This is a genomic window from Aminobacter sp. DSM 101952 (assembly GCF_001424795.1).
Lineage (GTDB): Bacteria > Pseudomonadota > Alphaproteobacteria > Rhizobiales > Rhizobiaceae > Aminobacter > Aminobacter aganoensis.
Window position 1 is genome coordinate 272,242 of the sequence record NZ_LMCL01000012.1, and the last position, 57,671, is coordinate 329,912.

General features: G+C 63.6%; 51 protein-coding genes, 1 tRNA gene and 1 pseudogene (2 of these 53 only partly in view). 19 read left to right on the top strand and 34 right to left on the bottom strand.

The window, feature by feature from the left end:
* The 6 genes and pseudogenes from ASC75_RS26950 to ASC75_RS11460 all read right to left on the bottom strand — a co-directional run.
* Positions 1–782 (bottom strand): annotated as a pseudogene (locus ASC75_RS26950) (ABC transporter ATP-binding protein); its annotated part reaches 70 nt to the left of the window's first position; the annotation flags it as partial.
* Positions 782–2,377, bottom strand: coding sequence for a high-affinity branched-chain amino acid ABC transporter permease LivM (gene livM / locus ASC75_RS11440; protein WP_055974724.1), 1,596 nt, complete (start codon positions 2,375–2,377; stop codon positions 782–784). The pseudogene ASC75_RS26950 and the gene livM, both read right to left, overlap by 1 nt.
* A gap of 4 nt (positions 2,378–2,381) precedes the next feature.
* Positions 2,382–3,284, bottom strand: coding sequence for a branched-chain amino acid ABC transporter permease (locus ASC75_RS11445; protein WP_055974727.1), 903 nt, complete (start codon positions 3,282–3,284; stop codon positions 2,382–2,384).
* Positions 3,285–3,630: 346 nt separating this feature from the next.
* On the bottom strand, positions 3,631–4,632 hold the full coding sequence (locus ASC75_RS11450; protein WP_055974729.1) for a 4-hydroxyproline epimerase: 1,002 nt from the start codon (positions 4,630–4,632) through the stop codon (positions 3,631–3,633).
* A gap of 18 nt (positions 4,633–4,650) precedes the next feature.
* Positions 4,651–5,904 carry an FAD-dependent oxidoreductase gene (locus tag ASC75_RS11455; protein WP_055974733.1) on the bottom strand — a complete coding sequence of 418 codons (1,254 nt, stop codon included), beginning with the start codon at positions 5,902–5,904 and terminating at the stop codon, positions 4,651–4,653.
* 30 nt (positions 5,905–5,934) lie between these two features.
* Positions 5,935–6,828 (bottom strand): dihydrodipicolinate synthase family protein, encoded by an 894-nt coding sequence (locus ASC75_RS11460; RefSeq protein WP_055974735.1) that lies wholly within the window; start codon positions 6,826–6,828, stop codon positions 5,935–5,937.
* A gap of 115 nt (positions 6,829–6,943) precedes the next feature.
* On the opposite strand from ASC75_RS11460, the gene ASC75_RS11465 reads away from it, so the two are divergent.
* On the top strand, positions 6,944–7,591 hold the full coding sequence (locus ASC75_RS11465; RefSeq protein WP_055974737.1) for a GntR family transcriptional regulator: 648 nt from the start codon (positions 6,944–6,946) through the stop codon (positions 7,589–7,591).
* A gap of 83 nt (positions 7,592–7,674) precedes the next feature.
* Here the strand turns inward: ASC75_RS11465 and ASC75_RS11470 are convergent, their stop codons facing one another.
* Positions 7,675–9,171 (bottom strand): CoA-acylating methylmalonate-semialdehyde dehydrogenase, encoded by a 1,497-nt coding sequence (locus ASC75_RS11470; RefSeq protein WP_055974739.1) that lies wholly within the window; start codon positions 9,169–9,171, stop codon positions 7,675–7,677.
* Positions 9,172–9,351: 180 nt separating this feature from the next.
* Between ASC75_RS11470 and ASC75_RS11475 the strand changes: the two genes are divergently transcribed.
* The 3 genes from ASC75_RS11475 to ASC75_RS11485 all read left to right on the top strand — a co-directional run bounded on the left by ASC75_RS11475 (position 9,352) and on the right by ASC75_RS11485 (position 11,375).
* On the top strand, positions 9,352–10,233 hold the full coding sequence (locus tag ASC75_RS11475; RefSeq protein ID WP_055974742.1) for a LysR family transcriptional regulator: 882 nt from the start codon (positions 9,352–9,354) through the stop codon (positions 10,231–10,233).
* Positions 10,234–10,338: 105 nt separating this feature from the next.
* On the top strand, positions 10,339–10,968 hold the full coding sequence (locus ASC75_RS11480) for a hypothetical protein (protein ID WP_055974744.1): 630 nt from the start codon (positions 10,339–10,341) through the stop codon (positions 10,966–10,968).
* A 5-nt stretch (positions 10,969–10,973) separates the two neighbouring features.
* On the top strand, positions 10,974–11,375 hold the full coding sequence (locus ASC75_RS11485; RefSeq protein ID WP_055974747.1) for a VOC family protein: 402 nt from the start codon (positions 10,974–10,976) through the stop codon (positions 11,373–11,375).
* A 4-nt stretch (positions 11,376–11,379) separates the two neighbouring features.
* Here the strand turns inward: ASC75_RS11485 and ASC75_RS11490 are convergent, their stop codons facing one another.
* The 10 genes from ASC75_RS11490 to ASC75_RS11535 form a co-directional block, all read right to left on the bottom strand.
* The gene (locus ASC75_RS11490) at positions 11,380–12,636 is read right to left on the bottom strand and encodes a D-amino acid dehydrogenase (RefSeq protein WP_055974750.1); all 1,257 of its coding nucleotides are present in this window, start codon (positions 12,634–12,636) and stop codon (positions 11,380–11,382) included.
* A gap of 126 nt (positions 12,637–12,762) precedes the next feature.
* Positions 12,763–13,305 carry a GreA/GreB family elongation factor gene (locus ASC75_RS11495; RefSeq protein ID WP_055974753.1) on the bottom strand — a complete coding sequence of 181 codons (543 nt, stop codon included), beginning with the start codon at positions 13,303–13,305 and terminating at the stop codon, positions 12,763–12,765.
* 67 nt (positions 13,306–13,372) lie between these two features.
* Positions 13,373–13,801: a nucleoside diphosphate kinase regulator gene (gene rnk, locus ASC75_RS11500; protein WP_055974756.1), complete on the bottom strand. Its 429-nt coding sequence runs from the start codon at positions 13,799–13,801 to the stop codon at positions 13,373–13,375.
* A gap of 287 nt (positions 13,802–14,088) precedes the next feature.
* Positions 14,089–14,607, bottom strand: a complete 519-nt coding sequence (locus tag ASC75_RS11505) for an RNA pyrophosphohydrolase (protein ID WP_055974758.1) — start codon at positions 14,605–14,607, stop codon at positions 14,089–14,091.
* A gap of 6 nt (positions 14,608–14,613) precedes the next feature.
* Positions 14,614–15,768, bottom strand: a complete 1,155-nt coding sequence (locus ASC75_RS11510; RefSeq protein ID WP_156381206.1) for a divergent polysaccharide deacetylase family protein — start codon at positions 15,766–15,768, stop codon at positions 14,614–14,616.
* 98 nt (positions 15,769–15,866) lie between these two features.
* On the bottom strand, positions 15,867–17,195 hold the full coding sequence (locus tag ASC75_RS11515) for a S41 family peptidase (RefSeq protein WP_055974762.1): 1,329 nt from the start codon (positions 17,193–17,195) through the stop codon (positions 15,867–15,869).
* 1 nt (position 17,196) lies between these two features.
* Positions 17,197–18,516: a murein hydrolase activator EnvC gene (locus tag ASC75_RS11520; RefSeq protein WP_055974765.1), complete on the bottom strand. Its 1,320-nt coding sequence runs from the start codon at positions 18,514–18,516 to the stop codon at positions 17,197–17,199.
* Between the two features lie 122 nt (positions 18,517–18,638).
* Positions 18,639–19,121 (bottom strand): 23S rRNA (pseudouridine(1915)-N(3))-methyltransferase RlmH, encoded by a 483-nt coding sequence (gene rlmH, locus ASC75_RS11525; RefSeq protein WP_055974768.1) that lies wholly within the window; start codon positions 19,119–19,121, stop codon positions 18,639–18,641.
* 17 nt (positions 19,122–19,138) lie between these two features.
* The gene (rsfS, locus tag ASC75_RS11530) at positions 19,139–19,516 is read right to left on the bottom strand and encodes a ribosome silencing factor (protein WP_055974772.1); all 378 of its coding nucleotides are present in this window, start codon (positions 19,514–19,516) and stop codon (positions 19,139–19,141) included.
* A gap of 170 nt (positions 19,517–19,686) precedes the next feature.
* Positions 19,687–20,937: an MFS transporter gene (locus ASC75_RS11535; protein WP_055974775.1), complete on the bottom strand. Its 1,251-nt coding sequence runs from the start codon at positions 20,935–20,937 to the stop codon at positions 19,687–19,689.
* Between the two features lie 210 nt (positions 20,938–21,147).
* Between ASC75_RS11535 and ASC75_RS11540 the strand changes: the two genes are divergently transcribed.
* The gene (locus ASC75_RS11540; protein ID WP_055975463.1) at positions 21,148–21,978 is read left to right on the top strand and encodes an AraC family transcriptional regulator; all 831 of its coding nucleotides are present in this window, start codon (positions 21,148–21,150) and stop codon (positions 21,976–21,978) included.
* Positions 21,979–22,027: 49 nt separating this feature from the next.
* Here the strand turns inward: ASC75_RS11540 and ASC75_RS11545 are convergent, their stop codons facing one another.
* The 4 genes from ASC75_RS11545 to obgE all read right to left on the bottom strand — a co-directional run bounded on the left by ASC75_RS11545 (position 22,028) and on the right by obgE (position 26,185).
* Positions 22,028–22,618 carry a nicotinate-nucleotide adenylyltransferase gene (locus ASC75_RS11545; protein ID WP_055974778.1) on the bottom strand — a complete coding sequence of 197 codons (591 nt, stop codon included), beginning with the start codon at positions 22,616–22,618 and terminating at the stop codon, positions 22,028–22,030.
* A gap of 87 nt (positions 22,619–22,705) precedes the next feature.
* The gene (locus ASC75_RS11550) at positions 22,706–23,986 is read right to left on the bottom strand and encodes a glutamate-5-semialdehyde dehydrogenase (protein ID WP_055974782.1); all 1,281 of its coding nucleotides are present in this window, start codon (positions 23,984–23,986) and stop codon (positions 22,706–22,708) included.
* A 4-nt stretch (positions 23,987–23,990) separates the two neighbouring features.
* Complete coding sequence (gene proB / locus ASC75_RS11555) at positions 23,991–25,133, bottom strand: glutamate 5-kinase (protein ID WP_156381228.1); 1,143 nt, start codon at positions 25,131–25,133, stop codon at positions 23,991–23,993.
* 14 nt (positions 25,134–25,147) lie between these two features.
* Positions 25,148–26,185, bottom strand: a complete 1,038-nt coding sequence (gene obgE, locus ASC75_RS11560; protein WP_055974785.1) for a GTPase ObgE — start codon at positions 26,183–26,185, stop codon at positions 25,148–25,150.
* A gap of 114 nt (positions 26,186–26,299) precedes the next feature.
* Between obgE and ASC75_RS11565 the strand changes: the two genes are divergently transcribed.
* A complete protein-coding gene (locus ASC75_RS11565) occupies positions 26,300–27,160 on the top strand; it encodes an endonuclease/exonuclease/phosphatase family protein (RefSeq protein ID WP_055974790.1) in 861 nt (286 codons plus the stop codon).
* A 5-nt stretch (positions 27,161–27,165) separates the two neighbouring features.
* Here ASC75_RS11565 and ASC75_RS11570 read toward each other — a convergent pair whose 3' ends face one another.
* The 3 genes from ASC75_RS11570 to rplU form a co-directional block, all read right to left on the bottom strand.
* Positions 27,166–27,753, bottom strand: coding sequence for a GNAT family protein (locus ASC75_RS11570; RefSeq protein WP_055974793.1), 588 nt, complete (start codon positions 27,751–27,753; stop codon positions 27,166–27,168).
* A gap of 122 nt (positions 27,754–27,875) precedes the next feature.
* On the bottom strand, positions 27,876–28,145 hold the full coding sequence (rpmA, locus tag ASC75_RS11575; RefSeq protein ID WP_055974797.1) for a 50S ribosomal protein L27: 270 nt from the start codon (positions 28,143–28,145) through the stop codon (positions 27,876–27,878).
* Between the two features lie 25 nt (positions 28,146–28,170).
* Entirely contained in the window at positions 28,171–28,602 is a 432-nt protein-coding gene (gene rplU / locus ASC75_RS11580) for a 50S ribosomal protein L21 (protein WP_055974800.1), read from the bottom strand.
* A gap of 487 nt (positions 28,603–29,089) precedes the next feature.
* Between rplU and ASC75_RS11585 the strand changes: the two genes are divergently transcribed.
* Positions 29,090–29,179 (top strand) — tRNA-Ser (locus ASC75_RS11585).
* A 113-nt stretch (positions 29,180–29,292) separates the two neighbouring features.
* Here ASC75_RS11585 and ASC75_RS11590 read toward each other — a convergent pair.
* The 9 genes from ASC75_RS11590 to ASC75_RS11635 form a co-directional block, all read right to left on the bottom strand.
* Positions 29,293–29,496: a hypothetical protein gene (locus ASC75_RS11590; RefSeq protein ID WP_055974803.1), complete on the bottom strand. Its 204-nt coding sequence runs from the start codon at positions 29,494–29,496 to the stop codon at positions 29,293–29,295.
* A gap of 517 nt (positions 29,497–30,013) precedes the next feature.
* The gene (locus ASC75_RS11595; protein WP_055974806.1) at positions 30,014–30,634 is read right to left on the bottom strand and encodes a recombinase family protein; all 621 of its coding nucleotides are present in this window, start codon (positions 30,632–30,634) and stop codon (positions 30,014–30,016) included.
* Positions 30,635–30,933: 299 nt separating this feature from the next.
* The gene (locus tag ASC75_RS11600; protein WP_156381207.1) at positions 30,934–32,025 is read right to left on the bottom strand and encodes a hypothetical protein; all 1,092 of its coding nucleotides are present in this window, start codon (positions 32,023–32,025) and stop codon (positions 30,934–30,936) included.
* 333 nt (positions 32,026–32,358) lie between these two features.
* A complete protein-coding gene (locus tag ASC75_RS11605; protein WP_055974812.1) occupies positions 32,359–33,483 on the bottom strand; it encodes a hypothetical protein in 1,125 nt (374 codons plus the stop codon).
* Between the two features lie 817 nt (positions 33,484–34,300).
* Positions 34,301–37,810 (bottom strand): hypothetical protein, encoded by a 3,510-nt coding sequence (locus ASC75_RS11615; RefSeq protein WP_156381208.1) that lies wholly within the window; start codon positions 37,808–37,810, stop codon positions 34,301–34,303.
* 146 nt (positions 37,811–37,956) lie between these two features.
* The gene (locus ASC75_RS11620; protein ID WP_055974820.1) at positions 37,957–39,747 is read right to left on the bottom strand and encodes a hypothetical protein; all 1,791 of its coding nucleotides are present in this window, start codon (positions 39,745–39,747) and stop codon (positions 37,957–37,959) included.
* Between the two features lie 328 nt (positions 39,748–40,075).
* Complete coding sequence (locus ASC75_RS11625; RefSeq protein ID WP_156381209.1) at positions 40,076–40,468, bottom strand: hypothetical protein; 393 nt, start codon at positions 40,466–40,468, stop codon at positions 40,076–40,078.
* Positions 40,469–40,865: 397 nt separating this feature from the next.
* A complete protein-coding gene (locus ASC75_RS11630; protein ID WP_055974826.1) occupies positions 40,866–41,069 on the bottom strand; it encodes a hypothetical protein in 204 nt (67 codons plus the stop codon).
* Entirely contained in the window at positions 41,066–42,625 is a 1,560-nt protein-coding gene (locus tag ASC75_RS11635; RefSeq protein ID WP_055974830.1) for a tyrosine-type recombinase/integrase, read from the bottom strand. The genes ASC75_RS11630 and ASC75_RS11635 overlap by 4 nt, the downstream gene beginning before the upstream one ends.
* 391 nt (positions 42,626–43,016) lie before the next feature.
* Between ASC75_RS11635 and ASC75_RS11640 the strand changes: the two genes are divergently transcribed.
* On the top strand, positions 43,017–43,784 hold the full coding sequence (locus ASC75_RS11640; protein WP_055974832.1) for an aspartate/glutamate racemase family protein: 768 nt from the start codon (positions 43,017–43,019) through the stop codon (positions 43,782–43,784).
* Here ASC75_RS11640 and ASC75_RS11645 read toward each other — a convergent pair.
* Positions 43,781–44,497: a GntR family transcriptional regulator gene (locus ASC75_RS11645; protein WP_055974836.1), complete on the bottom strand. Its 717-nt coding sequence runs from the start codon at positions 44,495–44,497 to the stop codon at positions 43,781–43,783. The two genes, ASC75_RS11640 and ASC75_RS11645, sit on opposite strands and share 4 nt — an antisense overlap.
* Positions 44,498–44,635: 138 nt before the next feature.
* On the opposite strand from ASC75_RS11645, the gene ASC75_RS11650 reads away from it, so the two are divergent.
* The 11 genes from ASC75_RS11650 to ASC75_RS11700 form a co-directional block, all read left to right on the top strand.
* Positions 44,636–45,649, top strand: coding sequence for an ABC transporter ATP-binding protein (locus ASC75_RS11650; RefSeq protein WP_184117377.1), 1,014 nt, complete (start codon positions 44,636–44,638; stop codon positions 45,647–45,649).
* Positions 45,650–46,072: 423 nt separating this feature from the next.
* Positions 46,073–47,638: an ABC transporter substrate-binding protein gene (locus tag ASC75_RS11655; protein WP_055974837.1), complete on the top strand. Its 1,566-nt coding sequence runs from the start codon at positions 46,073–46,075 to the stop codon at positions 47,636–47,638.
* A gap of 57 nt (positions 47,639–47,695) precedes the next feature.
* Positions 47,696–48,661: an ABC transporter permease gene (locus tag ASC75_RS11660; RefSeq protein ID WP_055974841.1), complete on the top strand. Its 966-nt coding sequence runs from the start codon at positions 47,696–47,698 to the stop codon at positions 48,659–48,661.
* The gene (locus ASC75_RS11665) at positions 48,658–49,581 is read left to right on the top strand and encodes an ABC transporter permease (RefSeq protein WP_055974845.1); all 924 of its coding nucleotides are present in this window, start codon (positions 48,658–48,660) and stop codon (positions 49,579–49,581) included. The genes ASC75_RS11660 and ASC75_RS11665 overlap by 4 nt, the downstream gene beginning before the upstream one ends.
* A 10-nt stretch (positions 49,582–49,591) precedes the next feature.
* The gene (locus ASC75_RS11670) at positions 49,592–50,791 is read left to right on the top strand and encodes an amidohydrolase family protein (RefSeq protein ID WP_055974846.1); all 1,200 of its coding nucleotides are present in this window, start codon (positions 49,592–49,594) and stop codon (positions 50,789–50,791) included.
* Complete coding sequence (locus ASC75_RS11675) at positions 50,788–51,744, top strand: oligopeptide/dipeptide ABC transporter ATP-binding protein (protein WP_055974849.1); 957 nt, start codon at positions 50,788–50,790, stop codon at positions 51,742–51,744. The genes ASC75_RS11670 and ASC75_RS11675 overlap by 4 nt, the downstream gene beginning before the upstream one ends.
* 618 nt (positions 51,745–52,362) lie before the next feature.
* On the top strand, positions 52,363–53,799 hold the full coding sequence (locus ASC75_RS11680) for an extracellular solute-binding protein (RefSeq protein ID WP_082496523.1): 1,437 nt from the start codon (positions 52,363–52,365) through the stop codon (positions 53,797–53,799).
* A 77-nt stretch (positions 53,800–53,876) separates the two neighbouring features.
* Complete coding sequence (locus ASC75_RS11685) at positions 53,877–54,794, top strand: sugar ABC transporter permease (RefSeq protein WP_162244916.1); 918 nt, start codon at positions 53,877–53,879, stop codon at positions 54,792–54,794.
* 3 nt (positions 54,795–54,797) lie between these two features.
* Positions 54,798–55,691, top strand: coding sequence for a carbohydrate ABC transporter permease (locus tag ASC75_RS11690; protein ID WP_055974858.1), 894 nt, complete (start codon positions 54,798–54,800; stop codon positions 55,689–55,691).
* Positions 55,692–55,749: 58 nt separating this feature from the next.
* Positions 55,750–56,826: a sugar phosphate isomerase/epimerase family protein gene (locus ASC75_RS11695; RefSeq protein ID WP_055974861.1), complete on the top strand. Its 1,077-nt coding sequence runs from the start codon at positions 55,750–55,752 to the stop codon at positions 56,824–56,826.
* Positions 56,823–57,671, top strand: partial view of a TIM barrel protein gene (locus ASC75_RS11700; protein ID WP_055974864.1) — the 5' portion only. It continues 84 nt past the right edge of the window; 849 of the gene's 933 nt are visible here — the first part of the coding sequence; it begins with the start codon at positions 56,823–56,825; the stop codon falls past the right edge of the window. Before ASC75_RS11695 ends, ASC75_RS11700 begins: the two co-directional genes overlap by 4 nt.

Genomic DNA, 57,671 nt, shown 5'->3' on the forward strand with positions numbered 1-57,671 from the left:
TTCGGATCGGTCCTGACCGAGATCGGGTCGCCGTCGGAGATCTTGCGGCCATATTCGAGCACGACGACATGGTCGGAAATCTGCATGACGACCGACATGTCGTGCTCGATGAGCAGGATCGACGTGCCGGTATTTTCCTTGATGTCGATGAGCAGCGTGTTGAGCGCCAGCGACTCCTTCGGATTGAGGCCGGCCGCAGGCTCGTCGAGGCAGAGCAGCTCCGGCCCGGTGCACATGGCGCGCGCGATCTCCAGCCGCCGTTGCGCGCCATAGGGCAGGTCGCCCGCCGGATCGTCGGCGCGGTCGATCAGCTCGGCTTTTTCGAGCCAATGCTTGGCGAGTTCGACCGATTCCGCCGACGCCTTGCGATAGCCGCCAAGCCCCAGCAGGCCCATGACGGTGAAGCCCGAAGCCTTCATCAGCTTATTGTGCTGTGCCACCAGCAGGTTTTCGAGCAGCGTCATGCCCGAGAACAGCCGGATGTTCTGGAACGTGCGCGCCACCTTCGCCTTGGCCGTGATCTGGAAGTCGGGCATGCGCTCGAGCAGGAACTCGCCGCCTTCCCGACCGTTGAACCGGATCATGCCTTCGGTCGGCTTGTAGAAACCGGTGATGCAGTTGAAGACCGTCGTCTTGCCGGCGCCGTTCGGGCCGATCAGCGCGGTGATCTCGCCGCGCCGGACCTCGAACGAAAGGTCGCCGATGGCAACCAGGCCGCCGAACTTCATCGACAGATGCTCGACCTGCAGGATCGCATTGTTCATGGATGTGCTCGCGTTCATCAGCCGTGTCCTTCCTTGGTGAAGGCACCGGAGACGGCTTTTCGCTCATGCAGGAAGGCAGTGGGCTCTCGACTGCCGACAAAACCTCGCGGCTTCCACAGCATCACGATGACCATCGCCATGCCGAACAGCAGCATGCGGTAGAGCTCGGGCGTGAAGTCCTGCCCGAAGACCGCTTTCAGGAACTCCATCTCGCGCAGGATCTCGGTGCCGCCGATCATCACGGCGGCCGCAACCGCGATGCCGACCAGCGAGCCCATGCCGCCGAGCACGACGATGGCAAGGATGATCGCCGATTCCAGGAAGACGAAGGATTCGGGCGACACGAAGCCCTGGCGCGCGGCGAAGAACGAGCCGGCGAAGCCGCCGAACATCGCGCCGGTGGCAAAGGCGGTGAGCTTGGTCGTGGTCGTGTTGATGCCGAGCGAGCGGCAGGCGATCTCGTCCTCGCGCAGCGCTTCCCAGGCACGGCCGACCGGCATGCGCCGAAGCCGGATGGTGACGAAGGCGGTCAGCAGCGCCAGGCCGAGGATGAGGTAGTAGAGGAAGATCTTGTAGTAGGCACCGGACTGGGCGATGCCGAGCACCTTGGCGATGTAGTTCGGGTCGGAAACGTTGAACGACATCAGGCCGAAGAAGCTGACCTTCGGGATGCCCGAGATGCCGGCAGCGCCGTTGGTCACTTCGCGCCAGTTGATCAGTACCAGGCGGATGATTTCGCCGAACGCCAGCGTCACGATCGCCAGATAGTCTCCTCGAAGGCGCAGCACCGGGAACCCGAGCATGACGCCCCAGAAGGCAGCCATGATGCCGGCTACCGGCAGCAGGATCCAGAACGACCAGCCGAGCTGCGTCGCCAGCAAGGCGTAGGCATAGGCGCCGACGGCGTAGAAGGCGACATAGCCGAGGTCGAGCAGCCCGGCGAGGCCGACGACGATGTTCAGGCCCCAGGCCAGCATCACGTAGATCAGGATCTGGATGCCGAAATTGTCGACCCATTTGAGCGAGCCCTGGAAGCCGCCCGCCATCGAACCGGAGATGAGGGTCAGGGCCACCACCACGACGATCGGATAGGCCACCAGGACGCCGATGCCCAGCGCCGAGAAATGGGCCTGGATGAAGGCGCGGAAATAGAACATCACCGAGGCCAGCGCATAGATGATCGCCAGCGCGCGGAAGAAGCGCAGGTAGCCGGCAAGCACCGGCCCAAAGATAGAGTCGAGCGAACCGGCGAGCACGAACAGCAGCACGACGGCGACGAGCGCAGCGATGAAATAGGGCAGGCGGAAGAACCGCGTCGCCACGCTGTCCGGCAACAGGCCGCTCGCGACGTCGACGATCTTCTGCTTGGCCATGAACGGCTGGCCGTAGGCGACGTAGAGGAAGCGACCGGCCATCACCAGTGCGACGACGCTGGCGAGCAGGCCCCAGCGCGGAACGAGGATCAGTTCGTTGCGGATGTTCTGGTCGGTCCTAAGCCCGATGAACAGGAAGAACAGGCCGAAGGAGATCGCGCCCGCATAAAGCGCCTCCTTGATGCCGCGCTGGAACGGGGTAGCGGATTCTTCGCGTGTGGCTTGAGCAATGTTGGCCATGGGCTCAGACCTTCTCGACTTCGGGCCGGCCAAGAATGCCGGAGGGCAGGAAGATCAGCACGATGGCAAGGATCGAGAACGCCGCGACGTCCTTGTAGTCGATCGAGAAATAGGCCGACCACATGCTTTCGATGAAGCCGATCATCAGCCCGCCCAACATGGCGCCGGGCAGCGAGCCGATGCCGCCGAGAACGGCCGCGGTGAACGCTTTGACGCCTGGCACGAAACCGTCGGAGAAGGCGACGACGCCGTAATACATCAGGAACAGCGTGCCGGCGACGGCGGCGAGAGCGGCGCCCATGATGAAGGTGATGGAGATCGTGCGGTCGACGTCGATGCCGAGCAGGGCAGCCATCTTGCGGTCCTGCTCACACGCCCTTTGGGCGCGGCCGAGCGATGTCTTGTTGACCAGGTACCAGAACAGCGCCAGCAGCGACACGGTGACGATGACGATGATGATCTGCTTGAGCGAGATCGAGATGCCGCCGACATTGTAGACCGTCGAGACCATCGGCGGGATCGGCTTGTTGCGCGGACCTTGCGTCACCTGGACGAAGTTCGACAGCGCGATCGACATGCCGATTGCAGTGATCAGCGGCGCCAGCCGGAACGAACCGCGCAGCGGCCGGTAGGCGACCTTTTCGATGGTCCAGTTGTAGAGGCTGGTCATCAGCATCGCCACCACCATCATAATCAGCAAGGCGACGACGACCGGCACCGAATAGAACATGGCGGTGAGGATCAGGAACACGATCAGGGCGACGAATGCCCCGAGCATGAAAATGTCGCCATGGGCGAAATTGATCATCCCGATGATGCCGTAGACCATCGTGTAGCCGATAGCGATGAGGCCATAGATGGACCCCAGCGTCAGCCCGTTGACCATCTGCTGGACGAAGTACTGCATGTGAATGCGGCTCCCCTGGAATGTCGCGCTATGCACGCATTCCTTTTGATATTTCCCCTAGTCCTAAAGTTTCGAGCCTGGATTGCAACGTGATTCTTATGCCCGTTGCCGCCTGCCGGACGGCACTTGAAGCCGTCTCTGTTTTTATGCTGTCCAGGCCCTGGACCATTGCGCAACCTACCATTGGCTCAACGCAATGTCTTTGCCGATTCCGGTGATTTTGCGCGCCATATTCGAAGAACGTAGCGCCTGAATGCACCTCGGCAATATTTCCTTGCGCCTCGCCGCCGATATCCTTCCTAAGATTGTCTAGACATATTGGCCGTTTCTGCCTCCCGCCATACGACTAAATGACTACAAATCCATGGGCGAACGGATCGCGGTCGTCGATGAAGATGGTGTTCAATCCGGTCATCCGCGCCCAGCCACCGATCGAGGGAATGATGGCCGGCTTGCCGGCCACTTCGACCTCGCGTTCGACGCGTCCCTTGAACAGCGAACCGATGATCGATTCGTGCACGAAATCGTCGCCGGCCTTGAGCTTGCCCTTGCCGTGAAGCTGCGCCATGCGCGCCGAAGTTCCGGTGCCGCAGGGCGACCGGTCGATGGCCTTGTCGCCGTAGAACACGGCATTGCGGGCATGCGCTTCAGGATGCTTGGCGACGCCGGTCCACAACATGTGGGACAGCCGGTTGATGCCGGGATTCTCGGGATGGACGAACGAGTACTTCTCGTTGAGACGCTGGCGCACGACCGGGCTCCAGGCGATGAAATCGCCGGCGCCGCAGTCGGCCATGTCGCGGTAGTTTTCCTGCGGCTCGACGATGGCGTAGAAATTGCCGCCATAGGCGACGTCTACCTTGATCTCGCCGAGACCGGGGCACTCGACCGACAGCCCTTCGGCGTAGAGGAAGGACGGCACGTTGGTGATGCGCACCTCCTCGACATAGTCGCCGACCTGCTTGTACTCGGCGATGACCAGCCCGGCCGGGGTGTCGAGGCGAAGGACGCCCGGGGTCCTCGGCTTCACCAGCCCATGCTCGATCGCCATGGTGACGGTGCCGATGGTGCCGTGCCCGCACATCGGCAGGCAGCCCGACGTCTCGATGAACAGGATGGCGACATCGCAGTCCTCGCGCGTCGGCGGATAGAGGATCGATCCGGACATGACGTCGTGCCCACGCGGCTCGAACATCAGCCCGGTGCGGATCCAGTCATACTCGGCGAGGAAATGCGCCCGCCTTTCCATCATGGTCGAGCCTTCGAGGCGCGGCCCGCCGCCCGCCACCAGCCGCACCGGATTGCCGCAGGTGTGGCCGTCGATACAGAAGAAGGAATGGCGCGCCATGATAGGAGATACCTTGCGTCAGAAACGTTGGGCCGAAAAGGGGGTGAGATCGAGCGGCGGCCTTTGGCCCAGAACAAGGTCCCGCACCAGCCGGCCTGTGGCAGCGGCCTGGGTCAGGCCGAGATGACCATGGCCGAAGGCGTAGTGCACGTTGGGGTGACTGCGGGAGCCGCCGATGACCGGCAGTGAATCAGGTAGCGACGGGCGAAAGCCCATCCATTCGCGCCCGCCTGACGGATCCAGTCCCGGCAGGAACTTTCTGGCCTTGGCCAGCATTGCCTTCGAGCGGGCATAGTTGGGCGGCCGCGAAATGCCGCCGAGCTCGACCGCCCCGCCGACACGCAGGCCAGTGGCGAGTGGGGTGATGACGAAGCCGTGGCCGGTGAAGATGAGTTGCCGCTTCACGTCGAAGGCGGAAGACGGAAGCGTGGTGTTGTAGCCGCGCTCGGTTTCGAGCGGAATGACGTCGCCAAGCTGGCGGGCGAGAAGATGCGACCAGGCCCCGGCAGCGATCAGCACCTTTTGCGCAAACAGCGTACGGCCCTGCTTGAGCTGGATCAGGACGCGGTCTCCGGTCGGACGAACCAGCCCGACATCGCCCTTGACGAAGGCAGCCCCCCTTGCTTCGGCATGGCGCCAGATCGCCTTGCCGAGGTCCTTGGGGTCGGACACGGTCTTCCAGCCGGGAACGAACGTGCCGCGCGTAAACCGGTCGGCGAGACCGGGCTGGTAGTCGGCGAGCTCGCTCTTGTCGAGATGGCGGCAGGCAATGCCGAAACGGTCGCGCGCCGCCCAACTTGGCAGCGCGTCCTTGAATTCCGCATTGCTCTCGTAAAGCTCGAGCGAGCCGTCCTCGCGCAGCATCGAGCTGGCGCCGGTACGGGCCATAAGCGACGCCCATTCCTGCTCGGCGAGTTTCATCAGCCCCGCTTGCGCTGCAAGGCTCGCCTCGTAATTGGCGGGCGCCCCGGCACGCCAGAAGCGGTAGAGCCACGGCAGGAGTTTTGGCAGGTAGGCAGGCGGAATGCTGAGCGGTCCCAGCGGATCGGCAAGCCATTTCGGCACGTTGCGCATCATGCCCTTGTGGGCGAGCGGCAGCACGTCGGAGAAGGCGAAAGCCCCGGCATTGCCAGAGCTTGTTTCCTCACAGATGCCGGTGCGGTCAAGCACCATCACCTTGCACCCGGCGTCGACGAGATAGGCAGCAGCCGCGATGCCGACGATGCCGGCACCGATGATGGCGATGTCGATCTCCTCGACCGCTGCATTCATGCCTTGCCCCTCCCCCGGGCTTGCCCCTGATCAGAACGACGGCAGTTTGGGCCTGATCGCCAGCGCATCCTTGATGATCTTTTCGGCCGCGTTGCGGCGCTCGCCGGAAAGCGGCTTGCGCGGCATGCGCACGCGGTCGTTGGAGCCGATCGCCAGCACCTCCGCCAGCTTGATGTTCTGGACCAGATAGGTCGAGACGTCGAGGTCGAGCAGTGGGCGGAACCAACGGTAGATCGCAAGCGCCTCTTCGCGGCGACCCTGCTTCATCAGCTGGTAGATGGCGACCGTCTCGCGCGGGAAGGCAACAACCAGTCCCGCGACCCAGCCGATGGCGCCGACCGACAGTGCCTCGAAGGCGAGGTTGTCGACGCCGGTGAACAGATCGTAGCGGTTGCCCAGGCGATTGATGATCTCGGTCGAGCGGCGGATGTCGTCCGACGATTCCTTGACCGCGACGAAGCGCTTGTCCGACGCCAGCTCCTCCATCTGGTCGACGGTGACGTCGACGCGATAGGCGAGGCGATTGGAATAGATCATCACCGGCAGGTCGCCGGCTTCGGCCACGGCGCGAAGGGCGGCCACCGTCTCTTCCGGATTGGTGTGGTAGATCGGGCTCGGCACAACCATCAGGCCGGAGGCGCCTTCCTTGGCGGCGCGCCTGGCGATCGCGGCTGCTTCGCGGGTGCCGGCCTCGTTGACGGTCAGCAGCACCGGCTTGTTGCCGGCGACCTTCTGGGCCGTCTTCAGCACCTCGATCTTCTCGTCATGCGACAGCATCGGGCCTTCGCCGAGCGAGCCGGCGACGATCAGGCCGTCGCACCCTGCCTCCATCTGCAACGCAAAGCAGCGCTCCATCTCGGCATGGTCGAGGCGGTCGTCCGCCGTGAACTTGGTGGTGACTGCTGGGATGACTCCGGCCCACATGGTGCTTTCTCCATCTGATATATCACTGATATATGACGAGGAAACCAGTGCTGTCAATCCAGATTCGGCTCTGATATATCAAAAATATATCATTGCGCTTTCAAACGATTCGATCATGCAAGTTGAGAAACTGGAACCGGCAGCGACCCGCGCCTATCACGAGCTGGAACGGCTGATCGTGACCCTGGAACTCGCCCCCGGCAGCGTTGCCACCGAAGGCGGACTGATCGATCGGCTCGGCCTCGGCCGCACGCCGGTGCGCGAGGCGATCCAGCGGCTGGCTTGGGAAGGGCTCGTCGAGATCAGGCCGCGCGCCGGCCTGGCGATTGCGCCGCTCCACCCCGGCGACTGGCTGCGCGTGCTCGACGCGCGGCGCGGCATCGAACTCGTGCTCGCCCGCTCGGCGGCGCGCTTCGTCACCCGCGACGCCGCCAACCAGTTCCATGCCGCCGCCCTGGCGATGCAGAAGGCAGTGATTGCGGCCGACGTGCTCGGCTTCCTCGAAGCCGACAAGGCCCTCGACGAAGCGCTGGCGCTCGCCGCCGACAATGATTTCGCCGCCCGGCTGGCCGCGCCCTTGCAGACCCACAGCCGCCGCTTCTGGTTCCGCTACCAGCGCGAGACCGGCCTCGCCGCGTCGGCCGAACACCATGTCGCGTTGATCCGCTCGATCCTCGAGCATGACGAGGAAGGTGCGGCTCAGGAAGCCGAGCGGCTTATGTCGATGCTGCGCGCCCACGCCGAGTCGGCGGCGACACGGTAGCAGCTCCGGAGTCGAACCGGATACGCAAAACGGCCCAGAAGCGAGTTCCGGGCCGTTTCAGTTTTAGGATTGATCGAGGGCTATCAGTTCATCGTCGGAATGACGAACTCCGCACCATCCTTCACACCCGAGGGCCAGCGCGACGTCACCGTCTTGGTCTTGGTGTAGAAGCGGAAGGCATCGGTGCCGTGCTGGTTCAGGTCGCCGAAGGACGACGCCTTCCAGCCGCCGAAGGTGTAGTAGGCGATCGGCACCGGGATCGGCACGTTGATCCCGACCATGCCGACCTGGACGCGGGAGGCGAAATCGCGGGCAGCGTCGCCGTCACGGGTGAAGATGGCAACGCCGTTGCCCATCTCGTGGTCGTTGGCGAGCTTGATCGCGTTCTCATAGTTCGGCGCACGGACGACCGACAGCACCGGACCGAAGATCTCTTCCTTGTAGACGCGCATTTCGGCGGTGACATGGTCGAACAGGCAGCCGCCCATGTAGAAGCCGTTCTCGTAGCCCTGCATCTTGAAGCCGCGGCCGTCGACGACCAGCTTGGCGCCTTCCTTGACGCCGATGTCGACGTAACCCTTGATGCGCTCCAGCGCCTCGCGCGTCACCACCGGGCCGAAATCGGCCGACGAGTCGGTCGAAGGGCCGACCTTCAGGCTTTCGACGCGCGGAACCAGCTTTTCCATCAGCCGCTCGGCCGTGTCGTGGCCGACCGGCACCGCCACCGAGATCGCCATGCAGCGCTCGCCGGCCGAGCCGTAGCCGGCGCCGATCAGCGCGTCGACTGTCTGGTCCATGTCGGCGTCTGGCATGATGATCATGTGGTTCTTGGCGCCGCCGAAGCACTGCACGCGCTTACCGTTGGCGCAGCCGCGGCTGTAGATGTACTGGGCGATCGGCGTCGAGCCGACAAAGCCGACGGCCTTGATGTCGGGATCGTCGAGGATGGCGTCGACCACGGTCTTGTCGCCGTTGACGACGTTGAGGATGCCGGCGGGAAGACCCGCTTCAAGGAACAGCTCGGCAATGCGCAGCGGCACGCCCGGGTCGCGCTCGGAAGGCTTCAGGATGAAGGCGTTGCCGCAGGCGATGGCCGGGGCGATTTTCCACAGGGGGATCATCGCCGGGAAGTTGAACGGGGTGATGCCGGCGACGACGCCGAGCGCCTGGCGCATCGAGTAGACGTCGATGCCGGGACCAGCGCCGTCGGTGAACTCGCCCTTCATCATGTGCGGAGCGCCGATGCAGACCTCGACCACTTCAAGGCCGCGCTGGATGTCGCCCTTGGCGTCGGCGATGGTCTTGCCGTGTTCGCGGGCCAGCAGTTCGGCCAGCGAGTCGTATTCCTTCTGCACCAGCTCCAGGAACTTCATCAGCACGCGCACGCGGCGCTGCGGATTGGTGGCTGCCCATGCCGGCTGCGCTGCCTTGGCGTTTTCGACTGCGGCGCGCAGTTCCTGCGCCGAGGCCAGCGCCACGGTGGCGCGCACCGAGCCGTCCATCGGCTGCAGCACGTCCTGCTTGCGTCCGCTGGTGCCGGCGACATGCTTGCCGCCGATGAAATGACCGTAGTCGACCATTGCTTCTCTCCCAATTCCTTGCTGATGGCCTATTGTCCCGCTTAACACGCGCCTTTGCAACGCGAGGGCGAACGCAACCGTTGTGCAGAAAATAAAGCCCGACAAGAGCTTGAATGCGATTTCATGCATAGTAGGGTGTGCGGACCGCAGCTTTCCTCGCCCTCAGGATGGGAATCGCCGATGAACTGGGACGACGTCCGCATCTTCCTCGCTGTCGCCCGCACCGGCCAGATCCTGGGGGCCGCGCGCCGGCTGGAGCTCAACCACGCAACGGTGTCGCGCCGCGTGGCAGCACTCGAGGAAGCGCTCAAGACCAAGCTTTTTCGCCGGCTGACGACGGGAAGCGAACTGACGCCGTCCGGCGAACGTTTCCTGGAAGTCGCCGAGCGCATGGAAGCCGACATGCTGACTGCCCGCGCCGAGATTTCGGGTGAAGGCGACGAGGTCGCGGGCACCGTGCGCATCGGCGCCCCCGACGGCTTTGGCGTCGCCTTCCTGGCCCAGCGCCTCGGTGCGCTGACGGCCCAGCACGCCGACCTCCGCATCCAGCTCGTCCCGGTTCCCAGAACCTTTTCGCTGTCGCGGCGCGAGGCCGACATTGCCATCACCACCGAGCGGCCGAGCGAAGGCCGGCTGGTGGCGGCAAAGCTCGTCGACTATTCGCTCGGCCTGTTTGCCTCGCGCGCCTATGCCGAAGAACACGGCCTGCCCACTTCGCGCACGGAGCTTTCGGCCCACCGCCTGATCGGCTACGTGCCCGATCTCGTCGTCAGCCCCTCGCTCGACTACGCCGCCGAGTTCAGTCCCTCCTGGGAGTCGGCCTTTTCGATCTCGTCGGCGCTCGGACAGGTCGAGGCGGTGCGTTCCGGCGCCGGCATCGGCATCCTGCACACCTTCATCGCCCGCACCATTTCAGAGATCGTGCCGGTGACGGCCATAGCCCCGATCCGCCGCGCCTACTGGCTCGTCTACCACGAATCCGTCCGGCCGCTGCGCCGCGTCCAGACAGTGGCGGGTTTCATCACCAAGGCGGTGGAGCGCGAACGGGCTCTGTTCATCTAGCCCATAGGCTTTGAGCGTCATGCTTTCACGCGTGCGGCGTGTCCTGAGCCCTTCCGACAATCTCGCACATCCGCTAACATCGCCCTTCCATGCGAGGAAACCGATTTGCTGCCCCGCCCCTACGCAGAATTGCTGCGCAAGGCCCGGCGCGCCACGCGACGCGCCGACGAGGCCGAGGACCTGCTTCAGACGATCCTTGTCGCGGCGGTCGAAGCAGGACGCACCGACTTGTCGAAGATCGAGAACCGGCGCTGGCTGGAAGGCGCGTTGCGGCGCCGCGCTGCCTTCGACGCGCGTTCGGCTGTACGCCGCAGGCAGCGTGAGGCACCGTTTGCCGCCGGCAGCTGCGAGCCGGCGCATGCCGAAACCGTGCCCGTGCGTTTCGTGGCGACTTTGCCGCCCAGCCTGCGCACGACCACGCTGCTGGCCCTGACGGGTCACACGCGGCAGGAGATCGCCTGGCTGCAGCGCCTTGCCGACCCCGCACTTCGCCAGCGCATCGCCGAGATCCGGCGGCGCTGGACGGCCTTTGGCGGCGACCCGGTCGCCGAAATCCCCGGCCTGGCCGGCGCGCTAGCCTTCGGAAGCATCAGGCGCTCCCTGCTGGCGATGGCGCGGCAACCGGGCGCCCTGCTCGCAAGCCACGATCCCGACGGACATCTTTTTGTGATCGGCACCTCACAAAACCCTGCCGCACGGCAACTCAACAGGCGTGCAACCGAAATCACGGAGTGACCAGAATGTTCGGCAAACGCAAACTCGGCAACATCTGCTATTACGTCTCGGATATCGACAGGACCGAGGCCTTTTATCGCGATGTCATGGGGCTGGACGTCCAGCGCATGGAGGGCGACGGAGAGGGAGAGGGCGACTGGCTGATCGCCAGCACCGTCAACGGCGTCGACCTGATCTTCTTCAAGATGGAGTCGCACCCCGGCAACTCACCCATCATCGTCTTCGAGATCGCCGACGGCGGCATCGACGACATCGTCTCGTCGCTGGCAGGCAATGGCGTGACCATCGTCACCCCAGTGAGTCATGCACCAGGCGGCTGGTCGTCCGAATTCGCCGATCCCGACGGCCACGTCATCTCGATGTACCAGTCGACGGAAGTGCCGCGTTCGCTGAAAAAGGTCGCGTGAAGGTTCAGGCCCAATAGCGCTCGGGGCCGAGGCCGCTGGCGTCGATCTCCGGCTCGCGGCCGGAGATCGTGTCGGCCAGGATTTTCGCCGAGCCGCAGGCCATCGTCCAGCCGAGCATGCCGTGGCCGGTGTTGATGTAGAGGTTCGGCAACTTGGTCCGGCCGACAATGGGCGGTCCGTCGGGTGTCATCGGCCGCAGGCCGCACCAGAAATGCGCCTCGCGCAGATTGCCGGCGCCGCCGAACAGTTCGGACAGCGACCGTTCGAGCGGCGCGCGACGCGACTCGTGCAGGGTCAGGTCGAAGCCCGACATCTCGACAGTGCCGCCGATGCGGATGCGGTCGCCGAGCCGGGTGACGGCAACCTTGTAGGTTTCGTCGATGACTGTCGAAACCGGTGCCCGGGCCGCATCCGCCACCGGCACCGTGAGCGAATAGCCCTTGAGCGGATAGACCGGCACACGCTGCTGCAGCTTGCGCATGAAGCGTTCGGAATAGCTGCCGGCGGCCAGCACGAAGGCATCCGCTCCCACGCGGCCGTCGCCGGAAGTGATCTGCCGGACCTGCCCTCCCCAGTGCTCCAGCGAAAAAACGCCCTTGCCGAACCTGAAGACGACACCGCGTTCGGCGCATAATTCGGCAAGGCGCTCGGTGAACAACCGGCAGTCGCCGGTTTCGTCGACCGGAAGCCGCAAGCCGCCGCTTATGCCCTGGCGTGCCCCGGCAAGGCCTGGTTCGCCTGCGATACAGCCCGCCGCATCGAGAATTTCATAAGGCACATCAAACCTGTCGAGGACCGCAACGTCGGAGGCTATGCCGTCCAGCTGTTGCTGGGTGCGAAACAGTTGCAACGTGCCATGGCTGCGCTCGTCGTAGCTTATGCCGGTGCCTTCGCGCAGGACCCGCAGCATGTCGCGGCTGTATTCGGCCAGCGGCATCATCAAGGCCTTGTTCGCCGCATAGCGCGATGCCGTGCAGTTGCGCAGCATCCTGGCCAGCCAGAGCCACATCTTGGGATCGAGCTTCGGGCGGAAGGAAAATGGCCCGTCCTTCATGCCGAGCCATTTGAGCGCTTTGAGAGGCACGCCGGGGGCAGCCAGCGGAGAGGCGTAGCCGGACGAGATTTCGCCCGAATTTGCAAAGCTGGTCTCCTGCGCCGGCGCCTTCTGGCGATCGTAGACGACCACCTCGTGCCCGGCCTCGGCAAGATAGTAGGCAGTCGTCACCCCGATGACACCGCCGCCGACGACTATGACCTTCATTGCGCCCCCAGGTGCCTGTCCCCCTGAACCATAATCGATTTTCAGAGTGGACCATGCACAAACACAAGATCCTACAGCGTTGTTGCGCAAGCCTGTGGGATGCGTGTCGCTGTAGCAGGCGCCTCCTCAGGCCGCCGAGGGGCCCGGATCATCGCCATTGCTGGAGCTGTGCCGGATTTTTTTCGGCGCGCCAAGTGTCTGTGGCGCATCCGAGCTGAACACCAGCACCGGGAAGCGGCGGCCGGATGGATCGGGATCGGCTTCCGGCGTCGTGATTGCCGGTCGCGCTGCCTCCGGCTGGTAGTGGATCTCGTCGACCCGGATGGTCTCCGTCGAGCCGCGGCCGCAATCGACCAAGATCGATTGGCCCTTGCGCAGGCCAAGCAATGCCAGCCCGCGTGGCACGGTGATCGGGATGATCTGTCCGACCATGCCGTCCATCGGCCCGTGCGCCACAATGCGGGTATGAGGCGCGCCGCCGTCGACACTGAATGTCACGCGGCTGTTCAGTGTCACCACATCGGCATCCGCTTCGTTGGAGAACACCACCTGCGCCGAAGCAAGCTTGCGTCGCAGCAGTGCAACGAGCGGACCACCCGACCACGCCAGGCGGTCGAGCATCGTTTTCACGATGGCGAAATCCTTGGTCGTCAATTGGCATTCGGTCATGGCGCATCTCCGCAAGCGCGGCCATCGGCCCTGCACTCGCACAGTTCGGAACTTGGTTGGCGGGCGGTCAGTTGACGCCTTCGACGGGTGCTTCCACCGAAACAATCTCGATCTCGAGACGGCGGCCGGCCCTGGAGGTCCAGGCAACCGACTGACCCTCGCGCAGGCCGATCAAGGCTGCACCGACCGGGGTCAGGATGGACACTTTGCCTTCGGCGATATCGGCCTTGCCGGGATAGACCAGCGTGACTGTCTTGACCTCGCCGTCGCCGCTGCGGAACGTCACCTTCGAGCCCATGCGGATGACATTGGCCGGAATGCGGCTGAGCGGCTTGATCTTGGCCCGGTCCATTTCCGAGAGCAGCTCCTCGGCAATTTCGGGCAGCCGATCGAGGCTGGATTCGGCAAGCCCGGTCAGCTTGGCGTGGTCGCTTTCACTCAGCACGATCTCGTGCTCGCGACGCTGCTTGATGTTCTGGCGCAATGGAAGCCTCATGAATTCTTACCCGGCCGCCGCTTCGATGCGAACGCGCGCGACCGGTCGTCCGCGAAACGGACCACCTAAATGTTCAAGCCGAACCGCGATGCGGTTCGTTGCTCATGATTTCATGCGTTGAAGAATGTGCCCCAGGGGCTCGGAAGTCGCATAGCGACCGAGCCGGGGCTAGGATCCCGCGATGGGGCAGACCCGAAACAGGGCAAAACTGCCAATATGAGCGATGGTGCACATGCGTAAAGGGTCGCTGACCCGGCACGGCTTGTCAAGGGCAGCGGCCGCGGGGCCTATGCCACGAGGTGCCTGAACGCCGCCACGACCTCGTCATAGACCTTGCGCTTGAACGGCACGATCAGGTCCGGCAACTCGACCATCGGCTTCCATGCCCAGCGGTCGAACTCGGCGGAATGCCCCCCCGGAGGTGGGTCGATGGCGATCTCGTTCTCATCTCCGTCGAAACGGAAGGCGAACCATTTTTGCGTCTGGCCGCGATATCTGCCCTTCAGCGCAATGCCCAGGAGGTGCGGCGGCAGGTCGTAGTTGATCCAGTCGGGGGCCTCGGCGAGCAGCGTGACGCTGCGCATGCCGGTTTCCTCGTAGAGTTCGCGCGTCGCGGCCGGATAGGGCGCCTCGCCCTTGTCGATACCGCCTTGCGGCATCTGCCAAAGCTGGCTGGCATCAGACAGCTCGCCGTCAGGCTCGGCAATGCGTCGCCCTGCCCAGACCAGGCCCTTGGCATTCAGCACCATGATGCCGACACAGGGACGGTAGGGCAGATCCTCCGGAGCGATCCTGTTCTTCGACATGCATTCCTATCCTCGTTCCGGGTCGCTCGCGACCGCCGAGATCGGTACGATCTCGATGCCGCGCTTGCGTGCCTCGCTTGCCCATGACGCGACCGCATCAACGGTGACGTCGAAGGCGTTGCCCGTGCCGATGGCGAACCCCTTGGCGCGGGCGGTCCGCTCGAGCTCGTCGAGCTTGCTCAGGATCGCGCCTCGATCCTGGACGGCATCGATGACTGCATCTCCCGCCGCGAACGGCACGCCGTTCTTCAGCGCCTGTTCGGGCGCCAGGCTGCGCGCCGACGAGCCGTCGTCGACATATCCGATGCCGCGCTTGCCGAGCTCTGCCATCAGCAGGCCCATCGCCTCGGGGCTCGTCGAGAAACGCGCGCCCATGTAGCTCATCACGGCGGTATAATTGGTGGTCCGCGACAGCGTCCAGCGCAGGTTCTTGAGATTTTCGTCGGCGCTGGCGTCAACGGTCAGCGTGTTGCGGCCGGGATTGACGTTGGGAAAGTCGAACGGCTCGAGCGGCACCTGCATGACGATCTCATGGCCCTCGCGCCGCGCCGTCTGCATCCAGCGGCCAAGGCTGTTGCCTTGCGGCGCAAATCCCAGCGTCACCTCGGGCGGCAGCTTGCCGATCGCTTGCTGCGTCCCGGTTTGCGACAGGCCGAGCCCGCCGATGACGATCGCCACCCTGGCGCCGCGCGCACCCGACCACGCTCCCGCATAGACGTCGAACGCCCGCCGGCCGTCTGCCGCGCGAATGGGCAGCGGGCCGGTTGCGCTGTCTTCGATCAGCGCCCTGTCGGGAAGATGCGCTATCCGCGGGTTCTGACCCACCGCCGACGGGTCGCGGATGACGATCGCGCCACTGCCTTCGGTCGGGTTGACCTTGATGATTGACGGGCCGCCATTGGAGACCGGGCTCGATGGCTGGGCCGCAGGCAACGCCTCGGCGGGGACCGGAACTACTTCCGGCTTGGACACGGCAACAAGCCCGGGCGCCCGGAATGGCTTGTCGCGCAGCGCGATGGCCGCCGAAACCGCGACGACCGCCAGCAGGCAAATCCCTGCGACAAGCGGCCCCTTGCGCAGCCGGGACGCGCGCCCGCCTCCAGGACGACGCCCTGGCGTTTGTCCGAGCGGACGGTCGATTTCCTTGTCGATCTGCACCACGACCTGCGGCTAGCCCCCGAATCAAACTGCCGGAACCTTGCGGTCCCGGCAGCATCGCATTGCCCAGCCATGCAGGCCAGCTTTTCGCTGGCTCTTGCCTACTGGTTGTTCATCACGGCCTTGTCCGGATTCGGCGGGAACGCCGGATCGGTCTTCTGGCCGCGCAGCAACTCAAGCGCATAGTTGAGCTGCAGGTCGTCCTTCGGCTCCGGCGGCACATAGGCGGCCGAACCCGAGCCCGTGTCGCTCTCCTCGGCGCCCTTGATGTGGCCCTTGAGCTCCGATTCGCCGCGGGTCACGTCGCGACCCTGCAGATCGGCAGGCAACGGCTGGTCGACCTTGATGTCGGGCGTGATGCCCTTGCCCTGGATCGACTTGCCCGACGGCGTGTAATAGAGCGCCGTCGTCAGGCGGAGCGCACCGTTCTCGGCCAGCGGGATGATGGTCTGCACCGAGCCCTTGCCGAAGGACTGTGTGCCCACAACGGTTGCCCTGCGATGATCCTGCAGTGCGCCCGCCACGATTTCCGAGGCGCTCGCCGAACCGCCATTGACCAGGACGATCAGCGGCTTGCCGTCGATGTCGTCGCCGGCACGCGAATCGAAGCGCGTGATGTCCTTCGGATCGCGACCGCGCGTCGAGACGATCTCGCCACGATCGAGGAAGGTATCGGACACGCTCACCGCCTGGTCGAGCAGGCCGCCCGGATTGAGGCGCAGGTCGAGCACGTAGCCCTTGAGCTTGTCGTCCGGCACCTGTTTCTTGATCTGCTCGATGGCATTCTGCAGGTCGTCGAAGGTCTTCTCGGTGAAGGAGGTGATCTTCATGTAGCCAACGTCGTTGTCGACGCGGAACTTGACGGCCTTGACCTTGATGACGTCGCGCACGATCGAAATCTCGATCGGCTTGTCGGCACCTTCGCGCAGAATCGTCAGCTTGATCGGCGTGTTGATCAGTCCGCGCATCTTCTCGACGGCGTCGTTCAGCGTCAGGCCGCGAACTTCCTCGCCATCGATCTTGGAGATGAAGTCGCCGGCCAGCACGCCCGCCTTGGCGGCAGGAGTGTCGTCGATCGGAGTGATGACCTTGACCAGCTCGTTCTCCATCGTCACCTCGATGCCGAGGCCGCCGAACTCGCCCTTGGTCTGGACGCGCATGTCCTTGGCAGCTTCGGCGTTGAGATACGACGAATGCGGGTCAAGCGACGTCAGCATGCCGTTGATGGCATTCTCGATCAGCGACTTCTCGTCCGGCGGGGTCACATACTGGCCGCGCACGCGCTCGAAGATATCGCCGAAGATAGCGAGCTGGCGGTAGGTTTCCGAACCTGCCGCGTTTGCCGTCGAGCCTGGCGCACCATACACCAGGCCCATGGCCGTGGCTCCCATCAGCGCCCCGGCAAGCAGAAGCGACAGTTTACGCATCATTTCATGTCCTTCCAGAGGTGCGGTCCGCCCACCACGGGGTCGGATCGACGGGTTTTCCATCCTTGCGGAACTCGACATAGAGTTCCGGCGTCGCATTCGCATTGTCGGAGGCCGAGGTGCTCGCCACCCTCGCCTCTCCCATCGCACCGATCGGTTCGCCAGCTAGTACGGACTGACCCGGCGCAACGGTGATTCTGCTCATCCCCGCCAAGACGACATGATAGCCGTCGCCGGCATTAAGGATCAAGAGTTGACCATAGGAGCGGAAAGGCCCCGCATAAAGAACGCTTCCATCCGCCGGAGCGGTCACGATGGCGCCCGATTGTGTCGCAACCATGTCCCCGAGCATGGTCCCGCCTATGCCGTCGTCAGCGCCGAAGCGGCGCTTGAAGCGCCCGGTGACAGGCAGGGAAACCTGGCCTTGAAGCAGGGAAAATGGAGCGGAAGCAACAAGTTGGTTGGCTTCCGGCACGGCAGCGACGACGGGCTCGTTGGCCGCTTTTGCCGCCGCTTCGGCAGCCTTTCTCGCGGCCTCCGCATCGGCTGCTTTCTTGATCGCCAGCTTGTCGAGCGAGGCGATCAAATCTTTGAGACTGTCGGCGCGCGCGGCCAGTTGGGCCGCGTTCTTGGATTCTTCGGCAAGCGCTGTCTCGGTGCTCGAGCGCAGCCGGCTCTTGGCCTCGAGCAGCAGGTCGAGCCGCGCCTTTTCGCCGGCTTGCGCAGTCATCGCTGTTGTCAGCCGATCGCGCTCGCCTTCGATCGAGGTCACGACCCGCGACAACTCCTTGAGGTCGGCCATCAGGATCTCGGTCTCCGACCGCAGTTCGGGCACCACCGCGCCGAGCAGGATGGCGCTGCGCACCGATGACAACGCATCCTCCGGCTTGACCAGGATGGCCGGCGGCGGATTGAGCCCCATGCGCTGCAACGCGCCGAGCACCTCGGCCAGCACGGATTTGCGCATGTTGAGCGAGCTGCGGATGCCGGATTCCTGCTCCTTCATCCCTTCGAGCTTGCCGGCGATGTCCTCGATGTCCTGCGAAAGCTTGCGTTCGGTCTTGGCCGACTGGATGAGCGCCGCCGTGATCGAGGCGTGATCCTTTTTCACCTGGGCGATTTCGGCTGCCAGCTTCTCGCGGCGCTCGGACGAAACCTGGATGTCGCGCGACAGGTTCTCGAGCTCGGAACGGGTCCTGTCGGGATCGGGCAAGGGTGGCCCCATCTGCGCTGACGCAGCCCCGCAGGCGAGCGCAATCCAGCCCGCCGCGACGATGCCGCGGCATGGCTGGAGCCACGCCTTCAGGGAAAAATTCCGCGCCATGCGATGATCCGGTTCTATGTCTGTGACCTTAGCGGCGGCATCGTTAACGAACCATCAACCATGTTTGCCGGGCGCGACCGCATGCGGACTTTTGCCCGGCCATTTTGTCGAATTCCGGGCACTCACGCGCGGTGGTACGGATGCCCCGAGAGAATTGTCGCGGCACGATAGAGTTGCTCGCCGAGCATGATACGAACCATCTGGTGCGGCCATGTGGCAGCACCGAACGAGATCAGCAATTGCGCCTCGTTGCGAAGCGCCTCGTCATGGCCGTCGGGGCCGCCGATGGCGATCATCAACCCGCGCTGGCCACCGTCGCGCAGCCCGGCGATCTTGTCGGCAAATTGTTGCGATGAAAGGTTCTTGCCGCGCTCGTCGAGCAGGACCAGCGCCGTTCCCGACGCCATCTGCGCGCGCAGCCTGTCGGCTTCCTCGCGCCGCCGTTCGTCGACGTTCTGCGCCCGGCTTTCGGCAATCTCGGTGACCCCGGAAAAGTCCAGGCCGAGTGGCCCGCCGCTTTTCGAGAACCGGTCAAGATAGCGGTCGGCGAGATCCTTCTCAGGGCCGGCTTTCATCCGGCCCACGGCATGTATCGCGACCTTCATCCCTGTCGTCTAACGGCTCAATGAACCGTTTCTTCCTCGAGATCCGGGGCCTGCCACATCTTTTCGATGTTGTAGAACTCGCGGATTTCGGGCCGGAAGACGTGCACGATGACATCACCGGAATCGATGAGCACCCAGTCGGCACCCGACATGCCCTCGACGCGGGGCGCGCCGAGACCGGCATCCTTGAGCGCCTTGAGGAGATGATCGGCTACCGCCGCGACATGACGGTGCGACCGGCCCGAGGCTACGACCATGTAGTCGCCCAGGCTCGATTTCCCCTGAATGTCGATGGAGACGATGTCTTCGGCCTTGGAGTCTTCCAGACTGGCAAGGACTGTCTTGATGGCGCGGGCAACAGCGTCTATTTCGCCTATCCCGGCCGGCGAAGGCAGGATTTCCGCCCTCTTCCGAAGTGCTGTTCTCAGTGTCTTTCCTTTCCGACAGGAACAACCAAATCACCCTGAACTCGGATGACACCATTTAAATAGGCAGAGTTGGGGTACAGTTTCAAGACGAGACCCAACAAGTTGATCGCCTGGGGCTGGCCGTGCACGACTTTCCCCTAGGGATCGACCGACGGCGGCAGCTGCGCCGACATCGGCGAAAAGCTGCCCGCTTCGCCCGCCGGCACGGCTCGGCTGGTCCGCAGCCGCCACAGGACGAACGCCGTGAACACGGCTGCTATGACAATCGCCACATGCATGAAGGCCTGGGTGCCGTAGACCGCGGTCAGCACGGTCCCGAGGCCGGGGACGACGAAACCCGACAGCGACCAGGCGAACAGCATGCTGCTGGACAACGCCACGAGATCGTCCTTGTGGGCCCGGTCGCTGGCATGCGCGCTCGACAGCGAATAGATCGATTCGCTCGCGCCGCTCCACACGACGTAGATCGCAACCATGATCGGCAGCGCGCTGCCGTCGAAACGGCTGGCGGCAAGGCCGGCAATCACCACCAGCAACCCCGCCGCCACCAGGACATGGCGCCGGTCCGTGCGGTCGGAAACCCACCCGAACGGAATCTGGAACAGCAGCGTGCCGAGCGGCATGGCAAACAACAGCGTCGCCACCTCCTGCTGGCTGAAGCCGCTGGCGGTGGCGTGGATCGGCGCAAAGCCGGCAATCATCATAGATAGGCCGCCAACGGCCAGCATGCCTGCGACGCCCACGGGCGAGATGCGCCAGGCCCGTGCGAGCGCCACCGATGCCGACATCGGCGGTGGCGGCTGGCGCAGGCGGGTCAGCCCGACAGGCAGGATGGAGATGGCAGCGAAGGCAACGCACAGCAGCGGCGCCTGGGCCGTGGCGATGTCGACGAAGCGCAGCAAGAACGAGCCGACGCCAAGGCCGACGACATAAGCTACGTAGAAGATCGCCATGACTCTGCCGCGTATCTCGTTGCCGACGGCATCGTTGAGCCAGCTCTGGGCAACGATGAACAGCCCGCATATGGCAAAGCCGTAGAGCACCCGCGCAGCGATCCAGACGAACGGGAAAGTGCCTGCGCCAACGGCGACATTCGACAACACGATCAACGCGGAGAAGACCATGTAGGCGCGCGCATGGCCGACGCGGCGAACCAGCATGCCGGTGAGCAGGCAGCCGGCGATGCCGCCGGCCGAGAGGCCGGTGAGGATCGAGCCTGCCCAGGCCGGCGCATATCCTGCCGCGCCGAGGCGAACGGGGATGTAGCCGAACATCAGGCCGTTGCCGACGGCAACCAGCGCCATGGCCAGGATCACGCCGACGACGGCTATGGCCGGCGTCCGTCCGCCATCCTCCACTGCAACCGCAACATCGCCCCGCTGACCCATGCACCAACCTCGCCTGCCCAAGACCCTTGCGCAGCCGCGATTGCGACATGGATCGTGCTGGCTTGGCCAAAATCCCGGACTGGATCAAAAGTCGTCCGCCGGCGTTTTCGCCATCGACATCTTCGCAAAAAAGCGCTGTGCAGCAAGCGCGATCAAATGGGCCGCCCCGGCAGCAGGCATATCGGGGCCGTCCTCATGCCGGAAGCAACCATGACCCCCGTTCAGAAAGCCATCTGGTTCATCGAAAGCCACTACTTCAGCGACATCGGGCTCGACGAAATCGCCACGGCTGGCGGCGTTTCGCGTTTCCACATGTCCCGAGCTTTCGCTGCCGCCACCGGCTATTCGGTCATGGGTTACATCCGTGCGCGCCGCCTGACAGACGCGGCGCATGCGCTGGCCAAGGGCGCACCCGACATATTGGCGATAGCGCTCGACGCCGGCTACGGCTCGCATGAGGCGTTCACCCGGGCTTTCCGCAGCCAATTCGGGCAGACGCCCGAGGAGGTGCGGGCCAATGGCACCGTTCCCCAATTCGAATGCGTGGAGCATCTCAAGATGGATGAAACCTTTGTCGAAAACCTTGCCCCGTCGCGCTTCGTCGACGGCACCCCCTTGCTCATCGCTGGTCTCAGCGAGCGCTACACCAGCGAAACCAGCCATGGCATACCTGCGCTGTGGCAGCGTTTCGGCCCGCATTTCGGCAGCGTTCCAAGCCAGAAGAACCATGTCGGCTATGGCGTCTGCTACAACTTCGACGACGACAGCTTCGAGTACATTGCCGGTGTCGAGGTCTCCGATTTCTCCAGCCTGACGTCGGAATACAGCCGCCTGCGCATTCCGCCGCAGCGTTACGCCGTGTTCGCCACCACCGACCACATCTCGATGATCCGGCGCATCACCCACACTGTGTGGAGCAAGTGGTTGCCCACCTCGGGACATCAGGCCGCCGACGGCCCCAATTTCGAACTCTACCCCGAGAGCTTCGACCCTGCGACGGGCAATGGCGGCTACGAGCTCTGGATCCCGATCAGGGGCTAGCTAGATTTCAGAAAAGTGCGCACGGTTTCCGTCCGCAATTGCGCCCACTCTAGGTTTTGGCTGTGCCGTTCCGCAAAGCCGTCGACGACAGCAGCGAACGCGGTCCGTGGATGAAGGTCCAGGCCGGGGCCTTCATCCGCGCCAGAAGCGGCGCGTCACCCTCGTCGACGCGGGCGTAGTCGAAGGTCTTGGCGACGACCGAAGACAGGAACGACAGCGTCGCCCCCGGCCGGTCGATGACCGCGATCGGAAAGGTCATGACGATCTGGCGCCAGCGCTGCCAGCGGTGGAAGCCGCGCAGATTGTCGGCACCCATGATCCAGACGAAATCGACGCCCGGATTGCGCGCCTTGATCAGCGCCAGCGTGTCGGCGGTGTAGCGCACGTGATGCGCGGCTTCGAAGGCCGTGACCTTGATGCGCGGATTCTTGGCGACCTGCTCCGACAATTCGATGCGTTTTGCCAGAGGTGCCAGCTCGCGCGTGCTCTTGAGCGGATTGCCTGGCGTCACCATCCACCACAACTGGTCGAGTTGCAGGCGGCGCATCGCGATTTCCGCGACAAGGCCATGGCCGGCATGCGGCGGGTTGAACGAGCCACCAAACAGCCCGACCTGCACGCCCTTCATCGCATGCGGCATGCGCAGGTATTTTTGCGAAACTGGCGGCTCTGACGGCAACAGCAACTCTAAGCCCCCTGAGCCGTCACACCGACCCGATGCGTCCCGTCACGGCCTGAGCTGTCCGTTGCCGCGCACGCGGTACTTGAACGAGGTCAGCTGCTCGACGCCGACCGGTCCGCGCGCATGCATCTTGCCGGTGGCGATGCCGATCTCGGCGCCCATGCCGAACTCGCCGCCATCGGCAAACTGCGTCGAGGCGTTGTGCAGCAGGATCGCCGAGTCGATCTCGTTGAAGAAGCGCTCGACCGCCTTGGCATCCTCGGCGACGAGCGCCTCGGTATGGTGCGAAGAGAACGTCTCGATGTGCTCGATGGCACCGGCGACGCCATCGACAAGCTTCACCGAAATGATGGCGTCGAGGTATTCCGTCACCCAATCGGCATCGGTCGCGGGCTTGGCGTCGGCGAAGGCTGCAAGCACGTCCTCTTCGGCGTGGATTTCGCAGCCAGCCGCATGCAGCGCCTCGAGCACCGGTACCAGATGGGTCGAAGCAACGGCACGGTCAACCAGCAGCGTCTCCGCAGCCCCGCAAATGCCGGTACGGCGCATCTTGGCGTTGACGGCGATCGCCACCGCCATGTCGAGCTTGGCCGACTTGTCGATGTAGAGATGGCAGATCCCTTCGAGATGGGCAAACACAGGCACGCGCGCCTCGTTCTGCACGCGCTCGACCAGGCTCTTGCCGCCACGCGGGATGATGACGTCGAGATTGCCCGACAGGCCCTTCAGCATCTCGCCGACGGCAGCGCGATCGGCCACCGGCACCAGCTGGATCGCGTCCTCGGGCAGCTTGGCCGCCTTCAAACCTTCGACCAGGCAGGAATGGATCGCCAGCGACGAATTGAGCGAGTCCGAACCGCCGCGCAGGATCACCGAATTGCCCGCCTTGAGGCAGAGCGCGCCCGCGTCGGCGGTTACGTTCGGCCGGCTTTCATAGATCACGCCGATGACGCCGAGCGGCGTGCGCACGCGCTCGATGTGCAGGCCGTTGGGACGGTCCCATGCGGCGATGACCTCGCCGACCGGGTCGCGAAGATCGGCAATCGCGCGGATGCCATCGGCCATGTCGCGGATGCGCGCGGGCGTCAGCTTGAGCCGGTCCATGAACGAGCCGCTCAGGCCGGCCTCCTCGCCATTCGAAACGTCGATGGCATTGGTGTCGAGGATTTCCTGTTCGCGGCGCGTGATCGCCTCGGCCATGCCGATCAGGGCGGCATGCTTGCGTTCGGCGCTGGCGATGGCGAGCGGTCGGGCGGCAGCGCGAGCCTTGCGTCCGATTTCGGCCATCAGCCGCGTCGTGTCTCCGCTCTCATGCGCCTTCAGCATGTCCTCACCCTTCCACCTGCATCGCAACCGTATCATTGTGGCTGACAACGAGATCGTCGCGATGGACCATCGCCGAACGCGCCTCGTAACCAAGCACGGTTTCAATTTCCGCCGTCTTCAGCCCAGCGATCCTTACGGCATCCGCTGCGTCATAGGCAACCAGCCCGCGCGCGATCTCGCGACCCTCGGGCGCCAGGATCGCCACCGTGTCGCCGCGCGAAAAATTGCCGCTGACCAGCTTCACGCCGGCCGGCAACAACGACTTGCCGGAGAGCAGCGCACCCACCGCACCGGCATCGACCGTCAACCGGCCTGCCGGCTCGAGCTGACCGGCGATCCAGGTCTTGTAGCCCTTCACCGGATTACCGCTCGGGCGGAAATAGGTGGCGCGTTCGCCGCGATCGATGGCCAGCAGCGGCGACATCCGCGTGCCGGCGGTGATGATCATCGCCGTGCCTGCGGCGGTGGCAATCTTGCCGGCGTCGAGCTTGGTGCGCATGCCCCCGCGCGACAGTTCGGAGGCGGCGGCACCCGCCATCGCCTCGATGTCGGGCGTGATGCGGTCGACGACAGGAATGAACCTGGCGTTCGGGTCATGCGCCGGCGGCGCGGTGTAGAGCCCGTCGATGTCTGAGAGCAGCATCAGCAGGTCGGCGCCCATCATCGTCGCCATGCGCGCGGCCAGGCGGTCGTTGTCACCGTAGCGGATTTCGGTGGTGGCGACCGTGTCGTTCTCGTTGATGACGGGCACGGCCTTCATCTTGAGCAGCGTCGAGATGGTGGCGCGCGCATTGAGATAGCGCCGGCGCTCCTCAGTGTCGCCCAGCGTCACCAGGATCTGGCCCGACTTCAGGCCCTTGCGCCCAAGCGCGTCGGACCAGGCACCGGCCAGTTCGATCTGGCCGACGGCGGCGGCTGCCTGGCTCTCTTCGAGCTTCAGCGCGCGCTTGCCCAGACCAAGCATGGTGCGGCCGAGCGCGATGGCGCCCGAGGACACGACCAGAACCTCGGCGCCGCGTTCCGAAAGCGTTGCAATGTCGTCGGCCATCGAGGCCAGCCATTCGCGCTTGAGACCGGTCGAGCGGTCGACCAGCAACGCCGAGCCGATCTTGACGGTGATGCGCTTGTAGGTCCTCAGCGAAGGGATGGTCATGTCCAGGCCTACTTCGTCCACCGCGCATCGGCGGGCGCGACGTCGCCGCTTGCCTGGCGCGCTTCCTCGACGACGCTCATCAGCGCCCGCAGCGTCTCCTCGACGCCCTCGCGCGTGACGGCCGACAGCAGGATCGGCGCGCGGCCGGCGGCGCGCTTCAGCGACGCGATCTTCTTCTTGCGCGTATCGGGATCGAGCGTGTCGACCTGGGAGAGCGCCACGATCTCGATCTTGTCGGTCAGCCCATGGCCATAGGCTTCGAGCTCACCGCGCACGACCTTGTAGGCCTTGCCCGGGTTCTCTTCCTGCGCTGACACCAGATGCAGCAGCACGCGCGTGCGCTCGACATGACCGAGGAAGCGGTCGCCGATGCCGACGCCCTCATGCGCGCCCTCGATCAGGCCGGGAATGTCGGCGATGACGAATTCGCGCGCATCGATGCGTGCGACGCCAAGGCCCGGATGCAGCGTGGTGAAGGGATAATCGGCGATCTTCGGCTTGGCCGCCGTGACCGAAGCGAGGAAGGTCGACTTGCCGGCATTGGGCAGGCCTACGAGACCGGCGTCCGCAATCAGCTTGAGCCGGAGCCAGACCCACATCTCCTGCCCCTCCAGGCCGGGATTGGCCCGCCGCGGCGCCTGGTTGGTCGAGGTCTTGAAATGCTGGTTGCCGAAGCCGCCATTGCCGCCCTTGGCAAGCAGGTAGCGCTGGCCGACCTGGGTCAGGTCGCAGATCAGCGTCTCGTTGTCTTCTTCATAGACCTGCGTGCCGACGGGCACCTTGAGCACGATGTCGGAACCCTTGGCGCCGGTCATGTTGCGGCCCATGCCGTGGATGCCGGTCTGCGCCTTGAAATGCTGCTGGTAGCGATAGTCGATCAGCGTGTTCAGCCCGTCGACGACCTCCAGCCAGACGTCGCCGCCGCGGCCGCCGTCGCCGCCGTCGGGCCCGCCGAACTCGATGAACTTTTCGCGCCGGAACGACACCGCGCCCGCGCCGCCATTGCCGGAGCGGATGTAAACCTTGGCCTGATCGAGAAATTTCATCGGACTCTTCGTCTTCTGCTGTTATTTCGTTGTTTCAGCGCACTTGCCATAGCGCAAGGCGCGGCGAAGGGCGAGAGCGGATTGGGCGCGGAGACGCGCATGGAAAGGACGTAGATGAAACTGGTCACCTACAACACCCAATATGGGGTCGGTCGCGACGGACGCTACGACCTCGGGCGCATTGCCGCCGCGATCGAGGGTGCCGACATCATCGCCCTGCAGGAGGTGACCCGCAACTTCATGCGCAACAACATGGCCGACATGGTCGAAGGCCTGGCGCGCCAGCTGCCCGACTACTTTCATGTCTACGGCGTTGCCATGGACATCGATTTCGGCATGGTCGGCGACGACGGCAAGCCGGCAAACAAGCGCCTGCAATTCGGCAACATGGTGCTGTCGCGCTGGCCGATCGTGGCGTCGCGCAACCTGCTTCTGCCGCGCAGCCGGCGCCTGAGCCGCGGCAACCTGCAGCGTTCGGCGCTGGAAGCGCTCGTCATGGCGCCGTCCGGCGCGTTGCGCGTCTATTCGGTGCATCTCGACCACGTCAATCTCGAAGAAAGGATCGCGCAGATCCGCCACCTCAAGGAGCGGGTCTATGCCTATCCGATGGAAGGCGGCGCCATATCAGGCGCTGTCGAATACGGCTTCCCCGAGCTCCCCAGCCCCGAAGAATTCGTACTGATGGGCGATTTCAACATGGTCCCCGGCTCGCCCGAGCATCTCGTCATGGCCGGTGCGCCCGACCCGGTGGAGGGCGCACAGATCGTCGCCCACCACCCGGTCGATGCCTATGCGCTGGCGGGTGGCGTTCCGGATGGGTCGGTCTCCTGGACCGACGCGACCCATCCGGAAAAATCCCGCCTCATCGACTATGCCTTCGTGCAGGCCGGCCTCGCCGCAAGCGTCAGGTCCATCCGCATCGACAAGGACGCGCAAGGCTCCGACCACCAGCCGGTCTGGCTCGAGCTGGCATGAGCCGGCTAGCTGCGCGCCCACGACCTGAGGCTCGCCCAGGTCTTGCGGTCGAGGCGGTAGCGCTCGACCGGCACCTGGCCGGCGACAATCGAGTTCAGCATGCCCTGCCCCGCATACTGGAAGCCGCACTTGTGGATGACCCGGCGCGACGCCGGGTTGATGACGCGGCACGAGACGTTGAGCACGTTGATGTCGGTCACCCGGAAGGCGAGATCGACCAGCGCGTGCGCCGCCTCGGTGGCGTATCCGTGCTTCCAGTAGGGCTCGCCGACCCAGTAGCCGAGTTCGAGACCGCGGTCGGTGTAGTTGAGCCCGGCCGAACCGACGAAGGCGCCGGTGTCGGCAAGGGTGATCGCATAGACCACGCCGCCACGCTGGCCGCGCGCCATCGACAGGAAGGCCCGCGCCTCGGCTTCGCCATAAGGGTACGGCATGCGCGACAGCATTTCGGCGACGTGCCTGTTGTCTGCGAGCTGCACCAGCTCGGGGATGTCGTCCTCGTGCGGCGGGCGCAGCACGAGCCGCTCCGTCAGCAGTATCGGGCAGTCGATCGACAGTCTTTCGTCTTCGACGTCGTCCTTCTCGGCAACCATGTCACATATCCTCCAGGAAAATGAAAAAGGGGAGATGGCGACCCATCTCCCCTGATCCTTTTCCTGGCTTGGCCAGACACCGGTTCCCGAGATGGGGCGCCGGTGTTGTAGTGCGGAACCGGCTACTCCGCGGCCTTGAGAATCGGATTAACCGATACGTAGGTTCGGCCATTGGCTTTTTTGTTGAAGGTCACGGCGCCGGCTTCGAGCGCAAAAAGGGTGTGATCCTTGCCCATGCCGACGTTGACGCCGGGATGCCAGGTGGTGCCGCGTTGACGGACGATGATGTTGCCCGGAATCACGGATTCGCTGCCGAACTTCTTGACGCCAAGGCGCTTCGACTCGGAATCGCGACCGTTGCGCGACGAACCGCCAGCTTTCTTATGTGCCATGGGTGTTCTCCTTCAGTCGCTCTGATTACTCTGATTCCGCGACGGCTGCAGCCTTTTTCGGCGCTGCCTTCTTCGCGGGCTTTTCTGCGGCTTCTTCAGCCACGGCTTCGGCCTTCACTGCCGCCTTCTTCGAAGGCTTGGCACCGCCCGTCAGGATCTCGGCGATCCGGACCGTCGTCAGGTGCTGACGATGGCCGCGCGAACGGCGCGAGTTCTGGCGGCGACGCTTCTTGAAGGCGATGACGGTCTTGGCGCGGCCCTGTTCGACCACTTCCGCCGTCACCACGGCGCCGGCCACGAAGGGCGCGCCGATCTCTGCATTGTCGCCTTCGCCAACGGCGAGCACTTCAACGAATTCAACGGTATCGCCAGCGACGCCGACGAGCTTTTCGATCTTGATCACATCATTGGCGGCGACGCGGTACTGCTTGCCGCCCGTTTTGATGACTGCGAACATTTTATGCCTTTCGCTGTTCGGTCGACCTCGTTGAACCACTCGAAGCGGTCCCGGCCGTCTTTTTGTCAGTCGTTACGGGTTCAAAACAAACGGCGCAGAGAATCCTCCACGCCGAATGCAGGGCGTCCCGTAACCGAAGGTTGTCGTGGAGTCAAGGCAAACAGGCTGCCAAACGGACATCTAGTAGCAACAACTCAGCCGGCACTGATGCGGCTAACCGACAGTGCTACCTTGGATACGCGCTGGACCCGCAACGAGCAAGCCGGACAGACACCCTCAATCTGCTTCCTGTCCGCCCTGCACGCGCGTCAGGCGACCCGGCTGACGCGGCCACACCAGGAGATAGCCCGGCCTTCTGACGCAGCGTCTCTCGGGCCAATTCGGAGCCGGCCGAAAAGATGCGCGACGAGAGTCATATTTGGCCTTGTGCGACAGGCGATGAGCCGTTATCTACTGCGCCGCGCCGGCAACGGCCGATCACGACCGCGGAGAGGTGGCAGAGTGGTCGAATGCACCGCACTCGAAATGCGGCATGGGTGCAAGCCCATCGGGGGTTCGAATCCCTCCCTCTCCGCCATCGCCCCTTGGGCTGATCAACTACTTTGAAATCAATAGGTTGATGAAGAGGCTCCGAGCGCCGCTCCCCCAGATTGCTCCCCCAAAAAACTGCTAGTGAGCTGGGGTGCCGAGCTAAAACAGAGACCTTCCTGAGACCATGTAGATGGCCATGGCCGCGCCGAAGCCCAGTACCCAAGTCCACCAGAGCTGTACGGCCATCCGGTGTTGTGCGCCTACAATGATCTGGCCTATCGGATAGGTGAGCGCAAATACCAACAGCCCCAGCAGAATGGGACCGAAGATCAGGCTTGCGGCTAGTTCGATGGCGTTGCCCATTCATATCCCCCCGGCTTATTGTTGCAGTTTATTCATGCGTTGTCGTGCGGTCCAGCGCTCCTTAGACCTGGGCGGATACGCTCCGGGAGGGACCTAGCAAGTTGTTTCAGTAAGCATCTTGTCGAATCGAACGCGGCTTACTACTTTCTCTGCTAGGTCCTCATCTGAGGGGACAGAAAGGAGCCTCCTCTTGGAAGCTTTTTTGGTGTCCTCACTCTCAAGGCTTTGCTTGTAGCTAAGCGTTGAGGCGTCTCTGTACGGGGACTTGGGTTAAGGCTGAAACTCCTTGGGCTAGCTACGGTCCGAGGTCTGCTAATGTCCTGGGAGCCCCTAATCCAGGGGCCAACCTGTGGGTCACGGAACCGGCAGATAAGGCCGATGATGGGACGTAGAGACGCCTCGGGAGAGGTGGCCGGGAATTGGACGCTCGGTGAGCCACCAACCCCGCCAGCGATGCCCGCCAGCGAGAGCGAACCATCGAACCCTCCCGAACGGAAGCTGTCCAATTGGGGGCGCGTTAGGCTGACTTCTGGCCTCTCTTGGCCAGCCTTGCCAAGGTGCTCCTCGACGCCCCGGTAGCCGCCACGATGCTGCTCCAGCTCTGGCCGCCCTTGAGCATCTTGAGGATAGCCGCGTTGCGTTCCTCATCCTCGGGGCGACCCCTGTAGCGCCCCTCGTCCTTCGCCTTGGTGATCCCCTGCGCCTGCCGCCTGCGCCGGTCCTCGTAGTCCTTCCGGGCGATGGCCGCGAGCATGTCCAGGAGCATCCCATTGAGCGCCTCGAACATGCGACTGGTGAACTCATCAGTGCTTGTCGCCATCATCGCGTGGGAGGTCTGGAGGTCCAAGGCGACCACCTTGACGCGGCGCTGCCTGATCTCGTCCTTAAGGCGCTCCCAGTCGGCGGCATTGAGACGGCTAAGGCGGTCCACCTGCTCGATGAGGAGGATGTCTCCTGGCTGGCAATCCGAGAGGAGCCTGAAGAGTTCGGGGCGGGAGAGAGAGGCTCCGCTCTCGTTCTCCATGTAGGTGGCCGCTATGCGAAGCCCCTTGTCCTGGGCGAAGGTCTCCAGGTCCGCCTTAGCGCGGCTGGCATCTTGCTCCTTGGTGGAGGCTCGGAGATAGGCACGGACAAACATGTTGGGAGACCCCTCGGTTCGCTTTAAGTGGTCTCATAATCTTAGGTTCGATTTGAGTTGTCAATGGGCATTTATCGAACCAACGAAAGAGCAGTTCGCTAAAGGTACACCCAAATGGACAGACGCGAGGCGGTGGGAAGCAAGGGGCCGGGCGCAAGGGTGAGGGCTAGCAGCTATCCATGCCGGGGGCCTGAGGAGGCCTTGCCGAAAAGGTTCACCCCCTACCCGGGGGGAAGCCCGTCCGCTGTCGCGTATATTCAAGGGCTCGCGTGGGGGACCCTTTGTGACGTTCCGGTACCTCAGAAGCGAAAACGATGAGTGAGATTTAGCGAAACCGATTGTAGGTCGCGGGGCAGGACAATTTCCGTGACTGTCCCCGAGCTGTCATCGAACGCCAGGCCCTGAGCGAGTCGTCGCGCTGAAACATGCTTAAATTCCTCTGACGAAAGCCAGTGCAAAAACCTGTCCAGAGTCCCACCATTGAAAAAGGAGATAGCCTCATCGATCTCGGCAAGAATCTTGTCGAAGTCTGAAGCCGATTTCGTGATGGACTTTGCAATCAGGTCGGGGTGTCCAAATGGAGTGGTGCCGCTAAGCGTTTCCGCAGTTGCAAGAAGGTCGCCAGCTAGAGCTTTCAGCCGGGGCCGCATCTTGTAGTTCGAAAGGAAGAGCGTTTTTGCAGGAACCCGCATTACCGATTGAACCGTCCGCAAATATACTGGCTCTTCGGAGCGCTTGAGATTGCCTGCCGCAAATTCCCGATCAGCGCCCGTGCCCTCCTGTAGGGCCTTACGGTACGCTAAACGAGCCCTTTCCTTGTTCTCGCGCTCCTGCTTCAGGTGGCGCTCCTTAAAGGTTCCTCGTAACCAAGTATCTAGAAACCTAGCCACCTCGGCGCAGTATTGAAACACATCATCGGGCATTTTACGGAACTCCAGCCGAAGCCTGTCAAATGCCGCGACAGAAGGGTGGTCAATAGCTGCCAAGATATCCGCCTGCGCGTCCAGTATTTCCTTAGAGACTCGGTGTAGCCATGCCAGTGACTTCTGGCGGTCGAGTTGCTTTTCAAACTGTAGAACAAACGAATCCCATTCGAGGCCGTAGCGAGATCGTGCGCAATCGCACCCAATGAGGTGGTGAAAGCCCTCGCTGCCGCTCAGCACAAATCCGCGCTTATGCGGGTGCCCAAACGCACAAGTTAGTGTCTCCTCAGAGGTGTACTGAACAACGAACGTTAAGTCTTCATCCGGCCTTGGTGGATTCTCGGAAAAGTCTCCCAGCGCCATAGGGGATTCCGACACAAGGCTAACGTCGCGAAGTTCCACATCGGAATACTTTTTGACCTTGAGCTGCCCAGTGAAGGCAGTCGTCCTCTTTTCCAAAGCTGCCAACAGAGTCACCTCATCGACGAATCGGAATATGTTGTGCGCAATATATAAGATGCACCCCATATATGGGAAGAGGCCTGAGGAACATTTCAGGAACCCGTGCCTGAGGCCCTCTGAGAGAGACATCGATCCCCCCTCTCCCTTGAAGGGAAAGCTTGCCGGTATACTCACGGACACTTTGAGCACTAACTCCAGGTGTCCGCCTTGTGTTCTCTAGGGGATGGCCGATGTTGGCGAGGAGCGCTGAGGCCCCTCTACCTCAGATGTCTAGAGGGGAGCCACCGGGAGCCCTATAGCGGCGAGTTATTCTTACCACTTAGCGGCGACTTAACCGGGTCATGCGGTAGGCTTCTCCCCGACCGGTATGGCCACTCCGACAATCCGTGCGGACTCCTCGCGCATGGCCATGAGGGCGGCGTCCTTAACGCCGACAGGCACGAGCAGGCAGTCATGGATTGGAAGGGCCACAATGCCCTCGTCTAACAGCCGCAAGAGGACAGCCACCAGGATGCGACTTTCGGTGTTCGCCAACGTTGGCCCGATGTTGGCATTGAGAACCGGCACGAGGGCGGGATGATGCGCCGCCACGGCCTCCTGTAGCCTCTGTGCGGTCCAGCCCTCAGGCAGCATGTCTCGAAGCTCCCCGGTGAGGCGGAGCATTGGGCCATCTCGAAAGAACAGCGCAGAGACCGCCTTTTTTGCCCCGCCGCGATATCCCTCCAGGCCTGGGATGGCATAGGGGTCCCCAGCAGGCACCGGCACGCCCTGGGAGGCGTAAGCCAGATGGAGGTACATCGCGCGATAGTCCAGCTCTACCAGGGGCTCCCCCCCAATCGTAAGGCCGCCGCGCCGCTCCCGCTGGAGGTGCTCCCAGAAGCCCCGGAAGAGCCGCCCATGTTTGGTAAAGACGTGAGGAGCCTCGGGGCCGTCGATGAGGAACACTCTGACCATGTGGGTCGGCGGCTGGGGTCTCCCGTCTAGTCTCACGTCCGCCGCGTTGATGGCCGCATTGACCTTCTCCATTTCCGACCGAAGCTGTCGGGTCTCGGGGGTGTCCTCAAAGTTGATGAGGAGCTTTGGCCGGTTACGCCCGACCACCGCCTTGAGGGCAATGGTCTCGCCGCCTGGAACACGGTCGATGTCGTCCGAGCTAATCCTAGATGCGCGGATCATGTCCAGGAAGCGGCTAGTCGGCACCAAGGTGGTCCGCAATTTGCGGGAGACGCCTGGATAGCGGATGATCCACCCTGCTGCCTCCATCTCCCCGATGATCTCCATGAGCAGGCCGCGCGGGAAGTCAGGACGGTCATAGCGGGTCTTCGCCTGCTTGTACGCCTGGACGGCAAGACGATGCCCCAGCGGATACCGTATGGCCAAGATGGCGAGGTTGGCCGCGAGGTTCTGCACGATTGCCCTGCGGCGCTCGACGGCATCCGTGCGGGGCTTCCTGCCGGATGACAAGAATCTCTCAATGCAAGCCCAGATGTCAGCGGCAAGGGAGGCGAGAGGTGAACCCTGGCGGGTGGTAAGCCAAGGGTCATGGTGGATTGCCGGGGGTGGTGTTGGTGTGGCCCCCGGAGGGTTAGTCATAGGCGGCCACCTCTCCCTCCAGGTCTATGGCGTGACGGGTCGGGGCGGGCACCAAGTCCATCGGGGCCAGATAGTCCGGGCTATTGTAGGAGGGGTCCGTTTGACGCCTGTGCTCCCTGGCCCGCTTTGCGGCTACTTTCTTGGCAAGGCTTCGCGCTGCCTCTAGTGCGGGTGTGCTTGCGGCCCTGTCGTATGCACAAAGCGCCCAACGCCCCGCATCCAGGGCTAGGGCCAGCCGCTGCGACTCTGCAAAGGCTGGGAAGGGCTCTCCACGACTATTGCGGCCACGCCTGACCATGGCCCTCCGTACATGCCCCGACACTGGAGCCACCAAGCTCTCCAGGGCTTTAGGAGCGTGGACGACAAGCTTGACCTCGGGGCCGAACTCGCGGAGCAGCCTATCCCCCGCGAAGGCTAGAAGAGGAGTATCGTAGTCGGAGCTGCCCGCGCCCCAAAGCGCCCGATCTCGCCCCTGTCCGGCGCACACTATGACGTACCAGCCCGTTTGATGGCCGTCGATGCGTCGCTGATTTTGGGGCGGTTCGAGGCCCACGACGATGTATGCCGTGATCGTGTCCTTGGCGGTCACCTCGCCGTGCGTAAAGCCGTAGGCGGACGCGGTTTCCCCACCTCCGGGACCGTTTGCCCCGGAGCCGTGCTGTAGATTGTCCATATCGTTGTCCTGAAGTTAGAAGCGGTTTAGGCCTGGGATGTCTTGGATAGAAGAGCCCTGCTTCTGCCTCCGCTTCTCTTGGCGGGCTGCTGCTGCCTGCCGCTGTCGGGCCTTCACAAGAGGCTGAAGTTCCGCATTCTCTCGGATGAGGTACTTCCTGGCCGCCCCTCGGTACCGATCCACCTGGGCCGTCAAGAGCCCTAGCCGGGTTCCCCTCACCGCGTCCCCATCGGGCAGCTCTTGATACAAGTCCGACTCGATGATCTGCCTGAGGAACTCCTTGAGGCTCCGCTGTCCGGGGATTTGTCCAGCGAGTTCCTGGTACCTGTCATAGGCGGTGCGCCCCGCATGGTCCCCCTCAGTCAGCCAGATGTCCCGGAGGTCTACGTCCTCGAAATTGGGGCTTGGTGTGCGGACACCACCGCCCGTCTCAAGGATGATGCGGTTGTTCTCCGCCTCCACCACGTCCGCATCCTGGTCGGTGAGAAGACCCACTCGCCGCGCCACAGGCTCGCCTAGGAAATTGCGCACAGGAGGAAGGGTCTCGGAGTATCCCGGCACGGATTTCAGCATGGTGTCCACCAAGCCCTGGGCCTCGCGCATGTATGGGTCGGGATTGGTCCCCCGGAGCAGCGAGGAGGCTGGCAGTAGATTGCCGCCGAGATTACCTAGCCACCTCTCGCCCCTTGCCCCTGGGTCGGTAAGCGCCTGGAGGGCCTGATGGATGTTGGCGAGAAAGGAGCGGTCGGAAAGGTTCTTGCTTAGGGCTACCGCAAGCGCCCAGATGCCGGTGTCAAGGTCAACTGAGGTGCCATCAGGGTCCATCCTCATGGCCTCCACCAAGGTGGCGACGGTGGAGAAGGCCATCCCGGCAGGGTCTGCGCGGCCTATCGGCACATAGGTCTTTCGCCCACCCGCGCCCTCCAACACAAACGAGAATGGTTGCCACCCCGTGGCCGTCAACTGCTGCCTGAGGCTATGGTCAGTGGGGCCGGGGCCGGTGATCCTCCCATCCAGAGCCAGGACTGCGGTAAGGCTCATGAAGATACTGCCCAGAGCCATCTGGCCCACCGCCTGGACCCGTGCTTCCTCGCCCTGGAGACCCCGTAGTGCGTCCCGGAACTCCCGCTGGGCCATGTTGAGGCCTGGAGTGAGCTTGATACCGTACCGCCATACGTTGACGGGTGTCTTGATGAAGGGCAGCACAAAGCCGAGGAGCGGGTGTCGGCCTCGCAACTGCTGGGTGGACGCTCCCCATGTGCCCGCGAGTAGCTCCTGCTGGAAGGTCGTTACTTGTGCCTCCCGAAGCGCCTTGGGGTCCAGTGCTCGCCCGGTGGCAGGGTCTAACGCCGCCTCCAGCTTCTTGGACACATAGTCCGTAATGTCCGCTCCGGTGAGACCTCGCTCGCTTGCTTCCACCGCTGCTCGGGCCTGCACGGTGGCCCGGTAGCGGAGCATCTTGAAGAACTCGTCCATCGCCCCGAGCGAGCGGGTCGGGAGGCCAAGTAGGTTTCGCCAATGCGCGGCCCTAAAGACGTTCTCCACCAAGTCGGAGACGCTCTCCACGGTCTGCCACTCAATGACCCTTTGCGAGGTCGAGGAAGCCCCCTGAAAGAGCTCAGTGTTGTGGGGTGCCAAGATGGAGTCGCCGCGCTTGAAGGCCTCCACCGCTGCGGTCCAGCCGTCGCTCAGGGAACTCATCGTATAGGCGTATTCCTTCAGGGCTTGTTGGCGCATGATATTGCCGGTGCTCGGCCCCGTAGCGAAAGACCCCAGTAGCTTTTCCAGGGGCCGCCCCGCGATCATGAGGGCGCTCGATGTGACATTCATCAGATGCGTCGGCCAGAGCCACAGAAGGTTGTTCTGGAGGAGAAAGGTGGCCTCGTCGGTGACCCTGCGTAGGAAGCCGGGGCTAACCGCCTGGGTCAGCTTCTTGGGGTCGCCCTTGGTGGCGGTCATGAGGTCGGCAAGCTGGGTGGCGTCGAGGCTGTCTATCCTCGCGAGGTCTTCCGGCGTGATCTGGAAGGAGCCGCGCAAGCGCCTCAAGGCTCTGCCGCTGTTAGACGCCATGGAGCGTGAATGAGCGAGGAGGGTTGCAGCCCCCTTGATCTGCGCTCGAAGCTCTTCGGTGGCCTTAACGGCGTCACCGCCCCAGTCCTGTAGGACCCCATTTCTGATCTTGGTGGCGGTCGTAAAGGCATCTTGGGTCATAGCGTTGGACACCAGGAAACCCGCCTCCATTCGCGCCACCATCCCGGCTGCGGCCTCGCCCGCCTGGGCGATCTCTCCCAGAATCAGCTCGGGTGCCTCTCCCCATTGCTCAGCCATCTCGTGAACCCTGGCGCTGACGGCACCGTCGGACAGGATGTCGCCGCCCTTAACGGTATCCATCTGGGCCTTGAGACTGCTCGTGGCGTTGTCCAGGAAGGACTGCACCTCCGTACCGGTCCTGAGCTTCTGCCAAGGCAGGCGGACACCTCGGGCCAGCGCTGCGCCTGCCTCCAGGGCGGCTTCTCGGCTGCCATGTGTCTTGATAGCTGCTAGGTCGTCGGAGGTACCCTTGATGATGTCGCGGACGGTCTCGGGAGTGACCTCCACTAGCTGACGCGGTTGGAGCGGCGGAGAAGCGGCCTCAGGGGCAGGAGTTCCGCCTGGGCCTTCGGGCTGGATCATGGGCTGTTGGCCCTGGGTGGGGCTGGCAGCAGTCGCAACGGGCTCATCCTTGGCGACAGCCTGCTTGCCGATGAGCGGCTGGGCGGGTTCGTCCTTGGAGGCTGGCTGTGTGGGTAGCTCGGTGAAGTTTTGGCCTGGAGAGGTGGCTGGCCCAATCTCGGCCTCTTCCAGTTTGGTGATCTCCTTGGCGGCCATCTCCTGGTTGCCAGCCTTGAGCCACTTGAAGGCCTTGATGGCCATCAGGAGCGTGGCGTCCACCCCGATGCCCTCTAGGGCGTTCTTCATGCGGCCCTCGGCGGCACTGTCCGTAGGGTCCGCCGCAAGGAACTCCGTTACGGGGTTCTGGAGGTCCGGGAAGGACTCGATGAGGTCGGAGAGGCGTTCCTCATGGGGATCGATAACGGTAGCACCCGCAATGGCACCTCGGGCCGACTCGTAGGCCGCCACGCCCGCCTTAGTGGAGCGGAGCTTCTGGAGCGCCTTGACGGGGGCCATCGCCTTCCCCGCCCCAATGAGGCCCACAGCGAACTGCGAGACCCCGGAGGTCAGGGAGTACCCAATGCTCTTCTTGTCGAGCGCCCGGTCGGCACCCTCGATGGAGCGCCTCATGGTTGACTTGTCGGCCTCGGCAGGCTCCCCGAAGAGGAAGTCCTTGGTCTCGAAGACCGCCTTTGCCATGCCGCCGCCTATGGCCTGCTGCACGTTGTCCATGAAGTCGGGCATGAGGCTGGTATCTTGGAGCTGCTTGAGCGCCGCCTCGTCACCCTCAGGGTTGACTCCCCTGGACTGCTTCTGGGCGGCCAGCCTAGCGCCGACACGCGCGGCTGCTCGGCGGAGACGTGCCTCGTCCATCGGGGCATTCGAGGGGGTGGTGACTGTTTGGGCCATTTGTATCGTGGTCCTTTCGGGACAATTGGTCCCCGCCCGTCCGTCCGCACTAGCGTCGCACGTGGTCAGGACCTTGGATGGTTCGTGGAGATTGGGAAAACTTGCCGGGACTATCGGCCCTGCTCATCGTCTCTGGTCAACCATTCCCAGAAGGCCGCCATAGGGCCGGGGCCGGACCCCGGAAGGTTGATGCCGATGGTCTCGGAGTCGCCGTCCGACTGGCTCTCCGTTGCGGGTGGAGCCTGCTCCTCCACTGCATACTCTTCCAGGAGCAGCGTCCGGGCCTGCTGTTCGGTGATGCCATATTGCTGGGCGAGGGCCTGAACGGTTTGCCTCTCCAAATCCGAGCTGTAGTTGGTGGGATTATGCGGCCGCGACTGCTCCTGCTCCAGCCCAAGGTCCACATTCTGCTCCACCCTGGAGAGGACGTGCTGCCCGAACTCCAGCGCAAACTTCTCACGCTCCCCCATTCTCGACGCCAAATCAGGGTTGCTCGCTACCCACTTCAGCAGGCCGGATCGGTACTCGTAGAGCGCCCTGACACCGTGCTCCGTGATGCCCCTTACCCCCTCGTAGCCTCGGTCTCCTTCCCCGGTGGCATTCGTGATGCGCTTCACCACATCCTTGTAGGTGGGGCTGTCGAAGATGCCGCCCTGGGCGTTGGCCTTCTGGACCTGTTCCACCCGGTCGAGCGCCCGGATGAGCGTATTGGGATCGCGGATGACACCTTTCGCGACCATACCGTGGACAAACTCTTTGGAGCCGTCCCGGTCGATCTCTGCGAAGACATGGAGGAGAGCCGCGTTGTCCTCGGGGAAGGACTTGTCGGCCATCTGCTTGCGGTACCCGGCTAGCTTGGTGCGGAACTCTGGGTCCCGCCTGCCAAGGACCTTGAGGGTCTCCTCGGGTATCTGGTAGTTCGGGTCGCTGGCCATCTTGCGCAGCTCTTCGGCCACAATGGTATTGTGCTGGACCTTCTCCTGGCGTTCCTCCTGGTCGCGGATATAGGTCGCCTTGGAGGCCTGGGCCGACATGATGCGGTACCTTGAGGCCATGACCTTCGTGCGGACCTCGGGGTCTGAGGAGATCGCATGATCCTTCCCACCCCACTTGCGGTCCAGGAGGTCTAGGAGTTCCTCGTTGCCCGACTCCTCGGCCTGGAGGAGGATCGAGTCCACGAACATTGCGTCCGTCTCGGCCTCGGTGTGCCGCTTCAGGACCTCATCGCGCTGGGCGTTGATGGAGCCCCAGAGGCCCTCGTAGTCGATGCCTCCAGCCGCCTTGCCGTCCTGCTCGGCGCGGTCGATGGTGTCCATGGTGACGGAACCGGCAGTAGCCAGTGCGCCCTTCTTGACGGCCTCGCCGCGCTCCTGGGTGAAGACCGAGTAGCCGTTCTGGTAGATCGACTCGATGTGTGGATTGAGGCCAGCGAGGACCTGAGGGTCCGTAATGTCCCCCACGCGGATCTTGAGGAAGTCTTGGACGAAGCCCTTGAAGGCCTCGGGGTCACCGCCGTTGCGGCCCTCCCACTGCTGGTGCGCGAGGGTGAACTCGTCGGCAATCTTGCGCCCCTGCATGTCCCCCTGGGTCTTCTTGTACCACTCCATGTAGGTGGGGGACTCTTGGGGCGGAATGAGGCCTCGCTTGACACCCTCATCGAAGCCCGCACTGGCCCCCGAGTAGGCGTCACGGATGGCCCGCTGCTTGGCATTCTCGTCGGCCTTCTCCTTGCGCTTCCCCAGGAGAGCCCCTAGGCCACTGTCGAAGGCTGCGAGGCCCTCGGCCAACTGATGGAGGCTTGAGGGAGCCGGATCGGCTGGCCTGACGTAGGTGTTGACAGGCGTAGCAACGCCCTGGATGGCGGAGGGTCCCGAGACCTCCCGCACTTGGGAACGAGCCATATCGTGGTCCTTAGTGTTGGGATTGGTTTCGATCCTGCCGGATCATCATCAGGAGGGCGGCATCAGCCCTCGACCGGGAGCCTCTCGGAGGCCCTAGTTGGATTGGAATCGTTCACAGATTAGGTCCCTCGGGAGACCACTCAAGGGGGAGCACCTGGAGCCACCTAGTGAGAGGCAGCGTGTCCTCCGAAGCGGCAACACCGGCTATTCAGGCTGGCTATCTCAGGAACGCGCCCAATAGCGCCTGCCCTCAGCAAACTGGCTATCTCAGGAACACGCCCAATAGCGCCTGCCCTCAGCAAACTGGCAGACATTAGGCGCGGTGGCTTCAATGCCCTAGCAGATACTTGATGTCCTCGGAGGCCGCGCCCTCAGCAAACTGGCGGTCATACTCCAGGACCATGGCCCATGCCGCCACGTCTTTCCCGTCCAGCCAATCGTTGAGGAAGGTCTGCACCTCGTAGGGGTCCAGACGCTCGACGGCGAACTTTATGGCGAACTCGGGGTCCCTGAGTTTCAGGGCGACATCGTACCAAGGCCAGTTGGTGGTGTCATCGGCCTCCAGCCTCTTCCACCTGTCGCTAATGTCTATCTCTGAAGCTGGTCCCCGCCGCTCAGCCTCTCGTTCGTAGATGCGTACTGCGTGAAGAATGGTCATCCAGTCGTCACGTGGGGTTAGCTTCTGGAGGGCTGTAATCTGCCTCTCGGTAAGCGTCTCCACCGGGACCCTATCCGCCAAGTCACGGCGGAGTCGATGCCCCGCACCTCGTGCCAGCCAGTGCTTGCGGCATAGCCCCTCTCGGGCTTCTGGTGCCCCGCAGCTGGGGCAGTGGCCCCTCACGGGCGGTCCATGCCGGTACTGCTGGTTCCGCAACTGGGTGTCTGTGTACCGGATGGACTCGTGGGGCTTGCGGTGGGACCTAGGGGCCGGACTGGGAGGGGGAGGCGGTGGGGTTGGAGCAGGCTGGGGGAGCCCGTAAGCCGCAACGTAGTGCGGCCTGCAGAGCCCCTTGGCAGACACCATGCGGGTGCATCCGGGATGGCTGCAAGTTTCGTAGGTCGGCATTCGGTCTCCTCCTCCTCGCCGTCATCCCGGTGCCGCTAACTCATGTATAAGCCTAAAGCTGGGCTTCATGTGTGCCATAAGCGAGGTCCTCGCGTAGGCCCGCAAGCCATCGGGCTTCAAGGTCTGCCCCATTCAACCAATCCTCCAGGAAGTCAGAGGTGAATGGCGCGTCCAGTTTCAGCGCAAACTCGATGGCAGCGCGGTGGTCTGCTAACTTCGTGGCGGTCGGCAGCGTTTCAAGCGTCAAGTTGGTCATTTGGTAGTCTCTCCGTTTGATGCAAGGGGTGGTCTCGGTGGTAGCTTGACGGCCTCCACCACGGCGCGTCGTGCTTCCTCGGCGGACTGGCCGGGGTAATGCTGCATGGTCAGCTTCAAGATTTTCTCGATGTCCTCATCCTCATGGCCGACTACATCCGCGATGGCCCAAGGCGTGAACGCCGTAGCACCCTGCTCCCAGCGGACCTTCGCGGCCCTGATGAACCAGCGGCGGAAGGAGTGGAAATCCACATTGCTCTTGAGCTTGTCATTAGGTCTTTCATCCACCTGCACCTTCCGGCGATAGCGGGTGAAGGCCTTGGAGGCGGGGTCTGAGCGGCTCTCACGGGAGGCCGGGACATCGGGCAAGCCTTCGATGAGGTAGGCGCTTGATGGCCGTTCGGATGTCAGGCGCTCTATGGTCTCGGCAAGCTGGCTGTGTATCGGGACCTTACGGGCGGCATTGAGGGTCTTTCCCTGACGGATTGTGAAGACCCTGCCCTGGCAGTCCTCGACTCTTAGCTGACAGATTTCCTCCAGGCGCATCCCGCTCAGCGCGGCGACAAGCATTAGGTCCCGCATGTAGCGACTGGGCGGCTCCCTAAGCAGGCTCCCTACTGGACCATAGAGCAGGGTGGCGGCCTCGGTGTCGGTGTATGGCCTCTTGCCCTCGTCGGGCTCTGCCTCCCGGCGTTGGCGAGGTGCGGAGGGGAGACGCTGACCTAGCCATGGGTCCTCCAAGGCGTGGCCCTTTTCGATGAGCCACTTCCAGTACTCCCTCAAGAACCCGAGGTAGGCGTTCGCCTTGTCCCGCCCTCTCCCTACTACAAGGTACTCCGAGATGAAGCGGCCTGCCGTCTTGCGGGTCACGGTCTCGACGCTGGAGGCTTGCTGGTCCGCCTTGAGCCAATCTCCAAGCCACTTGATGGCTCGCCGGAAGTCCTGCTGGGTGGCAAGCCGGTAGTGCGCCTGGAAGTCCAGGAATGAGGTGGCGTGGTGATCCAGGGGCGTCACCTGACCACTCGCCATGTCATAGAAGCGCTTGGCGGTGGGATAGTCGGTGGCCTTCTCGATCTCCTCGGCGCGGTCTGTCAGGTAGTGCTGTGTGCCCTCGTCGGCAGCATGGAGGCGAAGGCGTAGCGCCTCGGCCTCAAGGGGGTCCTTACTGGTGAGGGCCTTGCGGGCCTCGGCAATCTTGCCCTTGAAGCGGGCGACGATGGGCCACTTCAGCTCATTGGCTAGCTTGAGGTCTGCCGTTCCAAGGCTCTGCTTGTATCGCGTACGGTTGAGGATGCCCTGCAATTTGCGAGGGACAAAGACCACCACGCGCCACTGCTGGCCGTGAAACTCAAGATGCGTGTTGCGACTAGACACAGAGGTCTGATCCCCCAGATTGCTCCCCCACCAATCAACGGGAAGCACCTGGAAGTCAAGCGCTGCAAGGGGTCTAAAGATGCGGGGGAGAGTGTCCCTCCCTCTCCGCCACTTGATCCAAGCTCCTTGATTTGAACCGGCCCCCGCCAGCAAGCTGCCGTCGACGCCCCCCATGAACAACATTCGCGTCGCCAGTGTGCGCTTGGAATATTCCTTCGCGTGCGCAGAGCAGCCTTAGAGCAACCGCTTGGTGTATACAATTATCTGACCGTACCAAATGACATTCCTTCGAGGCCGCGCCACGCGATCTTGGCCAATTCCCAACCGGCCTCTCCGCAAGCCATAAACCTATCAAAATCTTGGACTTATCTGCCGCCTTGCGTGGGACGCGAGCGCCCGTGTTCCGCCAAATCGCGCCAAGCTATGCCTCACCCGCTGCAGCAGCCGCTGGATTTCGTCACAAGCCGTGTTGACAACCACAAATTATATCCAATACGAATATCTAATAGTATACAATTTTGAAGCACGCGGGATTGGCCCGCGCTTCCACGTGCCCGCCGGCTCAGAGGATCGCATGAGGATCAAGCTCATCAATCCGAACACGACCCAGTCGATGACCGATCTCATCGGCGATGCGGCGCGGGCGGTGGCGGCACCGGGGACAGAGATCCTGGCGGTGACGTCGCGATCCGGCGCCGCATCGATCGAGGGTCACTACGATGAGGCGATGAGCATCATCGGCCTCGTCGACGAGATCATGGATGGACCGGCCGCCGATGCCTACGTCGTCGCCTGCTTCGGCGATCCGGGTCTGCTTGCAGCGCGCGAACTCACCGGAGCGCCGGTGTTTGGCATCGCCGAGGCGGCGATGCATGCCGCGACCTTCGTCGCCACCGGCTTTTCGGTCGTGACGACGCTCGAGCGCACCCGCATCATCGCCGAGCACCTCGTGCGCAACTACGGCATGCAGAACCATTGCCGCCGGGTGCGCGCCACCGATGTGCCGGTGCTCGAACTCGAAAAACCGGAATCGAACGCCCGCGCGATCATCCTCGCCGAATGCGAAAGGGCGCTCGCCGAGGACCGCTCGGAAGCCATTGTCCTGGGCTGCGCCGGCATGGCCGACCTGGCGAAATTCCTCGAGGACAGGTTGCAGGTGCCCGTGATCGACGGCGTCGTCGCGGCGGTCAAGTTTGCCGAGGCGGTCGTCGGCATGGGCCTGAAGACATCGAAGCGCGGCGACCTCGCCTATCCGCTGCCCAAGACCTATCGCGGCAAGCTCGCCGGCTATGCGCCCGACACGCGGCTTGCCGACGGGCTGGCGGCACGCAAGGTGAGTTAGCCGACCGGCTTGAACAGCGTCTTGAAGTCGACGCGAACGGGGTGATCGGCAAGGTCGATCTGAGCCTCGATATGACGGAGGTGGTGGTCCATGTACTGCGCAGCTTTCTTGCCGTCCCGCCGCTTCAGCGCGTCCACGATTTCCTTGTGCTCGCTATATGAACAGGGCACCGCGCCCGGCGACTCATACAAGGCGATGATCAGCGACGTCCGCGACACCAGTTCGTGGACGAAGTCGCGCAGCACCTCGTTTCCGGCAAGCGAGGCGAGTTCACGATGAAAATCCCCGGAGAGCTGCAGCCGCCTTTGCTTGCTGTCTTGCTCGCCTGCCTCCGCCTCGGCGCTCACCATGGCCGTCAGCCGATCGACGTCTTCCCTGGTGATCGTCGAGGCGAGCTTTTCGGTGAGGATGCATTCGACCCCGCGCCGCGCCTCGAACACCTGCCGCGCCTCCTCGATCGAGGGCTTGGAAACAAAGGCGCCCTTGTTGGGGATCAGGTCGACGAGCTTTTCGTGCGACAGCCGCTGCAGCACCTTGCGGATGATCGTGCGGCTGACGCCGAAGGCGGTCGCCAGCGCGTCCTCCTGCAATGCCGTTGCCGGCCTGATCTGGTGGTTGATGATCGCCGAATAGATCTCGCCGTGGATGTGCTCGTCGGTCGGGCCGCCACGCTTCCTGGTCTTGTCGGGGCTCGGCGGGACTGCGGATTTCAAGGCGCGGGGCTCGCGTAACATGTCACGATCCTGGTGAAGCGGCATAGGGAGGGCTGAGATGTATTCTATCCTGTACGTTGCTCGCTTGGAACACGCCTTTTCCGCCAGCACAATCCCTCAAGCAAAAGCGGTGCGATGATGCCTGTTCACGTTGTCGAGACCGGAACGGCGGCGCAGATCCTGCCCGTACTGGATGTACACAATCTCCGCATCGAATTTCCCTTGCGCCAGCGCGCGCTCGTTGCCGTCGATGACGTCTCGTTCAGCATCGGCAAGGGCGAAATCCTCGGTGTGGTGGGCGAGTCCGGCGCCGGCAAGTCGCTGACCGGAAGCGCCCTGATCGGACTGCTGCAACCGCCGGGCCGCATTGTGGGCGGCACCGTTCATCTCTCCGGTCAGCGCATCGACGACCTGCCGCAGGCCGAGCAGCGCAAGCTGCGCGGCCGTCACATCGGCGCGATCTTCCAGGATCCACTGACCAGCCTCGACCCTCTCTTCACCGTCGGCCGCCAGCTTACCGAAACCATCCGCGCGCACCATCCCGGCAATGCCGAGACGGCACGCGCGAAGGCGCTGCAACTCTTGCGCGAAGTCGGCATCGCCGATCCGGAGAACCGTTTCAACCAGTATCCGCACCAGTTTTCCGGCGGCATGCGCCAGCGCATCGTCATCGCCTTGGCGCTGGCTGGCGAGCCGGAGCTGATCATCGCCGACGAGCCCACGACCGCCCTGGACGTCTCGGTTCAGGCCCAGATCATCGGGCTCCTGAAGCGGCTCGCGGCAACGCGCGGCACGGCGATCATGCTGGTCACCCACGACATGGGCGTCATCGCCGAAACCGCGGACCGGGTGGCTGTGATGTATGCCGGCCGCGTCGTCGAGATCGGGCCCGTCGACGAGGTCATCCACCGTCCAAGCCACCCCTACACGGCCGGGCTGATGGCCTCGATCCCCTCGCTCAACAGCAAGGCAGTGCGCCTTGCCCAGATCGACGGCTCGATGCCGCGCCTTGGCAGCTGGCCCGACGGCTGCGCCTTCAACCCGCGTTGCCCCAAGGCCGGCACGCGCTGCCGGTCGGAGCTTCCGCACCTGGCGGACGCCGGCGGCACATCCGCTGCCTGCTTCATCCACCAGGGCGGCACCCAACTCTGACCGAAACCGCATCGCCGGCAGGTGCAGAGAGTTAGGCAATTCGCGCCTGCCAAAACGGCAATTGTTCTGCCTGCCTGTTTTCCGGGCATTTGTGTATACAATTGATGCATATCTGCGCATACAAGCCTGTAGACGAAGCGTATTCAATGTGAAATCATCCTTCCTGTCGGCTCTCAACAGGCTGGGTTCCAGTGACAAGCGATCGAGATCAGAACGGATCGAAAATGGGCATTCCCCGACCCTCGGGGGATGAGAGGATCGCGGCTTCGATCTTGTCACGCCGGCCACGCAGCACTGTTGAGCCACCTCAAGCACCCGATGGATGCCGCGCGTTTCGGCACGCTCGACGCCGCGTCCTCGGCCAGCCGACGCCTGAACGAGAAAACAAAAAGCCAACAAACAAGAACTGCGTGGGAACAGCCGATGAAAAACTACCTGAAACTGCTACTTCTCGCCTCGTGCGCCGGCCTGGCCGTCAACGCGGCTGACGCCAAGACGCTGCGGTTCGCTGAATCGCAGGAAATCAGCTCGATGGACCCTCACGCGGCGCGCGAGGATTTCACGCTCAGCCTGATCGGCAACGTTTACGAAGGCCTCGTCCGCTGGAACAAGGAACTGAAGATCGAGCCGGCCCTTGCCGAAAGCTGGGAGACCCTGTCCGACACCAAATGGCGCTTCCATCTGCGCAAGGGTGTTGAATTCCACAACGGCAACCCGTTCACCGCCGACGACGTGATCTTCTCCTTCGAGCGTGCCGGGTCGCCCGGCTCGCCCTTCGCCGGCCTGCTCGAGCCCATCGCCGGGGTGGTCAAGGTCGACGACCACACGGTCGACATGACGCTGAAGCGCAAATACGCCTTGCTGCTCAACGACTTTGCCGGATGGTACATCCTCGACAAGGAGTTCCAGGAATCGATCGGCGCCCAGAAGCCGCTCGACCTGTCGACCAACACCGGTGGCGCGATGATCACCCAGGGCGTCGGCACCGGGCCGTTCAAGGTTGCCAGCCGCGAGCCCGACGTGAAGACCGTCTTTGCCGCCAACGAAAAGTGGTGGGACAAGCGCGAGCACAACATCGACGAGATCGTCTACACGCCGATCGCCAACAATGCGACGCGCGTGGCAGCCCTGCTTTCGGGCGAGGTCGACTTCATCCGCAACGCGCCGCCGCAGGACGTCGCGCGCATCGAGGCAACCGCCGGCATGAAGGTGATGCGCGCCCCGCACCTGCGCAACATCTTCTACGGCATGGACCAGTTGTCCAAGACCCTGCCTGGCCTCGATTCCAATCCGCTCGCCGACGTGCGCGTCCGCAAGGCGATCTACCAGGCCATCGACGTCGAGGGCATCAAGCGTTCGATCATGCGCGACAACAGCCGTCCCTCGGCGATCATGATGGCGCCGGAACTGCCGTTCTACGATGCCAGCCTCGACGTCCGCTTCCCTTATGACATCGAGGCTTCGAAGGCGCTGCTCAAGGAGGCAGGTTACGCCGACGGCTTCACCTTGCCGATGGATTGCCCGGCCGGCTCATTCATCAATGACGAGCAGATCTGCCAGGCAACCGTCGGCATGCTGGCCAAGGTCGGCATCAAGGCGCAGCTGACGATGCACCCCCCCGTGCAGTTCGATACCGAGCTGCCGGCTGGCAAGTATTCCTTCTACATGCTTGGCTGGGCCGGCCTGCCGACGCTCGATGCCTACAACATCATCTCGGCGACATTCCATACGCCCACCGGCGATCTCGGCGCCTGGAATCCGAAGGGCTATTCCAACGCTCGGGTCGACGAACTGATCCCGCAGATCGGCACCGAATACGATGCCGAAAAGCGCCAGGAGATGATCTCGGAAGTCATGAAGCTGCACCGCGACGAGGTCGGCAAGATCATGCTGCACCAGCAGTTCCTGACCTGGGGCATGACCGACAAGGTCCATGCCATCGTGCCGGCCGACGAGTATACGCGGTTCTGGTACTACACGATGGACTGACGATTGATCGGAGGCTGGGCGCCTGGCGCCCGGCCTCTCTCTATTTCAGAGGCTGAGATGATTTCCTTGCTCGCCACGCGACTGACCAGCGTTGTCCTCGTGATGCTGGTCGTGTCCGCGCTTTCATTCTCCATCTTCAACTTCCTCGGCGACCCGGTGAACAACATCCTCGGCGTCAACGCCACGCTTGCCCAGCGCGAGGAGCTGCGTGTCGCCCTGGGTCTCGACCAGTCGACATTCGTCCAGTTCTGGCGTTTCGTCGAACGTGCGGTGGTCGGTGATTTCGGCGTTTCCTACCGCAACCGCCAACCCGTGGTCGACCTGATCCTCGCCCGCCTGCCGGCGACGCTGGAGCTGGTCCTGTGCGCCACGATCATCGCCCTTGCCGTCGGCATTCCGATGGGCGTCTACACCGCGCTCCGGCCGCGCGGCCTCGTCAGCCGCACGCTGCAGTTCGGTTCGCTGCTCGGCATCTCGATGCCGCAGTTCCTGATCGGCATGCTGCTGATCCTCGTCTTCTCGGTCGAGCTGCGCTGGCTGTCGGCATTCGGCCGCGGTGAAGTGGTCACGCTCGGCTGGTGGACGACCGGCCTGCTCACCGCTTCCGGCATCAAGGCGCTGATCATGCCGACCATCACGCTCGCCGTGTTCCAGGTGTCGATGATCATGCGGCTGGTGCGCGGCGAGATGCTGGAGGTGGTGCGGACGGATTTCGTCAAGTTCGCCCGCGCACGCGGCCTTTCCGACCGCGCCGTCTACCTGACGCATGCCCTGCGCAACAGCCTGCTTCCGGTCATCACCATCACCGGCCTGCAGATTGGCTCGCTGATTGCCTTCGCCATCGTCGTCGAGGCGGTGTTCCAATGGCCGGGCATGGGCATGCTCATTCTCCAGGCGATCGAGTTCGCCGACTTCCCGGTGATGGCGGCCTATCTCGCCTTCGTTGGCTTCAGCTTTGTCACGATCAACCTGATCGTCGACTTGATCTATCTCGCCGTCGATCCAAGGTTGCGTGCAAAATGAGCCAGTTTGTCCTCCGACTGAAAGCAATCGGCAACAGCGAACTGGCCTGGCGATTCAGGACCTCGCCGCCGGTCATCTTCGCCACCGTCGTGCTGGTGACGCTGGTCTTTTGCGCCGCCGCCGCCAACCTGATTGCCCCGCACAATCCGTTCGACCCGGCAACGCTCAACATCATGGATGCGCGCCTGCCGCCGGCGTGGATCAACGGCGGCTCCTCGACCTATCTGCTCGGCACCGACGAGCAGGGCCGCGACATCCTTTCCACCATCTTCTACGGCATGCGCGTGTCGATCCTCGTCGGCATCGCCGCCGTTGCATTCTCGATGACCATCGGCGTCGCCCTCGGCCTGATCGCCGGTTATCTAGGCGGCTGGGTCGACACCATCATCATGCGCCTCGGCGACATCCAGCTGAGCTTCCCGACGATCATGATCGCCTTCTTCATCGACGGCGTCGCCAAGATCGTCATGCCCATCGGCATGCGCGAGGAGATGCGCTTCTACGTCGTCATCCTGGCGATCGGCGTTGCCGACTGGGTGCAGTTCGCCCGCACCGTGCGCGCCGCCACCATGATCGAGCGCCGCAAGGACTATGTTGCGGCTGCCCGCATCAGCGAGGTCGGTGGCTTCCGCATCCTGCTGGCCCATATCCTGCCCAACACCATCGGCCCGGTGCTGGTCCTCGCCACGCTGGGCCTTGGCGTCGCCATCCTCACCGAGGCGATCCTGTCCTTCCTCGGCCTCGGCATGCCGCCGTCGCAGCCCTCATTGGGCACGCTGATCCGCGCCGGCAACGACTTGCTTCTGTCGGGCGAATGGTGGATCGCGCTGTTCCCCGGTGCCGCACTTGTCCTTCTGGTGCTGGCCGTCAACATCGTCGGCGACTGGCTGCGCGACGTCCTCAACCCCCGCCTCCGCTGAGACCCGCATCATGAACGATCTCCTGCTCACCAATGTTCGTCCCGACGCCGGCGCCCCGGCCAGCATCCTGATCGAAAACGGCCTGATCTCGGCCATCGGCCCCGACATCAAGCCGCACGATGGCGTCAAGGTCGTCGACGGCAAAGGCGCGATCGCCATCGCTCCCTTCGTCGAGGCGCATGTCCATCTCGACAAGATCCTGTGGGGCCTGCCCTGGCACGGCATCAACGTGCCGGACTCCTTGCGCGCGATGATCGACAACGAGGTCGAGATCCGCCGCACGCTGCCCTGGTCGGTCGCCGAGCGCGCCGGCAATCTGATGCGCCAGTGCGTCGCCAATGGCTCGACCCACATCCGCAGCCATGTCGACATCTCGCCCGAATACAAGCTCGACAATCTTCATGGCGTGCTTGCCGCTTGGGAGAAGACGAAACATGCGGTCGACCTCGAGATCGTCGCCTTCCCGCAGCTCGGCATGCTGATCGAACCCGGCACCGCCGAGTTGATGGAAGCCGCCCTCGACGAGGGCGCCTCTATCATCGGCGGCATCGACCCGGCCAGTGTCGATGGCGATGCCAAGGGCCATCTCGATACCATTTTCAACATCGCCCATCGCAAGCAGGCCAAGATCGACATCCACCTGCACGAACGCGGCGAACTCGGGCTCTACGAGCTGGGCCTCATCGCCGAGCGCGCCAAGGCGCTCGGGATGCAGGACAAGGTCATCGTCAGCCATGCCTTCTGCCTGGGCACCGCATCGCGCGACGAGCTTGCCCGCACCATGGACCTGCTCGCCGAGGCTGGCATCGGCATCATCTCTGCAGTACCCGGCGACATCCCCTTCCCGCCGATGTTCGAGCTCGCCGAATATGGCGTCCGCTGTGCGGTCGCGTCCGACTCGCTGCGCGACACCTGGAACCCGCACGGCAATGGCGACATGCTCGAACGCTGCTGGCTGCTGTCCTGGCGCAGCAACTGCCGCACCGATGCCGAGCTCACCGCAGCCCTCGACATGGGCACCAGGCGCGGCGCCGACCTGCTCGATCTCGACGGCCACGGGCTGGAGATCGGGTGCGACGGCAGCCTGGTCCTGATCGAAGGCGAGAACCTCGCCCAGATCGTCGTCGACCGGCCGAAGCGCGCGCTTGTCGTCAAGCGCGGCCTTGTCGTCGCAAGGGACGGCAAGTGGATCGACGGGGCCGGGGCATGAACGCAATCGTCACCGAACAACCCTTGCTCAAGGTCGCCAATCTTGGCCGCACCTTCGACGTCTCGGCGCCCTTCCTGCAACGGCTGGTGACCCGTGCGCCGCGGCGCAGCGTCAAGGCTGTGGACGGCGTCAGCTTCGCGATCAGTCCCGGCACGACCTTTTCGCTGGTCGGCGAGTCCGGTTGCGGCAAGTCGACGGTGGCACGCCTCGTTGCCGGGCTGGAAAAACCCACCCGCGGATCGGTCGACATTAGCAAGGCCAGCGGCGAGCGCGTCCGCCTGCAGATGGTGTTCCAGGATCCGGTCGGCAGCCTCAACCCGCGTTGGCGCATCGGCCAGAGCATCGCCGAACCGATGGCAAAGAAGCTCGACCGCGCCGAGCGCCGCAACCGCATCGGCGAATTGCTGGTCACCGTCGGCCTGGCACCCAGCGACGCTGACAAATATCCGCACGAGTTTTCCGGAGGCCAGCGCCAGCGCATCTCGATCGCCCGCGCGCTTGCCGCCGAAGCCGAATTGCTGCTGCTCGACGAGCCGACCTCGGCGCTCGACGTGTCGGTGCAGGCACAGGTGCTGAACCTGCTCAAGGACCTCCAGCAGCGGCTGGGGCTGACCTACCTGTTCATCAGCCACAATCTGTCGGTCGTGCGCTTCCTCACCGACCGCATCGGCGTGATGTATCTCGGCCGGCTGGTCGAGGAAGGACCGGGCGAACTCATCCTCGACAATCCCCAGCATCCCTACACCAGGCTGTTGCTCGAAACCGTGCCTGACCTGGAAGCGCCGAAACGCGACCGCGCGCCATTGGGTGGCGATATCCCGAGCCCGCTCAATCCGCCGAGCGGCTGTACCTTCCATCCGCGCTGCCCGTTGGCGATGGACATCTGCAGCAGGGAGCGGCCCGAACTGAAACGCTCGGCCAGCGGCGCCAACGTCGCCTGCCATGCCGCATAGGGATAAACCCGCCGGCTCCGGGAGGCGCTGCGAGCTTGGATCGCTCCGTATGCCCTGACATTGGCATGCGCCAGCATGCCTCTGCCGTCGAGGCGACCTTCCAACGACCTGCAAATCCGCGCCGCGACAATGGCAGCGCGCATGACCTCGGCCGCGCCGACCGCTCAATCGCCCGGGCCAATTGCCACGATCAAATCTCGCTTCGCCATGCCAGGGCCTGCGGCAGGCAGCACCACCCAGGCTGCCGTCTTGGCCCACGCATTTTTGTGTACAATCTTGTATCAAAAACATGTTGATTATGTATCCAATAGATGCAAGTCTGCGCTGACAGAAACAAACTGAACAGCCTGGACGATCCTACACCTGTAGGCTCCCGGTGAGAAAACTTAGCTTTTTCGGCCGGTTTCTCGCCTCGACAGCAAGCCAGCATATCCCTGCAGCGGTTCACGCTCGTTTCTGTATCTGTATCCAATCCTCTAACATCCAAGATCGGATGGAAGCGGGCATTCGGGTGCATGACGTTGGGAGTGAGGAGCGGTTTCTTTGCCGGCCTGGGCATTCGCCCGGGGAGCCGAAGGCTGCCGCATTGCGTCAATCAAGCAGGCATGAGGAGGAAACATGGCCGTGCAAAAAGATCTCGAAAATCAGGGCAAGGTATCTCGACGCACTGTTCTGGCAGGCATGGCAGGAGCCGCACTCACGGGAGCCATCGCATCCCGGGGCTTGGTCGGCAGCGCCAGTGCCCAAGGCAGCTACAAGCTCGACCTCGGCGGGTATGCCGGCCCCGAATTGACCAGCGAACCGGTGACGCTGCGCTTCATGCGCCAGGACTTCACGCCCGACGTCAACGCACTGCTCGAAGCCGCCTATGCCGAATTCAAGGCGGCCTATCCCAACATTTCGATCGTCGAGGAGAAGGTGCCTTACGGCGATCTGCAAAAGAAGCTGCTGGTCTACATCGCATCGGGGGATGCGCCCGATATCATGATGGGCCGCACCGATTTCACCGACGCCTACCACGCCGGCAACGTCGCCCTGCCGGTACAGGACTATTTCAGCGCCGACTACATCAACGACATTCCGGCCAACCTGCGCGCGGCGGCATCCTCCGGTGGCAACCTCTATTCGGTGCCCTGGGAAACCAGCGTGATGATGCTCTATTTCAATCGCGACCTGTTCCAGAAGGTCAAGATGCAGACCCCGCCCGAGGTCACCGGCCTCGACGGCGGCTGGACCGACGAGGAGCTCGTCGCCAATCTGGTCGAGATGAACGCCAAGCTCAAGGAAGCCGGCGACAATCAGTCCTGGGCACTTGCGGCCGCCGGCCAGGGCAATGGCGGCCCGGGAGCCAACTACAGCCAGCTCGAAAGCATCTGGATCCGCTCCCAGGGCGATCCGAACGCGGCCAAGGATTCGGCCGCCTACAAGACATTGATGGGCATCAGCGACGACGGCTTTACCGTCTCCGGCCACATCGACACACCCGAGGCGATCAAGGGCATGCAGTTCTATCAGAGCCTGTTCGCCAAGGGCCTGACCCCGCTCGGCCCCGTTCCGAACCAGTATCCCGGCGGGCTCGCCGCGACCTATTTCGGCGGCCTCAACTTCACCAACCGCTTCCGCGTGCCTGGCAAGGAACCCCCGTTCAAGTGGGGCGTGTCTCTGCCACCAAAGGGCAACATCGTCTTCAACGGCAACGGCTCGGATGCACCGCTGGTCTGGTCCAAGTCCCAGCACCCCGCAGAAGCCGTCGCGCTGCTGTCCTATCTCTGCAACGACAAGAACCGGCTCGCCTTCCACAAGACCTGGGGGTCGATGCCGTCGCGCACCTCGCTGCGCGAGCAGATGAGCGTGTTCGCCACGGAGCAGCCGTTCAAGATGGCCCAGGCCCTGTCCGACGCTTCCTACAGCGTGCCGCGCAGCCCCGGTTACTTCGACTACTTCAACGCCATGAACCCGGCGGTGAAGGACATCGCCCTCGGGGCCGATCCGGCAAAGGTCCTGCCCGACACGGCCGCCAAGATCGACCGCCTGCTGGCCAAGTACCGGCGCTGACCGGAAGGCCATCACGCCTGACGCGGCGGCCCACGGGCCGTCGCGAGATGTCGCCTGAGCAAGCGGAGGAGAATTCCATGCGATCGACGACGGCACCTGTGCGCAAGAAGCGGCAGTGGACCGGCCAGAACAGCAACATGATCCTTGGCCCGGCGATGATCCTGCCGGCGGTCGTTGCGCTCGCCCTGTTCCAGTATCTTCCGCTGATCACCGCTGTCTTGAACAGCCTGCAATCGTTCAGTCCGTTCGACCAGTCGTCGACAGGCTGGGTCGGCTTGGGCAACTATTCCGACATCTTCGCCGATCCGGCCTTCCGCTATGCGCTGCTCAACACCTTCCTTTACATCGTCCTGATGCTGGCGCTGACCATCCCGCTGGCACTGCTGCTCGCGGTGCTGCTCGACCGGCGCCTGCCCGGAACGACCTGGGCCCGCAATGCGGTGATCGGTGCGCTCGCCGCATCCGAGGCGGTGACCGCGCTCATCTGGAACCAGATGTACGAGCCCAGCAGTGGCCTGTTCAACGCCATCCTCCACGCTGCCAGCATACCAACGCAACCCTTCCTCACCGGCGGCAGCCAGGCGCTGGTGTCGATCGTCGTCATGACGGTTTGGAAGGACGTCGGCCTGCCGTTGCTGATCTTCCTCGCCGGGCTCCAGGCCATTCCGCGCGAACTGCACGAGGCGGCCCAGCTCGACGGTGCCAACGACTGGCAGATTTTCCGCAAGATCACCTTGCCGCAGCTGCGCCCCAGCATCGTCGTGGCGCTGTTCATGGTGACGATCACCGCCACGCGCATGTTTACCCCGATCCTGATCATGACCCAGGGCGGCCCCCAGGGAACGACGACCAACCTGGCGCTCTACTCCTACCTCCAGGGCTTCGAGTTCCAGTCCCAGGGCACGGCATCTGCAAGCGTCGTCTGCATGCTCGCGGTTCTTGCCATCGTCACGCTCGCGCAAAGCTACCTGTTGCGCGGACAGCAGGAGAAATAGGCCATGACCGCATCCTCCCTGACCCTGCAGGCTGAAAATGGCATCGACCGCACCGCGCGCCGTGCCGCCTTCCTGCACCATGGCGCCAGCATCCTGCTGCTTGCCGTGGTCGGCGCGGTGTTCGCCTTTCCGATCCTGTGGGCGGCCATGTCGTCGCTCAAGTCGACCGACGACATCATCACCGGAACCTATCCGCTGTCGTGGTCGTCCTTCGTGCCGCTCAAGGCGACGTTTGAAAACTACGTCTACCTGTTCAGCGAGCTGAATTTTCAGCGCAACCTGCTCAACACGCTGATCGCCGCTTGCGGCCAGGTCAGCGTCGCAGTGATCACCTCGTCGCTCGCCGGCTATGCGTTCGCCCGCCTCAACTTTCCGTTCCGCGATGTCGTGTTCGGGTTGCTTTTGCTGACGGCGTTCGTGCCGGTCGAGGCGATCATCGTGCCGCTCTACCGGATCATGCACTGGCTCGGGCTGGTTTCCACCTATCCGGCACTGTTCCTGCCCTTCGCCTGCAACCCCTTCGGCATCTTCCTGATGCGCCAGGCCTTCCGCGACATCCCGGTCGAGATGGAAGAGGCCGCCCGGCTGGATGGCGCCAGCCCGTTGCGCATCTTCTTTTCCATCGCCCTGCCCAACGTGCGCCCCACCCTGGCGACGCTGGTGCTGATCCAGTTCATCTGGTCGTGGAACGCCTATCTCTGGCCGCTCGTCATCATGCAGGATCCCAACAAGCAGATCGCCCAGGTGGCCATCGCCAACCTCAAGTCGATCCCCAACTCGCCGATGGATGGTCCGCTGTTTGCCGCCGCGACCGCCGTGACGATACCGCTCGTCATCCTGTCGATCGTGCTGCAGCGCTACTACGTCCGCGGCCTCGTCACCTCCGGCATGAAATAACCCGGCGCCACGCTGGCGCCGACCGCATCCAACGAACCTGAAAGAGGGAAGATCCGGCATGAGGATTGGCATCGACGGCCGCAAGATACCCGAGGCCGCAAAGCGCGGCCCCGTCGGCAGTCTCGACCACGGCAAGAGCCTGGGCATGGCCGGCCTGTTTTACCGCACCGTGCTCGACATGAGCCCGACGCTCGACCTCGGCGAACTTCGTGCCATCCGGACCCGTGCCGACGAGCTTGGCATGTATGTCGAGACCGGCCTCGGCAAGGTCAATCCCTATGCCAGCCCGGAGGCGCCCGAACTGCGCCTGGTCGGCGATGGCGACATCGTCCTGGGGTTCCGTCGGATGATGGAAGCCTGCGTTGCCATCGGCTGCACCGAGCTGTGGATCGCCACGGCCAACTACAAGCCGGTCTACAACGCCCGTTTTGCCTACGACCGCTTCCGCACCGACGTGACCTGGCCGGAACAGCTCGAGGCGACGCAGAGCTTCCTGCTCAAGCTGGCGCCGATCGCCCGCGACCTGGGAGTGCACATGAACATGGAAACGCACGAGGAGATCACCACCTTCGAGCTGCTGCGCCTGATCGAGGCCGTCGGCGAAGACGTCATGGGCGTCGTGCTCGACACGCTCAACCCGATGCAGCGCGCCGAGCATCCGGTCTTCGCCGCTCGCCGTGTCGCACCCTATGTCCGGCAGACGCACATCAAGGACGCCTATCTCGCCCATGTCCCGGGCGGCGTCACCATCCAGTCGCGCGCCTGCGGCGATGGCGTCGTCGATTTCCGCGAGGTCCTGAAGGTGCTGGCCGCGCACAACCCGACACTGAACCTGTCGCTGGAATGCGCCGGCCCGCGCGAAGCGAATTTCGTGCCGCGCCACACCTTGCTCGAGGTCTTCGACCGCGGCTGGCTGGCGAATCATCCCGATCTCGGCATCGACGAATATGCCGCCTTCCTCGAACTCGTGCAGGCCTATGCCGGCCGCATCGCATCGGGCGAGGTGCCGAGCTGGGACGCCTATGTCGCGGCACCCTTCGACTATGAGGAGTCCGTCGCCACCATCAGAAAGAGCACGGCCCACCTTCGCGCCATCTGCGACGAGTTGCAGCTTCCGCTCGAGGCCGCGGCATGATCGGCATCGTCAAGAGTTCATTGCCTGAGGGCCGCAGCCTGGACGCGTGCGAAGCCTTGCGCTCCGCCGCCCAGAAGGGCCTCAAGGGCGTGTTGTTCAACTCGCTGATCGACCTGAGCCCGGCCCTCGATCCGGCTGAACTGCGTGCCGTGCGTACCGAGGCCGACCGTCTTGGTCTCTACATCTCCTCGATGTTGGGGGTGCTCAACCCTGCACTGCCCTTCCGTGGCGAAGCCGTGGCCAAGGCAGGCGGCGGCGATCTGGAGACGGGCGTCAAGCGCCTGGTCCGCCTCGCTGCCGACATCGGCATCCATGACATGTTCTTCGTCATCGGCATGATCGAGGAGCGGTTCCATGACACCGTGAGCTGGCACGACCAGCGCCAGTCACTTGCGGCGATGCTGCTGCGCTGCGCACCGGTGCTGCGTGAGTGCAGGTCGAAGCTGCTGCTGAAGACCCACGAGGAGATCACCACCTCGGAAGTCGTGTCGCTGGTCAGGACGGTCGGCCCGGACCTGCTCGCCATCGCCTTCGATCCGGTCAATGTCGTCTGTCGGCTCGAAGACCCGCTTGAGGCGGCACAACGGGTGGCGCCTTATGTCGCCCAGGTTCACGTCGATGATGCCATCGTCCGTTTCCAGGACGGCGGCATCCGCCGATACCTCGCGCCCATCGGCGAAGGCGTCCTCGATTGGGCAGCGATCATGGCGCTGATGCCCGACGCCAAAGTGTGGGTCGAGATGCACAGCGGCCAGTTCGCCATGCCGATCTTCGACCCTGCTTGGTTGCACGCCCAGCCCGATATCGCCCTTGCCGAATACGCTTCGGTGCTTGCCATGGCAGCC

Coding starts and splice junctions, on each gene's coding strand:
- livM (WP_055974724.1), bottom strand. CDS start 2,377: ATGGCCAACATTGCTCAAGCCACACGCGAAGAATCCGCTACCCCGTTC.
- ASC75_RS11445 (WP_055974727.1), bottom strand. CDS start 3,284: ATGCAGTACTTCGTCCAGCAGATGGTCAACGGGCTGACGCTGGGGTCC.
- ASC75_RS11450 (WP_055974729.1), bottom strand. CDS start 4,632: ATGGCGCGCCATTCCTTCTTCTGTATCGACGGCCACACCTGCGGCAAT.
- ASC75_RS11455 (WP_055974733.1), bottom strand. CDS start 5,904: ATGAATGCAGCGGTCGAGGAGATCGACATCGCCATCATCGGTGCCGGC.
- ASC75_RS11460 (WP_055974735.1), bottom strand. CDS start 6,828: ATGTGGGCCGGAGTCATCCCAGCAGTCACCACCAAGTTCACGGCGGAC.
- ASC75_RS11465 (WP_055974737.1), top strand. CDS start 6,944: ATGCAAGTTGAGAAACTGGAACCGGCAGCGACCCGCGCCTATCACGAG.
- ASC75_RS11470 (WP_055974739.1), bottom strand. CDS start 9,171: ATGGTCGACTACGGTCATTTCATCGGCGGCAAGCATGTCGCCGGCACC.
- ASC75_RS11475 (WP_055974742.1), top strand. CDS start 9,352: ATGAACTGGGACGACGTCCGCATCTTCCTCGCTGTCGCCCGCACCGGC.
- ASC75_RS11485 (WP_055974747.1), top strand. CDS start 10,974: ATGTTCGGCAAACGCAAACTCGGCAACATCTGCTATTACGTCTCGGAT.
- ASC75_RS11490 (WP_055974750.1), bottom strand. CDS start 12,636: ATGAAGGTCATAGTCGTCGGCGGCGGTGTCATCGGGGTGACGACTGCC.
- ASC75_RS11495 (WP_055974753.1), bottom strand. CDS start 13,305: ATGACCGAATGCCAATTGACGACCAAGGATTTCGCCATCGTGAAAACG.
- rnk (WP_055974756.1), bottom strand. CDS start 13,801: ATGAGGCTTCCATTGCGCCAGAACATCAAGCAGCGTCGCGAGCACGAG.
- ASC75_RS11505 (WP_055974758.1), bottom strand. CDS start 14,607: ATGTCGAAGAACAGGATCGCTCCGGAGGATCTGCCCTACCGTCCCTGT.
- ASC75_RS11515 (WP_055974762.1), bottom strand. CDS start 17,195: ATGATGCGTAAACTGTCGCTTCTGCTTGCCGGGGCGCTGATGGGAGCC.
- ASC75_RS11520 (WP_055974765.1), bottom strand. CDS start 18,516: ATGGCGCGGAATTTTTCCCTGAAGGCGTGGCTCCAGCCATGCCGCGGC.
- rlmH (WP_055974768.1), bottom strand. CDS start 19,121: ATGAAGGTCGCGATACATGCCGTGGGCCGGATGAAAGCCGGCCCTGAG.
- ASC75_RS11535 (WP_055974775.1), bottom strand. CDS start 20,937: ATGGGTCAGCGGGGCGATGTTGCGGTTGCAGTGGAGGATGGCGGACGG.
- ASC75_RS11540 (WP_055975463.1), top strand. CDS start 21,148: ATGACCCCCGTTCAGAAAGCCATCTGGTTCATCGAAAGCCACTACTTC.
- ASC75_RS11545 (WP_055974778.1), bottom strand. CDS start 22,618: ATGCCGCATGCGATGAAGGGCGTGCAGGTCGGGCTGTTTGGTGGCTCG.
- ASC75_RS11550 (WP_055974782.1), bottom strand. CDS start 23,986: ATGCTGAAGGCGCATGAGAGCGGAGACACGACGCGGCTGATGGCCGAA.
- obgE (WP_055974785.1), bottom strand. CDS start 26,185: ATGAAATTTCTCGATCAGGCCAAGGTTTACATCCGCTCCGGCAATGGC.
- ASC75_RS11565 (WP_055974790.1), top strand. CDS start 26,300: ATGAAACTGGTCACCTACAACACCCAATATGGGGTCGGTCGCGACGGA.
- ASC75_RS11570 (WP_055974793.1), bottom strand. CDS start 27,753: ATGGTTGCCGAGAAGGACGACGTCGAAGACGAAAGACTGTCGATCGAC.
- rpmA (WP_055974797.1), bottom strand. CDS start 28,145: ATGGCACATAAGAAAGCTGGCGGTTCGTCGCGCAACGGTCGCGATTCC.
- rplU (WP_055974800.1), bottom strand. CDS start 28,602: ATGTTCGCAGTCATCAAAACGGGCGGCAAGCAGTACCGCGTCGCCGCC.
- ASC75_RS11590 (WP_055974803.1), bottom strand. CDS start 29,496: ATGGGCAACGCCATCGAACTAGCCGCAAGCCTGATCTTCGGTCCCATT.
- ASC75_RS11595 (WP_055974806.1), bottom strand. CDS start 30,634: ATGTTTGTCCGTGCCTATCTCCGAGCCTCCACCAAGGAGCAAGATGCC.
- ASC75_RS11615 (WP_156381208.1), bottom strand. CDS start 37,810: ATGGACGAGGCACGTCTCCGCCGAGCAGCCGCGCGTGTCGGCGCTAGG.
- ASC75_RS11620 (WP_055974820.1), bottom strand. CDS start 39,747: ATGGCTCGTTCCCAAGTGCGGGAGGTCTCGGGACCCTCCGCCATCCAG.
- ASC75_RS11630 (WP_055974826.1), bottom strand. CDS start 41,069: ATGACCAACTTGACGCTTGAAACGCTGCCGACCGCCACGAAGTTAGCA.
- ASC75_RS11635 (WP_055974830.1), bottom strand. CDS start 42,625: ATGTTGTTCATGGGGGGCGTCGACGGCAGCTTGCTGGCGGGGGCCGGT.
- ASC75_RS11640 (WP_055974832.1), top strand. CDS start 43,017: ATGAGGATCAAGCTCATCAATCCGAACACGACCCAGTCGATGACCGAT.
- ASC75_RS11650 (WP_184117377.1), top strand. CDS start 44,636: ATGCCTGTTCACGTTGTCGAGACCGGAACGGCGGCGCAGATCCTGCCC.
- ASC75_RS11655 (WP_055974837.1), top strand. CDS start 46,073: ATGAAAAACTACCTGAAACTGCTACTTCTCGCCTCGTGCGCCGGCCTG.
- ASC75_RS11660 (WP_055974841.1), top strand. CDS start 47,696: ATGATTTCCTTGCTCGCCACGCGACTGACCAGCGTTGTCCTCGTGATG.
- ASC75_RS11665 (WP_055974845.1), top strand. CDS start 48,658: ATGAGCCAGTTTGTCCTCCGACTGAAAGCAATCGGCAACAGCGAACTG.
- ASC75_RS11670 (WP_055974846.1), top strand. CDS start 49,592: ATGAACGATCTCCTGCTCACCAATGTTCGTCCCGACGCCGGCGCCCCG.
- ASC75_RS11675 (WP_055974849.1), top strand. CDS start 50,788: ATGAACGCAATCGTCACCGAACAACCCTTGCTCAAGGTCGCCAATCTT.
- ASC75_RS11680 (WP_082496523.1), top strand. CDS start 52,363: ATGGCCGTGCAAAAAGATCTCGAAAATCAGGGCAAGGTATCTCGACGC.
- ASC75_RS11685 (WP_162244916.1), top strand. CDS start 53,877: ATGCGATCGACGACGGCACCTGTGCGCAAGAAGCGGCAGTGGACCGGC.
- ASC75_RS11690 (WP_055974858.1), top strand. CDS start 54,798: ATGACCGCATCCTCCCTGACCCTGCAGGCTGAAAATGGCATCGACCGC.
- ASC75_RS11695 (WP_055974861.1), top strand. CDS start 55,750: ATGAGGATTGGCATCGACGGCCGCAAGATACCCGAGGCCGCAAAGCGC.